Below are 55,249 nucleotides of genomic sequence, written 5' to 3'. Positions count from 1 at the left end.
GTCTCCGGCAGCCCGGACAGCTTCACCGCGGCCACCTTCACCCACCGCTCGCCGTCGGAGGACTCGTAGCCCGTGAGGGTGTCGCCCGCCCGGGTCAGCCGCAGCCACCGCGGCGACCGGGCCGAGACCGCGGCACCGTCGACGGCGCTCCCCGCGATGTCGTGCCCGTAGTCGTACTGCATCCGCACGCCGTGCTCGCCCGTGACCATCAAGGCCGCGTACGAGGACCCCTGGCGGACGCCGCCCTTGACGATGATCCCGGCCTTCGCCCACGGCACCAGGCCCGGGACGATCTGGTCGTGGTGGGGCGGCGGATAGGTGATGGTCCCCGTCATGGACGTCATCCGGACCGTGATGCTGCCCTCGCGCCCCAGATCCCGGTGCATGAAGGCGAACTGGTCGCTGACCGCGGTGCCGTCCGGGCCGGTGGGGTCGGCCGGGCAGGTGCCGTCACAGGACGCGTGGTTGCCGAAGGCGTGGAGCAGACCCAGCGCGAGCACCATCAGGGCCGCGGTGACCAGGGAGATCAGCCGGCCCGGACGCCGGAAGCGGGTCCACTCCTGCCGGAGGAGTTCGTTGTGTGTGAGCATGCTCCGGTTCTACGCAGCGGCTCCTAACGGGGGCCGAACCGTCGCTGTCACGACGCTGTTAGGTGCCGCCGGGCATGCTGGACCCCATCGGACGGGACGGGGAGTGGAAGCATGGTCGGACTGCGGGGCGGGACCGTCGGGCGGCGGTTCACGATGCTCTACGCCACGGTGTTCCTGTTGTCCGGGATCGGGCTGATCGCCCTGATCTACCTGTTCTCCCGCTCGGACTTGGCGTCGTCCGCACCTGGACAGCCACCGCCGGGCGGGCCGGCCACCGGCGTCGCGCAGCACGTCCTCGACCTCGAACGCCAGCTCGCGGACGTACACGCCCAGCAGTCCCGGCAGCTCCTGTTCGGCTCGCTGGTCGCGATCGCGGTGATGGCGGCCGTCTCGCTCCTGCTCGGCCGGATCCTCGCCGCGCACGTGCTGCGCCCGCTGCGCCTGATCACCGCGACCACGCGGCGGATCTCCGCCGACAACCTCGACCAGCGGCTCGCCGTGGCCGGGCCCGACGACGAGGTCAAGGAGCTCGCTGACACGGTGGACGGCCTCCTGAAACGCCTGGAGGCCTCGTTCGCCGCGCAACGCCGCTTCGTGGCCAACGCCTCGCACGAACTGCGCACCCCGTTGACGACGATCCGGGCTTCGCTCGACGTGGCCGTGGCCAAACCGCAGCCCGCGGCGCAGACCGTCGCGCTCGCCGACCGGGTGCGCACCGAACTGGACCGGGTGGACCGCCTGCTGGAGGGCTTCCTCGTACTCGCCCGCGCGCAGCATGGCGTCCTGCCCGACCGGGTCCCCGTGGCGCTCGCCGCGCTGGCGGGGGAGGCGCTGTCAGCCCGCTCTGCCGCCGTCGCGGAGAGGAACCTGACCGTCGAGGCCGCGCTGACGTCGGAGGCGTGGACGCGGGGCAGCCCGGCGCTGCTGTCCCGGCTGGTGCAGAACCTGATCGACAACGCGATCGTGCACAACCGGGAGGGCGGCTGGATCCGGATCGCCACCGAGGACGGCGCTGCGGTCCGCCTCGTCGTCGAGACCGGAGGGAGCGTCCTCGACCAGGCCCAGGTGGACCGCCTGACGCAGCCGTTCGAGCGGCTCGGCACCGACCGGACCGGATCGCAGGAGAGCTCCGGACTGGGCCTGTCGATCGTCGCCGCGATCGTCTCCGCGCACGGAGGCAGCCTCGACCTGCGCGTCCGGCCGGAAGGCGGACTGACGGTGACGGCCGCGATGCCGCCCTCGGACGCCTCGGACGCCTCGCACACCTCGGACGACCTGCAGGGGTCGCTCGGTCCGCTCAGGGCGACGCCGTGAGGATCCTGGTCGTCGAGGACGCGCGCTCGCTCGCGGAGGTCGTCGCCGAAGGGCTGCGCGACCAGGGCATGGCCGTGGACCTCGCGCACGACGGGCTGGCCGCCGCCGCCAAGCTGGACGTCAACGCGTACGACGTGGTGGTCCTCGACCGGGACCTGCCCGGCATCCACGGCGACACGCTCTGCCGGATGATCACGGAACGGGACGACCGCGCGATGGTGCTGATGCTGACCGCGGCCGGATCGCCCGGCGACCGGGTCAGCGGCCTCACCCTGGGCGCCGACGACTACCTCGCCAAACCCTTCCACTTCCCCGAACTGATCCTGCGCATCCGATCCCTGGCCCGCCGCAGGCCGGCGGCCGCGCCCCGTACGCTGCGCGCTGCCGGAATCGAACTCGACCCGGTGCACCGCACCGCCCTGCGGGACGGCGCCCGCCTGGAGCTCTCCGTCAAGGAGTTCGCCGTCCTGGAGGCCCTCCTCCGGGCGAGCCCGGGGTTCCTGAGCGCGGAGGCCCTGCTCGAACAGGTGTGGGACGAGAACGCCGACCCGTTCACCAACACGGTCGCGGTCACCATGGGCCGCCTGCGCCGCAAGCTGGGCGCCCCGCAGATCATCACGACGACCCCCGGCGTGGGCTACCGCATCGCGGACCCCGCCTCCGGCTGACCGGCGCCCTGTGCCGCCGGTGGGTCCGCGCGGGCCGGCACGGATAATGGCACGGCACGTACCGAGCGGAGAGTTGAAGAAGCGATGACGCTGCAAGAAGGCCGGCGGGTGAGGCTGGCGGAGGACACCCGGCTGACCGACTGGGTCGCCATGACGGAGGGTTCCTCGGCCTCGGCGGAGGCCGTCGCCGGTTCGCTGTCCCTGGCGGCGGGCACCGAGGGCACCGTGGTGCGGGTGGTCGAGCACGACCTGCAGACTCCGGAGTCCCGCGAGTACGAGAGGCTCAAGTCGCTCCTCGACGCCTTCGGCGCGGGCATGCCGACGGAGAGCAGGAAGCAGCTGGAAGAGAAGGTCGCCGGCCTGGAGCCCGCATGGGTCGCCTACCGGGCGGAGCCGCTCCGCGTGACCGTCCGGGTGCGCTTCGACAACGGATTCATCCTCGACGACGCGGACGAAGGCGTCTTCGCCCCCGCCTGACGGGTTTCACGGGGCCAGGGCCGCGTCCACCGCCGCCTCGGCGTGCAGGCGGGCGGTGGGGAAGAGCGGTACGGGGCTGTCCGCGGCGCCGATGAGGAGTTCGATTTCCGTGCACCCCAGGACGACTCCCTCGGCGCCCCCGGCGACGAGCTCCTCGACGACCCGGCGGTACGCGGCACGCGATTCCTCGCGGACGACGCCGAGGCAGAGCTCCTCGTAGATCACCCGGTGTACGAGCGCACGCGCCTCGGGATCCGGGACGCGGACGTCGAGCCCGCCCGCGGCCAGGCGGCCCCGGTAGAAGTCCTGTTCCATCGTGAAGGCGGTGCCCAGGAGCCCGACCCGGCGCAGTCCGGCGCCGCGGACGGCGGCGGCCGTGGTGTCCGCGAGGTGCAGGAGCGGGACGGAGACGGCCGCCTCGACCGAGCCGGCCACCTTGTGCATGGTGTTGGTACAGATCAGCAGAAGCTCCGCGCCGGCCGCTTCCAGCGACCGGGCGGCATCGGCCAGGACCTCGCCGGCTTCCTCCCAGCGGCCCTGGACCTGCAACCGCTCGATCTCCGCGAAGTCCACGGAGTAGAGCACGCAGCGGGCGGAGTGGAGCCCGCCGAGCCGCTCGCGGGTCCGCTCGTTGAGGATCCGGTAGTACTCCGCCGTGGACTCCCAGCTCATACCGCCGATCAACCCGATCGTCTTCATGCGCTCACCATAAGGCAGAACGCGCCAGGCATGTTCATCCATAAGTTAGCCTTTGGCCTCCTGTGGGCGGGACCTCCAACGCGTCCAGGACCCGGTGCAAGGGCCGGCGCAGGGCAACGGCGACGGGCCGGGAGTCCGCGTGGGCATAGGCGGCCAGCCCCGCACGGGCGGCGGCCACGGCAGCCCGGGGATCGTCTCCCGACAACGCCCGCTCGACGGCCCGCGCGGTGAGCGAGGCCAGTTCCGGAACCCGCAGCCGAGCCCGGGCGAGGTCGGGAGCGAGATCCCCCCGGCCGGTGAACGCGGCCACCTCCCCGGCCAGGGTCGCCACGTGCACGGCGAGCCCGTCGGCGGTGGCGATGCGCTCGGCCCGGAGGCGTACGGTGTCGCGCTGACGGCGGCGCAGGGGGTTGAAGCGCAGGGCGCGTTCGGCTTCACGGGCGCGTGCGGAGCCCGCGTGCACCGCTTCGACATGGGCGTGCACCCGCATGAGATTGTCGCGGGCGGCTGCCGGTCCGCCGCCCAGTACCGCCGCCGTGCCCGTGAGGGAACGGCTCAGGCGCGCCCCGCAGTCGTCGGAGACGACCGCCAGGATGCGCTGGGGGTCGGGCGGCCACAGCAGCGGAGCGAGGAGGATGGTGACCGTGGCGCCCGCCGCGGTCTCCCACGCGCGGTCCAGTGCGTAGGAGTCGGGGGAGGCATTGGCGAAGACCAGTAGCGACGACGCCGCGACCTGGATGTTCAGCCCGCCTCCGGCCCGCAGGACCATGCCGATGCCCAGGCCCAGGGACACCACCAGGGCCAGGGTGAGGGTGGAGGGCCGCCACAGGTTCAGGACGGCGAGCCCGATCAGCACGCCCGCCACGACCCCAAGGGTCCGCTGCAGGGAGGTGCCCAGGGCGGTCATCGGATCACCGCGCAGGGCCACCAGGGGGACGATCGCCGCGAACACGGGCGGCTGATCGGCGCCCAGCCACAGCGCGACCTGCCAGGCGAGGGCCACGGTGACCACGATGCGGGCGGCCGCCGGGCCCTCGGTCCGCAGGTGTTCCCGGGCCCGCCCGGCCCGTCGGGCCGGGGAGTCGGCGATATCGCTCATCCGTCCCCTTCGATGTGCCCCGGCACGGACGGCTCAGCGGCGGTGGATGCGGTCGACGCCGTACCACTTCGACACACAGGAGGAGACCCAGTCCCGCTCGTAGTTCCGTGTGAAGAAGGGCTCGGCGAGACTGCCGATGTACAGGGGCTCGTAGGCCACGTCCGTGGCGCCCCGCCCGGCCTCGGCCCGGATGCGCGCGTCCTGCGCGTCCCACGCCACGGAGCGGGCGACCGTGGAGGTCGTGAGCCGCTGGAGCTCCGGGACCAAGGCGGCCATCGAGACCAGCGCGAGGCAGCCCGCCGCCCCGGCGCAGGCCAGCAACACCGGACCCGCGTTCGGGTGCCCGCGGAGCCGCCGCCCGCCCCACGCCCCCAGCAGGGCGCCGTAGACGCAGAGCCCCAGCACCATCGGCACGAGGTAGCTCGTCCAGGTCCGGGCGTACGTCCACCCGGTCGGTCCGTAACCGCTGCGCAGGCCCACGACCACCGCGAACGAGCCCAGGAGCACCACCAGCGCCGGCAGCAGGAGGAGGGCGGTCAGCGTGCCGCGCGGTACGGTCCGAAGCGGCTCCCGCTCCCCGGGCACGGGACGGCCCCGGCGGGCCCGTCCCAGGACGGTCGCCAGCCCCAGCAGCACGCCGACGGCCGCGGCTCCGAGGTAGGCCGGGCGGCCGGCGACGGAGTCCGCCATGCGCAGCCAGTCGGCGAAGGTGGCCCGGAGCTCGCCCGCCGACAGCAGGGACTCCCTGGCCGGCTGCTGCGCCCGCCGCCACCGGGCGCCCGGTGAGGTGTAGAGCACGATCAGGCCGGAGACCAGGCCCGCGCACCAGACGAGGCACCACGTGAAGGGCCGCCAGTCCCGCGCCAGTCCGAGCCGGGGCACGCAGATCAGCCCGGCCAGCGTCGCGAGGAGACCGCTGACGAGCGCGAACGGCTCGCTCAGGGTGCCGATGGCGAAGGCGGTGAGGAACGCGGCGACCAGGCCGGTCACCCGGACGGCGGGTCGGGGATCCGAGGCGGTCCGCAGGGCCAGCAGGAGCGCCCAGACGCCGATGACGCTCGGCACGGTGTGCGAGATCGTGGCGGGGGCCCACAACAGGGCCTGATAGCTGCGGGGGCCCGCGAAGTAGACCAGTGCCTGGATCACGAGGGCGCACGCGAGCAGGACCAGCAGCCGGGGCCCGCCGCCGAGGAACCGGACGAACCTGCGGCCCAGCAGCACCAGTCCCACGGTGAACGCGACGGCCATGACCGTGGGCAGGACCTTGGCCCCGACCACTCCGTCGCCGTAGACGATCCCGCTCAGGAAGGCGTTGGTGATCCTGCCGTTCTGCGTCATGTAGAAGTCGGCGGTGATGCCGAGGACCCCCATGTCGCGCGACTTCCACGCGGCGCACCAGTCGTCGGACGTGGGACGCACGTAGAGACCGAGGAAGCATCCGACGGCGACCACCGCCCCGGCCGCAGCGACGAGGACGGCAGCGGTGGCCGCGAGGACTCCGCGCAGGGGCGGACGGCGCCCGCCACCGGTGTGCCCCACCTGCCCGCTCCCGGCCTCGCCCCGCACCTCGACTGTCCTCATGTACCCGTCCTTCGCAGCGGAGACCGGCCGGGGAAGCGGCCGGCGCGCCCGCCGCCCGCGGTGACCTCGGGGCCCGCGGAGATCCATGATGTGCACGGCCCGCGGCCCCCGGCATCCTGGGTGACCCAGGACGGGTACGGGGCCACGAGGCCCCTGTGCGCTGCCGGCTCACCCGCGCGGCGGACCTTCCGTGGCGGCCCGCGCGGGGCGCTCCCAGGATGGGGAACCAGGGTCCGCACGCACGCGGGCCCGGCGGAGGGAGCTGCGATGCCAGGTGTCCGGCCCGGCCGTTGGGCGGTCGTCACGGCGGCTTTGGCGAGCGTCGCCGTACCCGTCTGCACCTCGGGCCCCACCACCGCCCGTCACCCGGGGCACGCCCTGCGGTACGACGCCGGGCAGCCCACCCCGTCCGACGCCGGGCACCCCACCCCGTACCGCGCCGGGCACCCCGTGGCCCGCGCCCCCGGCCGGCAGGACGGCGACCCGGCGCCGTTCGCCGTGACCGTCGGCTACCGGGGCCGTTCCCACGCCGAGCCCGGACACGCACGCCCGGCGGCGCTCGAGGCCCCCACCGCCGGCCTCCTGTCCAACACGACCGCCGCCGAAGGCGTTCCGCCGGCCCTCGCCGCGGACGCGCGCTACGTCCCGGGGAGCCACGTCCTGCGCTTGGCCTCCGGCCGGTGGATGTACCTTCCCGACGCCAGGACGGCCTCCGCCGTGGTCGCCGCCGGCCATCCGCCCGCCCTGCGGCAGATCGAACGCAGCCGCGCCTGGCTGGCCTCCGGCCGGATCCCCGGCACCTCGCCCGAGCAGCGCGCGGCGGCCGAGCGAGCCCTCCTGTCGATGCGTGCCCTGCTCCGGCCCAACGGCGCCCTGGCGGCGGGCTGGACCCACGGCTGGAAGTACTCCTGGCCGCGCGACTCCAGCTTCGTCTCGGCGGCCTTCGCACACACCGGCCACGACGCCGAGGCCTACCGGATCCTGCGCCACAGCGCCGCGACCCAGCGCGCGGACGGCACCTGGGAAGCGCGCACGAAGCTCGACGGATCCGGACCGCCCGACGCAAGGAGCCCGCAGCTCGACGCCAACGGCTGGGTCCCCTGGGCCACCTGGCAGTGGTACCAGGCGGCCCCCCGGGACACCCGGCGGGCCCGCCTGGCCGCGCTCTACCCGACGATCCGCAAGGCGGCCGACCACGCGGCGGGATCCCTGCGGGCGGACGGGCTGCCCCCCGCGTCCCCCGACTACTGGGAGCTGGCGACGGCCACCCCGAACATCGGCACGGCCGCCCCGCTGCTCGCCGGACTGAACGCCGCCGCCGACCTCGCCCGCGAGGCGAACCGGCCCCGGGACGCGGCCCGCTGGGCCCGCGCCGCGCGGCGGCTGTCCGCCGGGATCTCCACGCGCTTCCTCCCCATCGGGTACCAGCGCACCGTGGACGGACGCCACGGGCACGACAGCGCGGTGGCCTTCATGGCGCCCCCCTTCAACCGGGCCCCCGCCGGTCTCGCCGGGGCGCTGGACACCACGTACCGGGAACTGCTGCTGCCCAACGGCGGGCTGACCCCCGGGAACGATCCCGGGGCGCGCTGGGGCGCGTACGCCTGGACACCCAGTACGGCGTTCTTCGCGCTGGCCTGGGCGGGTACGGGCCGGCCCGAGAAGGCCCGGCAGGTCCTGGACTGGGTCCTTTCCAAGCGGAACGCGCTGGGCGAACTGCCGGAGAAGGTGGACGGGGCGGGCAGGCCCTCCTCGGTCGCCCCTCTCGCGTGGACGGGCTCCCTCACCGTCCTGGCCCTCGTGGCGCTCGACGGCCCGGGGCTCCCGACCCCGCCCCTGCGCCCGTAGCGGGCGCGGCGGATCGCCGGGTCCGTCAGTGCGGCAACCCGGAGCCCGTGGGGCTGCCCGGTGCGCCCTCGGGCGGAGGGACGGCCGGGTACCAGGGGGCGGAGGGGGGCCGGCCGCCGCGCAGCTTGGGGGCGCCCGGGGGAGGGGTCGTCACGTGCAGACCGGCGTCCAGGCCGAGGACGGCGCCGAAGGCCGTGCCGTCCTGCGGGGCCAGGGCCGCCGGGGCGCCCGTGTACAGCATCTGGGACTCGTACCAGGACGGTCCGCGGTCCCTGTCCGAGACGCCGGCCGTGCCCACACCCGCGCGGCCCGTGAGCAGGTCCCCCGCGACGCCGACGGAGCCGTAGCCGCCCTGGCCGCCCAACTCGGTGAGCGGGGAGAACGTGGGTGCCCCCTTGCCGGTGGTGACCAGGCTCGTGGCGACGGTGCCCGAGCCGGGACGACGGAAGTACAGGGCGACGCCGTCGTCCTTCGCGCGCGCCGAGAGCGGCCCGGTGGTCGCCGGCAGCTTGGTCGGTACGGGGGCCCCGAACGGGGCGTCCGGTGCCGGCTGGATCCAGGCCAGCACGCTCTGGGCCGTGGCCGCGTACACGTGGCGCCGGCCGGACGAGTCCGTAGCGGTGACGGGGTCGCCGTGCAGCCCGGCGCCGCCCAGGGAGGACCACACGCCGAAGGCGCCGTCGGGGGCCGACTGCGCGCTGGCCCGCAGGGTGCGCCGGGAATCGCGTACGTAGACGGTCATCCGGCCGGTCCGGTCCAGGGCCACGGCCGGTGCGCTGATCGCCGAGGTGCCGGACACGTCGTCCGTCTCCGGGGTGCCCAGTGACAGCCACGGGCCGAAGGCGCCGTCGGGGGTCGCCTGGACGCAGTACACGAGCTCGCGCCTGTACTCCTGGGGCTTGGTACCCAGCCTGGTCCGGGTACCGAAGACCCCGACCCTGCCGTCGGGGAGACGGACCGCCGTCGCACCCGTGTCCATCCCGGTCCCGGCGAGGAACTGGGGCCCCGCCCAAGGGGCCTCGGGTGCGCTGCGCGACCAGTAGGCCATCCGGCCGTCCAGCACGGCGAAGGCCCACAGCCGGCCGGACGTGCCCTCGGTCATCCAGGAGCCGGCGTCGCCCCGGCTGTAGCGGATGGTCCGGTTCCAGCCGGCGCCGGTGGGCCGGGTGGCCGTCTTGCGGTCGCCGCAGCCGGCGGGGCTGCCGCACCAGTTGTCGTGGTCGGTCCAGGCGTAGGTCTTGAGGTAGCCGAGCTTCTCCGCGGCGGTCTGCGGGTCGAGAGCCGGGGGCAGGGTGGTGTTGGGATAGCTCACGTAGTTCTGGACCGAGAAGTGCGGCCGGTCCGTGGACTTCGCGTAGCGCTCGGCCGCTGCCTGCACGAACCGGGCGCCGTACATGTGGTCCTGGTGGTCGGTGAAATTGCCGCCGACGCGGGTCCGGCCGGGCGTCGGGTCCTGGGTCCGTATGGTGGTCGGCCGGTACATCGCGAAGATCCTCGCGAGGGCCTCCACGACCTGGTCCTTGTTGTACGAGAATCCGGGCCTGACCGGCGTCCCCGAGCTCAGCTGGGCACCCAGGGTGGGGACCCGGCCGTCCCACAGGCCGCGCAGACTGTTCGGGTTGTCCCCCGAGATGCTGCGGGCCTCCTTCAGCTGCATCCACACCAGGTTGACCTCGGGCCGCGCCACGAGGACGTCCACCTCGGCGCTCCCGCCGCCGACGGTGGGTATGGAGCGGCGCTGCCACGCGCTGCTGCGGTCGCCGGTGGTCATCTGCGCGTAGGCGCCCCGTATGCCGTTCTGCCGGGCTTCCGCGTAGGCGGCGTGGTTGGCGGGGACGACGGGGTCCTGCAGGTGCCGGCCGTGGGCCTCGTTGTGGCCGTCGGACTCGCCGGCGGTGAGGTAGACGGTGGTGACCTTGATGCCCGTCGATATGGAGCGGCTCAGGTCGGGGTTCATGAAGAAGAGGTCGTCATCGGGATGTGCGACGACCTGGACGACCGTGCCCTCGGTCACACTCGGGCGGGGAGCCTCCCCGGGGGCGGGCGGCTCCGACGTGGTCCCGTACCCGTAGGCCCAGGTCGTCACCCCGGCGGCGCCGACGGTGAGAGCGGTGACTACGGCCGCGAGGCGGGTGCGGCTGGCCAGGGACATCTGCAACGCCTCGGGGATCGGTCGGTCGGGTGCGAAGTTGGGCTGCGGGGCGGGTCGGTACCCCGTTGGCCCCACCGCTTTCCGGAGACGACCGGAGCCGATTATGCCTCGCGCGCGTGCGCCTGACACACCGTCAGATCCCTTATCGGTCGACATCGAGTGACTTTCCCCCTATCACCCAAGTTGGGTCCTTATGTCCGTATACGTCGGGCGCGGACTCCCACTCCGGTCCCCCGTGAACCGCGTCGCCCCCGCCCAGGCCGCAGGCCCGGCGCATCCGGCTGTTCGCGGAGCCCATCCCCTGGTGGGCGCGGCAGCGGCCGCAACCCCGGCACCTGACGCGGAGTCGGTGGCCGGGCGGCAAAACGTCCTCGGTGGTCGCGCGAGGAGGGTGCCTTGCATGTGATCGGATCCACACGGCGGGCGTCTTTGCCCGAGGCCCGTGGGCGGGCAGCCCGCAACGCCGACGCCGTCTCGAATCCGTCGCGCACCGCGCACCCCCCGCCATGATCAACATACAGGTCGGAGGGGGGCTTGCGACAAGACCGGGGGCGTGTCGAAGAATCGCCTGCCGGGGCCGGAATCCACGGCCCTCCGCCCTTTGACAGTCACCGGAATGGGAGTCGCCGCATGCGTGTGGTGTTGTCGACGTACGGGTCACGCGGGGCCGTGGAGCCGATGGCGGGGCTGGCGGTGCGGCTGCGGGAGTTCGGCGCGCACGTGCGGATGTGCGCGCCGCCCGACGAGGAGTTCGCGGTACGGCTGGCCGGGCTCGGTGTGGAGTTGGTGCCGGCCGGCAATCCGGTGCGCCCGCTGGTGACCTCGGTGACGCCGGGATCAGCGCAGGGCCTGGCGCAGCGGGCGGAGGATCTGATGGCCGCGCAGTTCGACGTCGTCGCCGCGGCGGCCGAGGGAGGGGACGCGCTGGTGGCGACCGGTCCCCTGCCGGTCACGGCGGGCGCGCGGTCGGTGGCCGAGAAACTGGGCCTGCGCTACGTGCACGCGAGCCATCAGCCCGTCAGCCTGCCGTCGCCCCACCGGCGGCCGCCCGCGAGGCGGGGTCGGCCGCTGCCGCCGGACGCGACCGACAACCAGGCGCTGTGGGACCTGGACGCCCGGATGGCGAACACCATGTTCGGCGAGACGCTCAACACCCTGCGTGCGGACGCAGGCCTGGCGCCGGTCGACTCCGTCCGTGACTACGCCTTCACCGCCCACCCGTGGCTGGCCACGGACCCGTTCCTCTCCCCGTGGCAGCCGACGGGTCTCGGTGTGGTGCAGACCGGAGCGTGGTGCGCGCCGGACGAACGCCCGCTCCCCGCCGAGCTGGTGGAGTTCCTGGACGACGGCCCCCCGCCCGTCTACGTGGGCTTCGGCAGTATGCCCCTGGGCGCCCTCGAAGAGGTCGCACGGGCGGCCGTCGAAGCGATCCGTGCGCAGGGTCGCCGCGCGGTCGTCTCCCGGGGCTGGGCCGAACTGACCCTGGCCGACGGACGGGACGACTGTCTCCTCGTCGACGAGGTCAACCACCAGGCGCTCTTCCGCCGGGTGGCCGCCGTCGTGCACCACGGCAGCGCCGGCACCACGACGACCGCCACCCTGGCCGGCGTGCCCCAGGTGGTGGCGGCCCAGGGGGCCGACCAGCCCTACTGGGCCGGCCGGGTCACCGACCTGGGCATCGGCGCCGCCCACGAGGACCGGGCCCAGGCCGCCGAGTCCCTGGCGGCCGCCCTGCGCACCGCCCTGGCGCCCGGGACCCGCGCCCGGGCGGAGGCCGTGGCCGCCGAGGTGCGCACCGACGGGACGACGGTGGCCGCGCGGCTGCTGCTCGAGGGGGCCGCCCGGACGGCTTGACCTCGGCGCCGGTCGAGGTCCGCCGTCGCCGCGCGGCGAGCGTAGGCACGGCGCCGACCGGCGTCCGGGTCCCGGCCGGGCCTCGGCCGGCCCGCCCTCATCCGGTCGGCCCAGCGGGACGGCGGGCCGAATCCGCAGGCCGGGGCCGTCCGTTCCACATCCCGTGGGGCCCGCCGTCTATCCGGCCCGCCCCGCGGATGGGAACCTGAGCCTGCCGCTCAACCGAGCGTCGGCGCCCAAACCCCCTGGTGGGCGCCGCTGCCGTCGACCCGTCGCCAAGGGAGTTCACCGCATGCAGACCCGTTTAGCCGATGATGCGCGCAAGCGAGTGGTGTGGGGGATAGCCCTCGTCCTGATCGCGGTCACGGCGCTCCTCGGAGCCGGACCGGGGGCCGCCAAGGCGACCGCCGCGCCCGCCCCGCCCGTGCCCGTACTCACCTGGGGCCCCTGCGCCGACGGCCAGGGCGACGGCTTCGAGTGCGCGACCGCCGAGGTGCCGCTGGACTACCGGCGGCCCGGCGGAAGCACGATCCCACTGGCCGTCACCCGCCGGCTCGCCGCCGACCCGGCCCGCCGCACCGGCGTGCTGGTGCTGCACCCCGGCGGACCCGGCAACTCCGGTGTGAACTTCGCCCGCAACAGCTACGCCGCGCTCCCCGCCGCCCTCCGCGACGGCTTCGACGTCGTCGGGTACGACATGCGGGGCGTGGCACGCAGCGGTCAGGTGGAGTGCTGGAACGACGCGGAGTACTCGGCCGCCGTCGACGCAGCGCGCGGCGTCCCCGGGCCGGGAGCCCTGCAGACCGCCCTCCGGCAGGGCCAGGACTTCGCCGCCGCCTGCCGGGAACGCGCCGGCGGCCTCGTGCCGTTCATCGGCACCGGGTCCAACGCCAAGGACCTCGACCTGCTGCGCCAGGCCCTCGGCGAGGAGACGCTCTCCTTCTACGGCCGCTCCTTCGGCAGCTACGTCGGCACCGTGTACGCCGCCCAGTTCCCCCGGCGCGTGCGCGCCATGGTCCTGGACGGGGCCTACGATCCGCGCCGCTACGCCGACGTGCCCTACGCCTACGACGCCGCGCAGTTCCTCGCACTGGACGCGGCGGTCGGCCGGTTCCTCGACTGGTGCGCGCAGAACGCCACCGCCTGCGGGTTCGGCGCGGGCGCACCCCGGGAGGCCTTCGAACAGCTGAAACGGGACCTCGACGCCGATCCGGTCATCACCCCGAGCGGTCGGCCGGCCACCGGCTACACCCTCGCCTACCGCCTGATGTTCAACATCAACTCGGGCAAGGAGATCTGGCCCTACCTCGGTGAGGCGCTGGCCGCGGCCCAGGCGCACAAGACCTCCTTCCTGCTGTCACCCCCCTCGCCCGGGTCCTTCGACTTCCTCAACGTCAACCTGGCCGTCGAGTGCGCCGACCGCGTCTACCCGACCAGCCGGCTCCTCCTGGGCGCCCTGGTCGGCGCACAGTCCGCCGCGGCGCCGCTGCTCGGACCGCCCATCGGCCTGGGGCCGCCCACCTACGACCACAACCACGCGCCCGCCTGCGCGCAGTGGCAGGCGGAGCGCCCGAGCCGCTACGAGGGCTCCTACCGGGCGGCCGGGTCCGCCCCGATCCTGGTCCTCGGCACGACCGGGGACCCCGACACCCCGTACCAGGACGCCGTGGCGCTGGCCGGGACGCTGGACGCCGGCCGGCTGGTGACCTTCGACGCCGAGGGACACACCGCCTACAACCGCAGCCGTTGTGTCAGCGCGCTCGTCAACGACTACCTGGCCACTCTGGCCCTGCCCGCACGGGGCACCGTCTGCGCGGACGAGACGGCCCCGGAGGTGCTCGGCCGGCGCACCGCCGGGCCCGTGGAAGCCGACGAGACGAACGACGTGATCCCCACCCTGCGCTGACGGGGGATCCGCCTCAGCCGTCCGTCGTGGGGGTGCCGGGGCGGGCCAGGCGGGCGAGGTAGCGGGCCAGGCCGGTCGCGTCCTCGCCCGCCCAGCCCACGTACCCGTCGGGCCGGATCAGGAAGAGCCCCTTGCCGTAGGGCTCGTAGGGTCCGATCCGGTGGACGTGCAGGAACTCCGCGTTCACAGAGGGAAGTTCGCCGTCCGTGCCGACGGCGAGCAGGGTGAACTGGGGTCCCCGGAACAGGTCGAAGAGCCGGCGGCCGTCCGGCAGCGGGCCGTCGGGGGCCCGGTCCCCGGCTTGCAGGGCGCCCGCGGCCCCTTCGGAGAGGGGGCCTTCCCGGTAGCCCAGGCCGAGCTGGCGCGTGCTGCCGCCGCGTTCCTCCTGGCCGCGGTGGATCCGCGTGGACAGGCCCAGTACGTGCGCGGCCACGGGCCGGCGCTCCTCCTCGTAGGTGTCCAGGAGCGCGGGGTCCGCGCCGTGGCGCAGTACCTGTCCGAGCTTCCAGCCGAGGTTGTAGGCGTCCTGCACGCTGGTGTTGAGGCCCTGGCCGCCGGCGGGGGAGTGCACGTGGGCCGCGTCGCCCGCGAGCAGCACCCGGCCGGCGCGGAACCGGTCGGCCACGGCGGCGCGCGGCCTGAAGTCGGAGGCCCACCGGACCTCGACGACGTCCTCCGCGCTCAGGTGGGTCAGGGCGGCGACCGCGGAGGGGACTCCGGAGCCGGTGGAGTCGGTGGAGTGGGCGGGTCGCGCGACGAACTGGTGCTCGTCGGTGCCGGGCAGCGGGCACAGCGCGGCGAACCCGCCGTCCGGACCCGGGAACAGGTGCCAGTGGTCGCGGTCCAGGGCCCCGGAGCGCAGCCGGACGTCGGCCACGACCATCGGGGCGGGATCCACGGTCTCGCCGGTCATGCCGATGTCCAGGGCCTTGCGGACCGTGGAGCGGCCGCCGTCGGCGGCGACCAGGTAGGCGGCGCGCACCGTGCTGCCGTCCGACAGGTACGCGCTCACCCCGTCGGCGTCCTGGTCGAAGCCGGTCAGTGCGGCGCCGAAGCGGACCCGGCCGCCGAGCCCGGCGAGGCGCTCGAACAGGATCTCCTGGGTGCGCCACTGGGGCAGGAGCCGGGCCCGCGGATGCGGCTCGGTGTCCGTGGGCCCGCCGACGCCGGCGTCTCCGAGCATGTCGTGCTCGCCGACGGGCCGTCCGTCCTGCCAGATCTGCCCGATCGGTGCGTGGGCACTCGCCTCGCGCACCGCGTCCCCCACGCCGAGGTCGTCGAGGACCTCCAGGGTCCTGGGCTGGATCCCCTTGCCCCGCGAGCCGGGGAAGAGGGCGTCGGCCCGCTCGACGACGAGTGCGCGGACGCCGCGGCGGGTGAGGTCCAGGGCCAGGGCCAGTCCCGTGGGGCCTGCGCCGACGACGAGCACGTCGGGAGCCCCGATTTCCTTAACGTTGTTAAGTTCGGTCATGGGTCCGAGAATGGGCTTAACGCTGTTAAGTTGTCAAGGTGGTGAGAGAAGAACGAGAAGCGAAGCCCGAACGGGCCCGGCTCGACCGGGCGACGGTGGCCGCGACCGCCCTGCGGCTGCTCGGTGACGTGGGCCTGGAGGGGCTGACGCTGCGGGCCATCGCCAAGGAGCTGGACGTCAAGGCACCCGCCCTGTACTGGCACTTCAAGGACAAGCGGGCCCTGCTCGACGAGATGGCCACCGAGATGTTCCGCCGCATGACGGCGGACCTGGACGCGGCCCGTCCGCCCCGCGACTGGGTGCAGGCGCTGGAAGCCGCGATGCGGGGTCTGCGGGGACACCTGCTGCGCTACCGCGACGGAGCCAAGGTCTACAGCGGTACGCACTTCACCGACATGAGCTACGCCGCTCCGATGGAAGCCCACCTGCGGACGCTCGTCGCGGGAGGCTTCACGGCTGCCGGGGCGGCCCGCGCCTGGTTCACCGCGTACAGCTACACCATCGGGTACGTGATCGAGGAGCAGTCGATGGGCCCGCTGCCCGGCTCGGACGGTGAGGGCTACGACCTGGAGGCCCGCGCCGAACGGCTCGCCGGGTTCCCGCTGACGGCCGAGGCGGGCCCCGAGATGTTCCGCGATCAGGACGCCGGCTTCGAAGCGGGCCTCGCGGCGGTGCTCGCGGGCATCGCCACGACCTTGCTCCCACCGCCCGCGCGACCGACCCCGCTGGGCCCGTAGGCCCGCAGGCCCGTAGAACCTGTAGGGCGTGTACGCCAGGCCGGCGTCGTCAGGGCGCCGGGGCGGCGACCGCCGCGCCCCGCACCTCGCGCCGGGGCGCCAGGGCCGGGGCGGTGACCGTCACGGCGGCCACGGCGGCGCCCACGAGCATGATGCCGGCCGCCCACCAGAGCGCGACCCCGAAGCCGTGCACCAAGCCCTGGGCCTCCATCAACCGCTGCGCCGGGGACGCGGGGACGCGTCGGGCCGACTCCGCCGGACCCGCGAGGTGCGCGGCGGCGTAGGCCGTCGCGGCCGTGCTCGCGATGGTGTTGAGGAGCGCCGTTCCGATCGCCCCGCCCACCTGCTGGGCGGTGTTGAGCGTGGCCGAGGTGACCCCCGAGTCGCTCCGTGCCACGCCCTGGGTGGCCGTCGACATCACGGGCATGAAGACCAGGCCCATGCCGAACCCCAGGACCAGCATGGCGGGGAGCACCTGGGACGCGTACGAGGAGTCCGCCGTCAGCCGCGTGAGCAGGACCAGGGCCACGGTGGCCAGGAGCAGCCCGGGGACGATCAGCGAGCGGGGGGCGAGCCGGTCGAGGAAGCGTGCGGAGACCTGGGTCGCACCGGTGATGATCGCCAGGGTCATGGGGAGGAAGGCCAGCCCCGTCCTGAGGGGGGAGTAGCCGAGCGCGAGCTGGAAGTAGTAGCTCATGAACAGGAGCACGGGGAGCAGGGTGATGGTGGCCAGCGTCATGGTGACGAGGCAGCCTGCCCGGGTCCGGTCCCTGATGATGTGCGGAGGGAGCATGGGGTCGCGCGCCCGCGCCTGCCACCAGGCGAACGCGGCGAGCAGGGCGGACCCGGCGACGAGGAAGCCGGCGACCAGGCCGTCGGACCAGCCGCGCGGTTCGGCCTCGCTCAGCCCGTAGACGATGGCGAGGAGTCCGCCGCACCCCAGGACCGCTCCCGGGACGTCGAGCTTCGCTCCCGTACGACCCGAGTCGCGCAGGACGGCGAAGGTGCCGAGGACCGCGATCGCGGCGATGGCCACGTTGACGTAGAGGCACCAGCGCCAGTTCAGGTACTCGGTGAGCACGCCTCCGGCGATCAGGCCGACGGCGCCCCCTCCGCTCGCGATCGCCGCGAACACGCCGAAGGCCTTGGCGCGTTCCTTGGGGGTGTCGAAGGTGGTGGCCAGCAGCGACAGGGCGCACGGCGCGAGGAGCGCGGCGAAGACGCCTTGCAGTGCCCGGGCCGCGAAGAGCATCCCCGGTCCGCTCGCCGCACCGCCCAGGGCGGAGGCGAGGGCGAAGCCGCTCAGGCCGATGACGAAGGCCCGCCTGCGGCCGATGAGGTCCGCGATGCGTCCGCCCAGCAGGAGCAGCCCGCCGAACGCCAGCGAGTAGGCGGTGATGACCCACTGCCGGTTGCCGTCCGACATCCCCAGATCGCGTTGGGCGGAGGGGAGCGCGATGTTCACGATCGTGGCGTCGAGGACGACCATCAGCTGGGCCAGCCCGATGACGGCGAGCGCCCACCAGCGCCGGGGATCGGGAGGGCCCGCCGGTGTGCCGCCGGGCGGCCGGGGCGCGGCTTCGGGCATCGGGGCGGATGAGGTGCTGCTGGCGGACGTCATGCAGTCAGCCAAACACGGATCGTGACGATCAGCCCGCCTGGAGATCCGGAGGTGGGACCCTGCGGCCCCAGACGGAACGGCCGGCCGGGTGAGCGGGCCGGTGGGGTCGGTCGGAGCGCCCCGGGCGGACGGGGCGACCGGAGCGGCCGACGTGACCGGGCCGGCCCGTCCGCACGCCCGTCCCGGCGCGCCGTGCCGCTGCGCACACGGGGTCCGGCACGGCGTCCGTCCGGCCTCGCGTCGCCCGCTGGCGCCGGACATGGAGGTGGCGCAGGGCCGCGTACAGGGCGACCGTGACCACGCTGGCGGCGCACCAGGCGCCGAGGATCACGAGGATCGTGCTGAGGACGGCCACGGGGACTCCTCGGGGTGTGAAGGGCACCGCCTGGGCGAGCCGGGCAAGGTGGTGCTCGCCGTGACCGTCCAGTACCCGGAGGAGGCGGACTTCACGCCCGCCGCCCCCGGAGCGGACGCCGCTACGGCGCGATCGGCAGCTGCCGCTTGTGCTCGGTCAGGCGGTAGCGGCGGACGATCGTCTCGAAGGCGCGCTCCCCGACCGGCTTGCCCTCCAGGAAATCGTCGATCTCGTCGTACGTGACACCCAGCGCGTCCTCGTCGGCCTTGCCCGGGTCGAGGGTCTCCAGGTCCGCCGTGGGCGTCTTCCAGACCAGCTCGGCCGGTGCGCCCAGGGCGTCGGCGCAGGCCCGTACCCGGCGCTTGGTCAGCCCGGTCAGCGGTACCACGTCGGCAGCGCCGTCGCCGAACTTGGTGAAGAAGCCGGAGACCGCCTCGGCGGCGTGGTCGGTGCCGACGACCAGCCCGTCGTGCGCGCCGGCCACCGCGTATTGGGCGATCATGCGCTGGCGGGCCTTGATGTTGCCCTGCACGAAGTCCTGGTGGTGGGCGTCCCGGAAGACGGTCCCGCCGGCCAGGGAGGCGGACAGCGCCGCGTCGCTCGCGGGCTTCACGTCCACGGTCAGCACCCGGTCGGCGTTGATGAAACCGAGGGCGAGCTGGGCGTCCCGCTCGTCGGCCTGGACCCCGTAAGGCAGTCGCATGGCGTAGAACGTCGCCTCGTGCCCGGCCGCGCGGACCCGCTCCACGGCGAGCTGGCAGAGACGGCCGGCCGTCGTGGAGTCCACCCCGCCGCTGATCCCGAGGACCAGGGAGCGCAGGCCGGTGGAGGTGAGTCGCTCGGCGAGGAACGCCACCCGGCGCTCGATCTCCCGCTGGGCGTCGAAGCTCTCGGCGACCAGCAGATCCCGGGCGATCTCCTGCTGCAGGGCGGTGGACGCCGGCTGGCTCACGGCTGCTCCTCATGATGGTTCGTCGGTTCGGAAACGATGCGCTGTCCCCGCCGACCCTAACCGAGCGCGCGGGTGAGCCGCGTCTCACCCTCGTGGCGGCGCTTGTCTATGCAACGAGTTGCATAGAAGGATCGGGGCATGGCACTTGAGCACGCGATCCTCGTCTCCCTGCTGGAGCAGCCGGGTTCCGGATATGAGCTGGCCCGCCGGTTCGACCGGTCCATCGGCTACTTCTGGACCGCGACGCACCAGCAGATCTACCGCGTGCTGAACCGGATGGAGGGCGACGGCCGGCTCGACGTCCGCGAAGTGCCGCAGCGGACCCGGCCGGACAAGAAGGAGTACTCGGTCACCACGGCCGGCCGGGCCGCCCTCTCGGCCTGGCTCCACGAGCCGATCCAGGCGGACACCGTCCGCCACGAGCTCGCCGTGAAGATCCGCGGCGCGGCCTTCGACGATCCGGCCGCCCTGATCCGCGAGGTCGAGCGGCACCACCGGACGCACGCCGACCGGCTCACGCACTACCTCGCGGGGGAGCTCCGCGACTTCACCGGACCCGAGGCTCCCGGCCCCTCCGACGCCGGGCGGGAACTCCAGCACGTCGTGCTCCGCGGCGGCATCGCCTACGAGCGCATGCAGCTCGCCTGGCTGGAGGACGTACTGGCCACCCTCCACCGCCTCACGGCCCGCTGACCCGCCGCCGCTTCCTCCTCGCCCCCTTCACCCCTCATCCGACATTCGACGCATCCTCCGACCGGAAGGCGAACGCCCATGAGCGACCCGCTGCTGTTCAACCCGCGCACCTACGACCCCGCGCACTTCGACCCCGAGACCCGCCGCCTGCTGCGCGCGACGGTCGACTGGTTCGAGGAGCGCGGCAAGCGCCGGCTGATCGAGGACTACCGCACCCGCGCCTGGCTGGGGGACTTCCTCGCGTTCTCCGCGAAGGAGGGGCTCTTCGCGACCTTCCTCACCCCGCGGCCGGCCGCAGGCCAGGACGGGCCCGACAAGCGCTGGGACACCGCGCGCATCGCCGCCCTCAACGAGATCCTCGGCTTCTACGGCCTCGACTACTGGTACGCGTGGCAGGTCACCATCCTCGGTCTCGGGCCCGTCTGGCAGAGCGACAACGCCGCCGCCCGCGACCGTGCCGCAGAACTCCTCGACACGGGCGAGGTGTTCGCGTTCGGCCTGTCGGAGAAGACCCGCGGCGCGGACATCTACAACACCGACATGCTGCTGGAGCCGGATGGCGACGGTGCCGGCGGGTTCCGGGCCAACGGCTCGAAGTACTACATCGGCAACGGCAACGCCGCCGGACTCGTCTCCGTCTTCGGCCGCCGCACCGACATCGAGGGCCCGGACGGGTACGTCTTCTTCGCCGCCGACAGCCGCCACCCCGCCTACGACGTGGTGAAGAACGTCGTCGACTCCTCCAAGTACGTCAGCGAGTTCCGCCTCACGGACTACCCGGTCGGCGCCGAAGACGTCCTGCACACCGGCCGCGCCGCCTTCGACGCGGCCCTCAACACCGTCAACGTCGGCAAGTTCAACCTCTGCACCGCCTCGATCGGCATCTGCGAGCACGCGATGTACGAGGCCGTCACCCACGCCCAGGGCCGCGTCCTCTACGGCCGCCCCGTCACCGCCTTCCCGCACGTGCGGCGCGAGCTGACCGACGCCTACGTGCGCCTCGTCGGAATGAAGCTGTTCAGCGACCGCGCCGTCGACTACTTCCGCTCCGCCGGCCCCGACGACCGCCGCTACCTCCTCTTCAACCCCATGACCAAGATGAAGGTGACCACGGAGGGCGAGAAGGTCATCGACCTGATGTGGGACGTCATCGCGGCCAAGGGCTTCGAGAAGGACACCTACTTCGCCCAGGCGGCCGTCGAGATCCGCGGCCTGCCCAAGCTGGAGGGCACGGTCCACGTCAACCTGGCGCTCATCCTCAAGTTCATGCGCAACCACCTGCTGGAACCGGCCGACTACGCCCCCGTCCCGACCCGCCTCGACGCGGCCGACGACGCGTTCCTCTTCCGTCAGGGCCCGGCCCGCGGTCTGGGATCCGTACGGTTCCACGACTGGCGCCCGGCCTACGACGCGTACGCCGCCGTGCCCAACGTCGCCCGGCTGCGCGAGCAGGCGGACGCCCTCTGCGCGTTCGTCGAGACCGCCGCCCCCGACGAGCGGCAGAGCCGCGACCTCGACCTCCTGCTGGCGGTCGGCCAGCTCTTCGCCCTGGTGGTGCACGGCCAGCTCGTCCTGGAACAGGCCCGCCTGACCGGCCTGGACGAGGACGTGCTCGACGAGCTGTTCGGCGTCCTCGTACGGGACTTCTCCGCGCACGCCGTCGAACTGCACGGCAAGGACTCCGCCACCGAGGACCAGCAGGCCTGGGCCCTGGGCGCGGTCCGCCGCCCGGCCGTGGACGCGGACCGCTCGGCGCGCGTGTGGGCCCGGGTGGAGGCCCTGGCGGGGTCCTACGAGATGGCCCCCTGACCCCGGGCACTGCGGGCACTCAGGGACCTTGTCCCCTGTCCCGCCTCCCGTACGCACCGTCCTTTCGGCCGGTGCGTACGGGGTCCTCCAGGGTGTGGGGGTCCTCGCGTTCGTGTGGCGCGAGGTGCGCGTCTCGTCCCCGGCGAAGTTCTCCGCGGGACTCGTCCTCGGAGAGGGCGGCGCCGAGGAACAAAATGAACCGGCTCCCCGCCTGATCAGACGGCCCAGCGGCCCGCCGTCAGACCCCGGGCGGGCCCTGGACGAGGAGGCGGGCCGCGGCGTGGTCGGCGCGGTCCGCCTCCTCCGAGGCGTCCAGGTACCCGTAGGCGTCGTCGCCGACGGGGATCCGCAGGGGAGTGGGGCCCTCGGCGTCGACGATGTCCAGGACCCGCGCGGCGAAGTACTCCGGGCGCCCGGTCTCGGGGCTGTCCGCGAGACCCCGGGCCCCCTCGAGCATCTCGCGGTTGGTGGCGTCGTAGGCGGGAACCCGGTGGGCGGCTTCGGCCATGGAGGTGCCGTAGCGCGTCGCGAACATGCCCGGTTCGATGACGGTGACGCGGATGTTGTGGGGAGCCGCCTCCATGGCGAGGGTCCGGCTCATGCCTTCGAGGGCGTGCTTCCCCGCGGTGTAGGCCGCCAGACCGGGGAAGGCCATCCGGCCCACCACGGACGAGACATTGACGATGTGGCCGTGCCCCTGGGCCCGCATCAGCGGCAGGACCAGGCGCGCGAGCCGCCAGGGGCCGACGACCAGGGTCTCCAACTGGTCGCGGAGTTCGGCGTCCGAGACCTCCTCGACCGCGCCGAACAGCCCGACGGCGGCGTTGTTGACGAGGATGTCGATGCCGCCCAGGCGCTCGGCCGCGGTGCGGACGGCCTCCTCGCAGGAAGCGTCGTCCCGCAGTTCGAGCGGGATCGGGACGATCCGTCCGGGCCAGGCGGCGGCCAGATCCTCCAGGTCCGCGGTCTTGCGGGCGGTGACGGCCAGTTCGTCCCCGGCCCCGGCCGCCGCGGTGGCCAGTGCGTGCCCGAGCCCCGAGGAGCATCCCGTGACCAGCCAGCGTCGTCCCATGGTTCCCCCGTGATGGCCGAATTGCTACGGATGATGGCGGCAGTTCATGTTCGTGGGGGCTCCGGTCCGCGGTCATCCCTGCTGCGGGGGCGCGCGGAGGCGCGCGGGCGCACGTCAGGGCGCGCGCATGCGCCGGACCGGTCGCCTACGCGAGCGGCCCCGCGGCTGCCGCGCCTGTGCCCGCGGGGCCTGTGCCCGCGGGGCCCGCGCCGGCCCGGGCGGCGCGGCGCAGCCGGAACCTGGCCGGATCCTGAGGGGCGTACGAGACCGTGCCCGCGTGTTCCCGCGGGTTCGGGCGGACGAAGAGGGTGACGGTGACCTTCTCGGTGAACCCGTTGCGCCGCATCATCGCGGCGGAGGCCGCGTTGCCGCTCTCCACGTCGGTGATGATCCGGGACGCTCCCGCGGCGAAGAGCGCGGCGCAGCAGTGCTCGACCAGGGAACTCGCGACCCCCCGGCCCCGGGCGCGGGCGGGCAGCTGCTCGCGCGCCCGCCGGGTCAGGTGGTGGCGGGAGTCCCCACCGGGGCGAGGGCCGCGACCGCCGCGTCGGTGTCGGCGACGGCGAGGAGGGCGTTGATGTGCGCGCCGGCCAGCGCCCCGGCCGCGGCGGAGGACCCGACCTGGGCGATCGGGTCGGTGACGTTGCCCGCCACCCACACCCCCGGCACGTCGGTGGCGCCGGCCGCGCCGGAGACGAAGCGGCGGCCGCCGCCGGGGAGCTCCTCCAACGGCAGGCCGAGGCCCGCGAGGCCCTCGGTACGGGCCACGGGCGTGGTCGCCACCGCGAGGACGCGACGCTCGACGAGCGGCCCGTCGGCCAGGCGCACGCCTCGGATGCCGCCGTCGCCGTCCCCCACGACCTCCTCGACCGGGGTGTCGATGACGCGGATGGCGCGTGCGGCGAAGCGCGCACGGGTCTCGTCGTCCAGTGCGGTGCCGTGGGTGAAGTAGGCGAGGTCGTCGCTGAGCTGACGGAACAGCAGAGCGTGGTGGATCGATGCGAGGCCGGTGGCGAGGACGCCGATCGGCTCGTCGCGTACCTCCCAGCCGTGGCAGTACGGGCAGTGCACCACGCCGCGGCCCCAGTGCTCCGCCAGTCCGGGCAGCTCGGGCAGGACGTCGCGCAGGCCGGTGGCCACCAGCAGGCGCCGCGCCGTCAGGACGCGGCCGTCGGTCAGGGTGACGGTGAAGCGCAGGTCGCCGTGGGGGGACGGATCGGCGTGCTCGGCGGCGGAGACCTCGCCGGAGACGACGAGGCCGCCGTAGCTGCGTACTTCCTCACGGCCCCGCCCGTACAGTTCCGCCGGCGGGGTGCCGTCCAGGCCGAGCAGGCCGTGCACGCCCTCGGCGGGAGCGTTGCGGGGGGTGCCGCTGTCGATCACGACGACCGAACGGCGGGAGCGGGCGAGCATCAGCGCGCCGTTCAGACCGGCGGCGCCGCCGCCGATCACCACGGCGTCGACGGTCCCGTCCGGAAGTGCGTCGGTCGCGTATGCGGTAGTCGTCGTGGGCATGTCGTCGGATTCCCCTCAGGAGATCTCTGCGTATCGGCCCGGTGGTGCTCCGGCGCCTCTGTACACGACGCTATCCGCGACTTGCAGCACGGGCATACAATCTTGCCTATGACGCAAGCAGATGGCGATCTGGACAGCCTGGTACGCAAACGCATCCGAGCGCTGCGGGTGGCGCAGGGCTGGTCCCTGGAGGAACTGGCCACGCGTGCCCGGCTCAGCCAGTCGACGCTCAGCCGCATCGAGAACGGCCAGCGCCGTCTGGCGCTGGACAGCCTGGTCACGCTCGCCCGCGCGCTGGACACCACCTTGGACCAGCTCGTGGAGACGGCCGCCGACGATGTCGTCACCAGCCCGATGATCGACGCCGCCCGCGGGCAGATGCGCTGGCCGATCAAGGGCGAACCGGGGATGACGGTCATCCGCCAGCGCATGACCGAGCCGCCGCCGGACAACCCCTCCCGCATGCGCGCGCACCCCGGGCGCGAATGGCTCGTGGTGCTCTCCGGCACCGCGATCCTCATGCTGGGGCACCGCCGCCTGCGCATCGAGACCAACCAGTGCGCGGAGTTCCCCACGATGATGCCGCACGCGATCGGGGCCGAGGGCGGTCCGTGCGAGATCCTGGGGATCTTCGACCGGGACGCCCGCCGCGGCCACCAGCGCGACAGCGGAGTCGGTGAGGCGGGGGTCGACGGGGGCGGCCAAGGTGCGGTTCAGGGGCCGGGCCCTTGAGGATGCGCGGTACCCCGCCGCTCCCGGACGGCGCCTCGGGCGCGGGCGTCTTGCGCGTTCCGGGGGCCGCGGGACCATCTTCTTGCCTCACCGGCAAGGATGCATGCGGCAAGCGCATGGTCGGCCTACCGTCGAGGCATGACCCACGCACAGCACGCACCCCAGCACAGCCACGTCGCCGCCCACGGCCGGCCCGGTCACGGCCACCACGGCCCTGACCACGGCCAGGCCCAGCCCGGCCACGTCCACCACGAGGCCGACGGCCAGGCGGAGATCCTCGACATGGACGCCGATGTGCTCGCCGAGCACATCGCCGACATCACCACGTGGCTGCCCCTGCACGAGCCCCCTCGCCACATCGTGGACCTGGGCTGCGGCACGGGAGCCGGCACCTTCGCCCTGCTCGACCGGTTCCCCGACGCGCACGTCACCGCCGTCGACTCCTCGGCGGCGCACCTGCAGCGCCTGAGGGAGAAGGCGTGCGCCCGGGGTGTCGAGGACCGCGTCCGCACCGTGCAGGCCGACCTCGACGAGGCCGAGTGGCCCGACCTCGGTACGCCGGACCTGGTGTGGGCCTCGGCCTCGATGCACCACATGGCCGACCCGGACCAGGCCCTGCGCACGGTCCGGGAACTGCTCGCCCCCGGCGGACTGTTCGCCGTCGTCGAGCTGGCGGGCTTCCCCCGCTTCCTGCCGGAGGACGCTCCCGAAGGCCGGCCCGGACTGGAGGAGCGCTGCCACACCGCGAGCGAGAGCCACCACGCCGAGCACGTGCCCCACCGCGGCGCCGACTGGGGACCCAAGCTCACCGCGGCCGGGTTCGCCCTCGACGGCGACCGCGTGATCAACGTGAACATCGAGGGCTCCCGCAGCGAGGCGGTCGGTGCGTACGCCCTCGGCAGCCTGCAGCGCCTGCGCCGCGGCATCGTCGACACCCTGGCGCCCGAAGACCTCGCCGCGCTCGACCGGCTGCTCGACACCGACGGCCCCGAGAGCATCCTGCGCCGCGACGACCTCGCCGTGCGTACCGAACGCTCCGTCTGGGCGGCACGCCGCACGAACTGATCCGTGCTGGCGCTCTGCGCCCCGAGGGGGATCATTCCTGCGGGCGGCGCAGCAGCGGGGGAGCCGGGTGGGGCAGGGGGCTCGCCGCGGCGGGGCTCAGGCCGTCCATGAGCAGGGTCACGTAGCGGCGCCAGCCCTCCTCGGCGGGGTCCATGGTCCACAGCACGCTGACGAGCATGCTCATGATCCTCTTCAGATCGTCGGGCACGAGGTCCCCCCGGATCACCCCGGCCTGCTGCCCCCGGGTCACCAGGGGGTCGAGCGCGTCGAAGAACCGGGCGCGGGTCTCCTCGGACAGGACACCGGCGTTCCGGGCGGCCGTCAGTACGTGGTGCTCGTCGGCCGCCGAGGTCAGGGCGGCTTCGAGTACGCCGGTCAGGCCGCGGCGGGGGTCCTCGTCGGCCAGCCCGCGGTGGATGGCCGGGAGGACGTCCTGGGTGAACTGCTGGTCGAGCACGGCCCGGAGCAGGGCGGCCTTGTCGGGGAAGCGGCGGAAGAGCGTGGCGATGCCCACCCCGGCCCGCCGCGCGATCTCGTCGAGCGGCGCCTCGGGTCCCAGCTCGGCGTACACGTCGCGTGCCGCTCCGACGATCTTCTCGATGTTGCGCACGGCGTCGGCGCGCAGGGGTCTGGGGCTCTCGGTCGGCACGCGGTCGACCATACAACTGATAGTCGACGATCGGATCTTGTTGACACGTCGCACACCGCGAACTGATAGTTGACTACTGATTGTGCTGTGCGCCGACCTCGTACCCCGTGCATCGCCGGGCAGACCCCTCCGTACGTCGTGCGCCCCGTGCCGGCCGGCCGGCCGGGCTTGCGGCTCACGCCCCTAGGACCCCTTCATGCAGCAGTCGCCCACGGCCTCCCCCCGGACCGGCAAGGTGATCGCGACGCTCGCACTCGCGGGCGTCGCCGCAGCCGTCATGCAGACACTGGTCACGCCCCTGCTGCCCGACCTGCCGGACATCCTCCGCACGTCCGCCTCCAACTCGGCCTGGGTCGTCACCGCCACCCTCCTGGTGGCAGGAGTGTCCGTACCGATCAGCGGGCGCCTGGGCGACATGCTCGGCAAGCGCCGGATGCTCCTGGCCTGTTGCCTCCCGCTGATCATCGGATCGGTGGTGTGCGCGCTGGCGGGCGGCGTCGTCCAGATGGTCGTCGGGCGCGGCCTGCAAGGCGTGGGCATGGGCATGATCCCGCTGGGCATCGCCCTGCTCCGCGACATCCTCCCCGCGCAGAAACTCAGTTCCTCCATCGCCCTCGTGAGCGCCTCCATGGGCATCGGCGGCGGCATCGGCCTCCCGGTCTCCGCGGCCGTCGCCCAGTACACGAGCTGGCGCTTCCTGTTCTGGGGATCCGCTGCGCTCGCCGGCTGCGTCGCCGTCCTGATCGTGGCCTTCGTCCCCGATGCTCCGGCCGCGGCCAAGGGCCAACGCTTCGACGTGGTGGGCGCGCTGGGCCTCGCGGCGGGCCTGGTGTCCCTGCTGCTGTTCGTGTCCAAGGGCTCCGACTGGGGCTGGGGCTCCGCCACCGTTCTCGGCCTGATCGCCACCACCGTCGTGGTCCTGGCCGCCTGGGGGTGGTTCGAATGGCGCACCACCGACCCGCTGGTCGACCTGCGCACCACGGTCCGCCCGCGCGTCCTGCTGACCAACCTCGCTTCGGTCGCCATCGGCTTCGGCATGTACGCCGGCATGCTGGTGGTCCCGCAACTTCTGCAGTTGCCCGCCGCCACCGGCTACGGCCTGGGCCGGTCCATGCTGGCGGCCGGCCTCTGGATGCTCCCCGGCGGGCTCGTGATGATGGCCGTGTCCCCCCTCGGGGGCCGCCTCAGCAACGCACGCGGCCCCAAGGTCACCCTCGTGTGCGGAGCGCTCGTCCTCGCCGCCGGGTACGGCGTCGCCCTGCTCTTCTCCGGCACGGCAGCCGGGCTGATGGCCGCGTTCATGGTCATCAACGGCGGTGTCGCCCTCGCCTACGGAGCCATGCCCGCGCTGATCATGAGCGCGGTACCCGTGACGGAATCCGGGGCCGCCAACGGGTTCAACGCCCTCATGCGCTCCCTGGGCACCGCCGTCGGCGCCGCCGTCGTCGGTGTGGTCCTGGCCCGGACGACCACCACGGCCGGCGGGTCCACCTTCACCTCGGAGGCGGGCTTTTGCACCGGCCTGCTGTTGGGCGGCGGTTTCGCCCTGCTGTCCGGAGCCATCGCCGCGCTGATCCCGGCCCTCGGGCCGCAGCGGCCCGAACTGCGGGACCAGTCCGGCCCCATGCCCGAAGCGGCTCCCACCTCGGTGAGCACGTAGCACCACCGCTCAGGTCGTCCGGGGGTCATCGGGCCGCTTCGACGTACGACGCCAGGTGGGCCAGCGAGGAGGCGATGCCCGCCTCGTGGTCCGCCTGGTCGATGCCCGGCGGCACGTCGGTGGCGGTGACGGTCACCTCGGTGACCTCAGTGGAGGCGCCGGAGGCGGCGAGGTGCCAGGTCAACGTCATGGTGCCGGCGTAGGACGGGTCGTCGGACTCGAACACGGCCTGCTGCACCACGCGTTCCGGCGGCACCAGGCCGGTGAACCGTACGTCGACCACGTCCGTCGCGTCGGAGGTCTTGCCGGGGCCGTCAGCGGGGTCGAGGTGGGTGAGGACCATCCGGAAGCCACCGCCGGGCGTCGGGTCCCACCGCTCGATCCGCCCGTTCGTACCGTCCGGCGGGAGCCAGGCCTCGAGGGACTCGCGGTCGAGGAGGGCGGCGTAGACGGCCGCCCGCGGCGCGGCGATCGTCCGGGTGGCGCGGTCGGTCCTGCCGGTGGCCCCGTTCCCGGACCGGTCGCGGTGCGCCGGCGCGTCGTCGGGAGCCCTCAGGGTGCGGAGGTGTGCGGTCACGGCCGCCGTGGTGCGCTGCTCGTCACGGCTCGCCAGGAGGTCCAGCAGCGCCCCGCGCAGGACCGAGAGCAGCAGGGTGCGCTCGGCGAGCCCCTCGGGCGTGTCGCGGTGGGCCGGCGGCTGGGCGGCCGCGAAGACCTCCAGCCAGTCGGCGATCGTCCGCTCCGCGAAGCCCGCCCAGGGGCCCGTGCCGCCGCTCAGCGAGCGTGCGTAGCCCTCGACCCAGAGGGTGAGGACCTTGCGGTGTCGCGGGTCGGCGAGCCAGCTCCACACCAACTCGCCCGTGCGGGCGAGGCCGTGCTCCGGCAGGGCCCGGTGCACGGCTTCGAGCATCCCCGTCTCGTCCTGCCGGGCCCGCGCGAGCAGTGCCTGCACCAGGGCGTCCTTGCTGCCGAACAGGAAGAGGAGGACGCGCGGACTGCTGCCGATGGCCTCGGCCAGGGGCCGCAGGGACATGTCCGCCAGCCCGTGATCGAGCACGTGCGCGTAGGCGAGCTCCAGGAGCTGCTGCTTGCGGGCGGAATCGGCGCGGGCGGAGTCGTCACGGGCGGAGGGGGTCATCCGGACATTATGCTTTACTGAAACAGTCGTTTCAGTGGCTCGGACGTGCCAGTCGCTCGGAGAGGAAGTCCCGATGAACGAGGTCCGTGCGGTGATCCGGCCGCTGGGGGAGCCGGGTGATCTCGGCTGGGTCGTGATGGCCCACGGAGAGCAGTACGCGAAGGAATTCGGCTGGGACACCAGCTTCGAGGCCCTGGTCGCGCGCATCGTCGCGGACTACGCGGCGGGCCACGATCCCTCCCGCGAGGCGGCCTGGATCGCGGAACTGGACGGCCGGCGCGTCGGGAGCGTGTTCTGCGTGGCGGACAAGGAGGCCGACGAGGCCAAGGGGGCCGACGAGGCCGACGAGGCCAAGGGGGGCACGGCCAAACTACGGATCCTCCTCGTGGACCCTGCCGCACGTGGCCACCGCCTGGGCTCGCGCCTGGTGGCACAGTGCGTGGGCTTCGCCCGCGAGGCGGGGTACGAGCGGATCCGGCTGTGGACCAACGACACCCTGGTGGCCGCGCGCGGGATCTATCTGGCCACCGGCTTCCGGCTCGTGGAGGAGGAGCCGCACCACAGCTTCGGCGCGGATCTGATCGGACAGGTCTACGAGCTCGACCTGTCGGCCTGAACGGCGCCCCCACCAGGACGTCATCACGAGTCGGCAGATAAGGACGGCGTTCGAGGGTAGGCGCGGGCCGAGGCACCGCTGCGGAGCCACCTGCTTCGCCGCTTTCCCGACGCGCGAGTGAGGACAACATGATTTTCGCCGGACTCATCCTCCTGCTCATCGGATTCCTGACCGGAATCTCCGTTCTGTGGACCATCGGCGTCATCCTGCTCGTGGTGGGGGCGGTGTTGTGGATCCTGGGCTCGGTCGGACACGCCGTGGGCGGCCGACGTCATTACTGGTAGCCGGCGGTGGCACCGCCCGATCCCGGTCCGTTGGTGGCCCGCCCCGTTCGGGGGCGGGCCACCAGCCCGTTTCGGGACCGACTCGGCCGCGTCATCGGACCGTTGCCGGGTATCCGCGCACCACCCGCCAGGCGGACATCGCGCGGCGAACGGCACCCGGCCGGCCCGCGGGCAGGCGGAGGACTCGACGGACAGGGAACCCGAATGATGACGACGATGACGAAGACGGCGAAGAAGGCGACCGGATCGCACGGGATCACGTCGGTCCCCGGCACACGGGAGCTCCGCCGGCAGGCCGGACGGGCCCGAAAGGAACTCGGCCGGACGGTCGAAGCGCTGAAGTCCAGGGCGGGCGCCTCGGAGCAGGTCCACAAGACCGCCGTGCGGCTGCGGGAGAAGGCGGCATCGCGCGTCGGCCGCCTGGTGCAGGACAAGAGGCTCGATTCCGCACGGGGCAAGGCCGTTCGGACAGCGACCGCGATGCGCCGCCACCCGACGGCGGTGGCCACGGCCGCCGGCGTGATGACTGCGGCCCTGCTCGCCCGCCGAAGCCGCCGTGCACGACGCGGGCGGTCTGTTTGAACCGAGCGTTCCGGGCCAGACGAAAGGGCGTTGTGTATCCGAATCAGGTCCGAACGAGGGCATCCGTTCCGGATCCGCTCCGAATCCGGGCCGTCTCCGATGGGAGGTTCCGAGGTGGGAAACGTGTCGCGTCTGCCGGGTCGTGCCGAGCACCATTGGTCGTGGCAGGAGGACGCCGCCTGCCGGGGACTGGGCTCGCGCCTCTTCTTCTACCCCACGGGCGAGCAACGTGCGGAGCGGGAGGAGCGGGACGCCGCGGCGAAGGAAGTGTGCGCGCTGTGCCCGGTGCAGCGCGACTGCCTGCGGCACGCGCTGGAGGTGGGAGAGCCGTTCGGCGTCTGGGGCGGGCTCACCGCGCAGGAGAGGCGTGGGCTGCGCACAGCGGGAGGAAAGATACGTGCGCTGTCCTCCACCGCGTGAGCGACGGCGCCCGCAAAGGAAACGGCCCCCGAACACCGGGGGCCGTTTCCTTTGCGGTTGTCCACCGCACGCCGTGCTCTCAGCAGGGGCGGACCGGCTGGAGGTTGTGGACGTAGCGGGCCGAGACCCAGCCCTTCGAGCCGTGCAGGCGGTACCAGACCGGGTTGCCGTCCACCCAGCCCCCGCGCTTCTGGCACACGAGGAGCACCCGCTCGTGCGGATGCAGCTTCTTCACCACGTCCGAGTACACGGTCGGCCTCTCTCGGACGTTGAGCGGCGCGCGGGTCTCGACCACGCCCACGGGGCCGGACCTGGCCCGTCCGTCCCCGGCGGCGAGCCCCTCCGCCGTCCAACCGGCCGTGCTCAGTGGCCCGATCAGTACTCCGACCGCCAAGGTGCAGGTCAGCAATGCCTTCTTCGCCATCGGATCCACTCTCCCTGTATCGCCTGGCCGCGAGGCCGGCAGCCCGTGCGGCCGGCCGCCCGACCGACTATCCACCGCCCGGGCGCCGGACGACGGGCAGCCCGGAGGGAACACGCCCCCGTTGCTCCGGATGGCGCAGAGTCCCTCGCCGCGGCCGCCTTCCGGGCCGGCCGCGGCGAAGGACCCGGATGTCGACACAGGGTCCGGGGGCTCAGGTGGCGAGCAGCCGGTCCACCAGTGAGCGATAGGCGCGCAGAGCCTGCCGCAGATCCTCGGTGGCCACGTCCTCACCGCGGTTCCACTGCTTCTCCAGCCCGTCCCGGCGTGCGGAGAGAGTGTCCGAGAAGGTGAGCATGACCTCCGACACCAGGACGTCCGCCGACCGGACCGCCTCCTGCGGGTCGTCCACGAACCGGCCCTGGATCTCGCTCCACGTGGTGTGGTAGCGCTCCGCCTCGGCGGCTCCCAGGAGCGGTCCATCCCCGCTCGCGGACCCCGCATGCGATTCCGGGCGGCCGCCGGGTCCGTCCGCGGGCCGATCCGCAGTCCGATCCGCGGTCCGATCCGCGGTCCGATCCGCGATCCCGTCCGCGGTCCCGTCCGCGGGTACCGCTGCGGTCGGAGGCGAGGTCGGAGGTGAGGTCGGAGGCGAGGTCGGAGGCGTGGGACGAGCGAGGTCCTCCGCCGTGAGCACGGGCTCGGACGCCGCTCCCCGTCCGGCGTTGTCCTCGTAGATCTTCTTCATGTCATCGGCTCCTCTGGTCGGAGAGCAGCTCCTCGAAGAGGGTGCGGTAGTGCACCATCGCCTCCCGCAGCTGCTCTGTCGTTGCCTCGCCCGCACCGCCGCGCACCTTGGCCGCGTGGGCGGCCCGGTACTGCTCCAGTGCGTGGCCGTGCTCCACGGAGAGGTCCCGCACCTGCTCCCGGTACCCCTCGGTGGGATAGCCGCGCGCACCCATCAGCCGGGTCACCAGTTCGTCGGCCTCGGCCACGGAGCGTTCGGGCCCGTCCACGAACCGCCGTTGGACACCGGTCCATTCGTCCGCGTACTCCTGCTTGCGCTCGGGCGGCAGCTCCTTGATGCCGAGACGGCCGTGCCGCTCCTCACGGGCGCGCAGGTCCCGCTCGGCGGCCCGCCTGTCCCCGCGTTCCTTCACGGTGCGCTCGTACTCCGGGCCGAACCGCTCGCGCAGGCGGCGTCGTCGGGACAGTGCCCACAGCAGTGCGATGAGCGCGATCACGACGACCGCCGCCACGACGATGACGGCTATCAGTGAATGGGTCGACATCTCCGTCCTCCGTTCGGGGGCTTTACGTCCCAGTCGGCGCGGCTGCCCTGCCGGACGGCGGACAAACCCGCCCTGCACCACCCCGTCCCCGGGGTTTGAACCCGTCGGCACGGAGCAGGCGACCATGCGAAACGAACCCCCGAAGCGGAGGAGGGACGTGGCATGGCCGCGGACACACACGAGAACCAGGACGTCGTCGCCTTGATCCTCAAGGACCACCGCACGATGGAGGAACTCTTCCGCCGGATGCGCAGCGTGGAGGCCGACCGGGCGGGCGCCCTCGCGAAACTCTCCGCGCTCCTCGTCGCGCACGGCGAGGCGGAGGAGTCCGAGGTGTACGGGGCCCTGAAACGGTTCAAGGACGTCGACAACGCGGAGGTGGAGCACGGGGCCAAGGAGCACGCCGAGGGCAACGAGGCCCTCCTGGCCCTGCTGGAGGTGTCCGAAGTGGGTTCCGACGCGTGGGACGGGCGCCTGGAGGACCTCGTCAAGGCGGTCTCCCACCACCTCGACGAGGAGGAGCGCACCATCCTCAACGGTGCCCGGGAGAACGTCCCGGACGACCGACGGGCCGAGCTCGGGGCGGCCTTCCTCCGGGAGCGGGAGCGGCAGCTCGCTGCCGACTGCGGCAGTGTCGAGAACGTGCGCGCCCTCGTACGGGGATGACCTGCCGGGGATGACCGGCGCTGCGACGCGCCGGCTCCTTGCGTACGCGGCTTCCCCCGTGCGCGGCCGGGGCGGCGGGCACGGCACTGGGCCCGGACTCTTCGAGTCCGGGCCCAGTCGCATCTCCGGGGCGGATTCAGATGATGCGGCCGCCGAAGCCGCCGATGGAGTAGTAGGTCCCGAGCTCCTCGCGGTAGCCGACGTCGTCGAGGTGCTTCTCGCGGTGGAACTCCGGAGCGTTCTTGATCTGCTCCTACCGGGTTCTCACTCCCCGGGGGCGTACCGGAGCCTTCGCAGGGCAGACGAGCCGCCATGACATGGAGACTCGCGCTGCGGCGCGTTGAGGGCCCCGACAGAGAAGCCGCAGCAGCCACCTGGCGACGACGCCGTCCGGTGCACCCGGTCATCCGGGCGCTGGCCATGCTGGCGGCCTTCGTCGGGACCGTCCTGTTCAGCGTGGTCCTGGCGCGGCTCACGCTGGAACCGTCCGCCGCCTCGGTGGCCCTGGTGCACAGCAACGTCCAGCCCGGCCATTCGATCAGCGCCTACCTGGACGGTGCGTCGACCTTCGAGGCGGTGCGCCAGCTGGGCGGAAACCTGCTGCTGGGCCTGCCGTTCGGGGTGCTCCTGCCCGTCCTCATGCCCCCGGCCCGAGGGCTGCTGCGCGTCGCCGCGGTGACGATCTGTCTGATGACGCTGGTGGAACTGATCCAGGGCGCCCTCGTCACGGGACGCGTCTTCGACATCGACGACGTCATCCTCAACACCACCGGAGCCCTCCTCGGCTACCTGCTGATCGGCCGCCGCCTGGGCCGGGCCGTGCACCCGCGCCGCAGGCACTGGTGGCACCGCCGACCCCGGCAGGGCGCGCCCGTGCCGGCGCCGAGGACGGAACCGAGCCCGGAACCGAAGGAAGCCGAGCCGGTCTCGAAGCCGCGTGGCGCGGGTTGGCGGAAGGCCTTCCACCGCGAGAGGTGAGCCCCCACGTGGGCCTGAGCGCCCCGGCCGCCCCCCGGAACGGGGAGCGGCCGGGGCGCTCCCCGTGTCAGGTCCCTGACGTGGGGCAGGTGCGCGGGAGTCCGTGCCGCTTCCACCACCCACTGGGGAGACATGAACACCGCTCTTCGCCTCCTGACGATCCTCGGGGGCTCGATCCTGCTCACCGCCCTGGCGGGCTGGGCCGTCGACCGACTGCTCCGCAGTGCCGACGCGCGACACCCCGAAACGCCGTTGTGGAACCTGCTGCGCCGCTGTCGCCACGCCCTGCAGATCGTCCTGCTCGCCGCACTGTTCAAAGGCGCCTACCGGCAGATCGCGTGGCCGCCTCTGCGGGACAACGCCGCTGTCGCGGGCCGGGTCCTCGCCCTGGCCCTGATCGGCGCCGGTGCCTGGCTGATCGTGGTCGTGGCCTCCGCCGTCGTCGAGTCGGGGTACGCCCGCTACGCCACCGGAACCCGCGACCCGGCCCGGGTGCGCCGGGTCCGTACGCAGGTGACGCTGATCACGAGGGTCGTGACGGTCGTCGTGGCCGTGATCGCGCTCGCCGCGATGCTGCTCACCTTCCCGAGCTTCCGCGCGCTCGGCACGTCCGTGCTCGCTTCCGCCGGGATCATCGGCATCGTGGCGGGCGTGGCGGCCCAGTCCACTCTCGGGAACCTCTTCGCGGGCTTCCAGATCGCCTTCGGTGACATGGTGCGCATCGGGGACACGGTCGTGGTCGCCGGCGAGTGGGGAGTGGTCGAGGACATCACCCTGACGTTCCTCGCCGTCCGCACCTGGGACGAGCGCCGCATCACCATGCCCGTCTCGTACTTCACGACCCGTCCCTTCGAGAACTGGTCGCGCGGCGGAGTCCAGATGACCGGGACCGTCTTCCTCCACTGTGACCACAGCGCGCCCGTCGACCTCATACGGGACAAGGCCCACGAGATCCTGCACGCCTGCCCGGAGTGGGACGGCCGAGGCTGGGACATCGCCGTCACGGAGACGACGCCCTCCACCATCGTGGTGCGGGCCATCGTCACCGCCAGGGACGCCGACGACCTGTGGACGGTGCGCTGCGCGGTACGCGAGCAACTCGTGGCCTGGCTGGCGGAGAAGCACCCCGGCGCCCTGCCCCGCGTCCTCCTGGACCGGGCTCCGACAGCGCCCGGCGCGACGGGCGGGCACCGCATCTGAGGAACTCCCGGCCGGAGCGGGTCGGTACGGGCGACGTCCGACGTCCGACGTGTGAGGTGCTCCGGTCGGCGGCGCCCGGTCCTACCGGTGCCGGACGAGGGTGTGCACGAGGACGATCAGCGCGAACGCGATGACGAGCAGGTGCACCCAGGAGGGCCCGTTCGCCGGGGCCAGGGACAGGGAGGTGAGCTGATGAGAGGTCATGACACGCTCCTGCCCCCGGCAGCTGGATCGACGCTCCCCCCGCGGGACGGCCGGCGGCCGGGCCCGGCGGGCCGGGCCCCCGGCGCGGTCAGCGGTCAGCGGGCCTGCCGGACTTCAGCCGGGACGCCTCGATCTCGGCCCAGACGGCCTTGCCGTTGTCATGGGTGTGCGTGCCCCAGCGGTCGGACAGGCGCTCCACGATGTGCAGGCCGTGTCCGCCCGGCATGCCGCGCCGCGGGGCCGGGTGGAGCAGGGGCAGGACCGTCGTGCCGTCGCAGACCTCGATGCGCAGGGTTTCCCCGGCCGTGAGGACGAGTTCCCGGCAGCCGTCCGCATGCAGGGAGGCGTTGGTCAGTAGTTCCGACACGAGGAGCAGGGCGTCCTCGGCGGTCTCCGTTCCGTCCCAGCCCCAGTCGCGCAGGGCCCGGCGCGTGAAGTCGCGGCCCTTGGCCACCGCGCCCCCGACGCCCGTCAAGGCGAGGCGGCGCCTCTGGCCGCCGTCGGGAAGGCCGACGCTCACTGGATCTCCCGTTTCCGGTCCGATGGTCTCCACCGTGCTCTCGCACCCCCGTGCCGACGATGCCGTGTTCGCTGTCTCGTGTTCCCGGGCCGCCCGGCGAGTTCGTCGTCGGTGTCCCGGACTGGCCGTATGCCCCCGAGTGGCCCGAGGACACCCGAGCCCGACCCTGAGTGTAGGTGACCTCCGGTGTCAGGGCGTTGCCATGTGGAGCCGCAGTGTGAAGCCGTCGTCCAGGGTCCGGGCCTCGACCAGATCGCAGAGCTGGTGGATCATCCACAGGCCGCGGCCGCCGTTGGCCGAGGCGAGGGAGGGCCGGCGGCGCCCCGCGAGGGGGTCGGCCAGGCGGCCGCCGTCGTGGATCTCGGCGACGACTCCCGCCCGGGAGCCGCCGGTGGTCCACAGGCGCAGGGTGCCCTTCCCGCCTCCGTGGACGGGGAGTTGGCCGCCGCTTCGCTGACGGCCAGGACCAGGTCGCCGCGGCGCGCCGCGGGCAGAGCGGTCCTGCGGGCCGAGGCCTCGGCGTACTCGCGCAGCTCGGCCAGTCCTCCGTGGGCGTACGCGAACCGGCCTGTCTCGCCTTCGGGTTCGGGCAGCGGCCGGTCGCAGTCCGCAGACGCGCTCGGTGCGTCGGTGTAGGCCGGGCTCGGCAGGTCCTGGCCTTCTTCGATCAGTGTGGGGTGGGTGCGGCGGGCGTCGGACAGGTCGAGATGGACGACGGGTCCGGGGATCGCGGTCACGACGCCGAGCGCTGCGGACAGGCACTGCCGGGAATCCAGGTCGCAGCTGCCGCTCAGCCGGGCTCCGGGCCGGTCCCGTAGCGGCTGGGCGGTCAGCGGCATCGCGGGCGCCGCCGGCGTCGCCGGGTCCATTTCCTACTCCGTGAGCATGCCGGCGCGCAGCCGGGCCAGCGTGCGGGACAGGATGCGGGAGACCTGCATCTGGGAGATGCCCAGTTCGGCGCCGATCTCGGCCTGGGTCTGCTCCTGGCCGAAGCGCATCTGCAGGATCAGCCGGTCGCGTTCGTCCAGCTGTCCCAGCAGGGGGGCCAGGGTGTGGAAGTCCTCGAAGAGCTCCATGCCGGGATCGAGGGCGCCGTGGCGTTCCGCCGCCGGCCGGGCGCTGCGGCCCGCCGGGGACGCCGCGTCGCCGTCGGCGGCGACGGCGTCGAGGGAACTGCTCGTGTAGCCGTTCGCGGCCACCAGCCCGTCGATGACCTCGTCCTCGGACAACTTCAGGTGGTGGGCGAGCTCCTTGACGGTCGGCGCCCTGCCCAGGACGTCGCTCAGGGCCTCCTGGGCCTTGGCGAGTTCCGTACGCAGCTCCTGCAGGCGGCGCGGTACGTGCACGGCCCACGTGGTGTCGCGGAAGTAGCGCTTGATCTCACCGATGATGTAGGGGAGCGCGAGGGTGGAGAACTCGACCTCCCGCTCGAGGTCGTAGCGGTCGATGGCCTTGATCAGGCCGATCGTTCCCACCTGGATGATGTCGTCCATGTCGAGGCCGCCGCCGACCACGCGGGCCCGGAAGCGCCGCGCCGCGAACTGCACGAGCGAGAGATTCATCTCGATCAGGGTGTTGCGCGTGTACTGGTACTCGCGGGTCCCCTCCTCCAGCGTGCGCAGTCTCGCGAAGAAGTGGCGCGACAGCTCACGGGCATCGGACGGGGCCATCTCCCGTGCGTTCTCGACCTGGAACAGGTCCGCGTCCTGCGTGGGCGCTCCCGTGGACGCGTGGTCACACGTGGGTACCGGTGCGTCTGCTGCACGAATGGGGCCTACAGCGGTGGCCGAGCGATGCATGGTGGCCGCTCCCTCCCGATTGACTGACGGCTGCCGGGGGCGCTTCTGCCCCGCTTGAGAGGGCTTACACGCCACGATGCCATCGGGTTTCCTCGTTCGCCGGGACGTGCGGCTCGCGGCGGGCCCGCGGCGCCGCGGGCCCGCCTACGGCGGTCCGCGGGGCGGCAGTTAGCTTTGGGGGCATGGCGATGACGGGGAAGCGACGGGTCCTGTACCGGCAGGGCACCGGGTTCTGGCGGATGACGGCGAAGTGGGTTCTGGTCTTCGGGGTCCTGTACCTGCTGGACGGCGGACTGCTCCGGACCTGGGGCGACGCCCTGGTCGTGCCGTTGATCGGGATCCTGCTGTGGGCGCCGTTCGGGGTCGGTGTCGTCTGGTACCCGAAGAAGGACCAGCGCGTCGAGCTGACGACGCGTGAACTGCGGGTGCGGCGCAAGCGGATGTCGATGGAGAAGGTGAACCTGCTGCACGTGGCCCGGCTGTGGCTGGAGGGGCGGTCGACCGCCGACGACCAGCCGGTGCCGGAATGGAGACGGGCCGACCGGGTGGTGTGGGTGCCGCTGCGGGACGGCCGGGCGTTCGGCGTGGAGTTCCGCGACCCGGCCGCGTTCGCCGAGGTCTTCGGCGCCTTCGCGGTCGAGGCGTGCGGCGGGCCGGACATCGTCCGCGCGAGGGCCGCGGCGGAGACCTACCCGGATCCGCTCCCGATGCGGCCCCGCCGCTCCGCCGACGAGGGAGGCTCCTGGCTGGACGTCCTGGACGTCTTCAACTGACATCCGGAAACGCACGGCAAGGGGCAGCGATCCAGGGAGCCTTGCCGGAGGGGAGCGCCCCGTCGGGGACGACGGCGGCGGCGCGTCGAGCAGGCATACTCCCTGTGCAAGACGTACGACTGACGACTGGGGAGGCGGACATGATCGGAACAGGGGACGGACACGGGCAGAGCGTGGTCGGGAACGGCTACCCGGCCGGGGCGGGCTGGGTGGTGGTGGCCCGGGGGGAGCTCGACCAGGACACGCTGGTCCCCCTGGAGGAGGCCCTCACCGCGGCCGCCGGCCTGCATCCGCTGGTGGTTCTGGACGCCGGCTCCATCACCTTCGGGGACTCGTCCTTCCTGAACCTGCTCCTGCGGCTGCACCACCTCACGGCTTTGCGGATCGCCGCCCCCGGCGAGCAGCTGCGGAGGCTGTTCGCGGTGACCGGGGCCGATACGGTGCTGTCCCTGCACGCGAGTGTCGAGGCAGCCGTCGGGGTGTGAACCAGCGCCGGGCGCGGGGAAGTCGCACCGGTCACCCGGTGCCCGGGCCCTCGGTGGGAGGGTGCTGCCGGTAGGACTCCCGCGCACGCGCATCCGGGCAACGTGCTACTCCGCATGCGGGTCCGGTCCGCCGCCGGGCCGGAAGCACGCGGTGATCGACTTTCCGCCGTGGCACGCGTGGACGTCCAGGGAATCGGCCAGCGCCGTGACGATCCCCAGCCCGCGCCCCGACGTGGCGCCCGCGTCCGCGGCGGGCTTCCGGCATCGCGGCAGCCGCGGATCGGCGTCCGCGACGCTCACGTGCAGACAGCGCCCGTCCCAGGTCAGCACCAGGTGCGCGGTACCGACCGCGTGCAGGTGCGCATTGGTGACGAGCTCGGAGACGCAGATCAGCACGGAGTACTCGGTGTCGTCCACCGAACCGCTCCACGGCAGCGACGCCAGGTGGCCCGCCGTCCACTCCCGCGCCGCCCGGACGCCCTCCGAGACGGGAAACGACCGGGCCCAGCCCACTGCCTTGACCGCCATTGCCTTCACCCCGTTTCCTCCGTTGTGTGTGAATGTCACCGGTTCGCCTACCCGGAACCCGCCGGGGTACCCGGAGCTTCCCAAGCCACCTCGCACCGGGCCCCGTTCGGGCCGCGTGCGCAGGCTTCCGGCCCATCTCCCTTTACCGCAGGCCGGATGCACTGTCCCCGGTGTGATCGACCGTGCCTTATGGTCCCTTCGGCGGCGCTAGCCTTCACCGGACCGGTGGTGCGGCGAAGGCGTGTCCCCGTGGAGTCGGGCGCCTCGGTGCGCCCCGAAACCGGGGTCCGCCTTGTCCCGTTCGTCGGAGTGTCGGTTTCGAGTGTGAGGTGGGAGCGGATGGCCGAGCGAGCTGGCACGGGTCCGGCGGACGGGGTGCCCCCGCTCCCCGGTGAGGGCGGGATCGGCGAGGCGGAGCTGCGCAGGCTGCTGGCCGGGCTGACCGCCGTACGCGACGGGGATTTCCGTACCAGGCTGCCCGACGCGGCGGACGGGCTGCTCGGGGAGATCGCCACCGTCTTCAACGGGATGGTCAACCAGCTGTCCCTGTTCACCTCCGAGGTGACGAGGGTGGCCCGCGAGGTGGGCACCGAGGGGACGCTCGGCGGCCAGGCCGATGTACCGGGAGTCGGCGGCGCCTGGCTGGACCTCACGGATTCGGTCAACTTCATGGCCGGGAACCTGACCGCGCAGGTGCGCTCCATCGCCCAGGTCGCCACCGCCGTGGCCAAGGGCGACCTCTCACAGAAGATCACCGTCACCGCGCGGGGCGAGATCCTGGAGTTGAAGGAGACCATCAACACGATGGTCGACCAGCTCTCCGGATTCGCCGGCGAGGTGACCCGGGTGGCCAGGGAGGTCGGCACCGAGGGCCGGCTCGGCGGCCAGGCGGACGTGCAGGGCGTCTCCGGTACGTGGAAGGACCTGACGGAGTCGGTCAACGTCATGGCCGACAACCTGACCGCGCAGGTGCGTTCGATCGCCGAGGTCACCACGGCGGTGGCGCAGGGTGATCTCTCGCAGAAGATCCGGGTCGATGCCCGCGGGGAGATCCTGGAGTTGAAGGAGACCATCAACACGATGGTCGACCAGCTGTCGGCGTTCGCGGACGAGGTCACGCGGGTGGCCCGTGAGGTGGGTACCGAGGGCAACCTGGGCGGTCAGGCCACGGTCCGGGGTGTTTCGGGTACGTGGAAGGACCTGACGGACAACGTCAACGTCATGGCGTACAACCTGACCGGTCAGGTGCGTTCCATCGCGCAGGTGGCCACGGCGGTGGCCCGTGGTGACCTCTCGCAGAAGATCATGGTGGAGGCGAAGGGCGAGGTCGCCGCGCTGGCCGGGGTCATCAACACGATGGTCGACACGCTGTCTGCGTTCGCGGACGAGGTCACGCGGGTGGCCCGTGAGGTGGGTACGGAGGGCCGGCTGGGCGGGCAGGCGCAGGTGCCCAATGTGGCGGGTACGTGGAAGGACCTCACCGACAACGTCAATTCCATGGCCAACAATCTCACCGGTCAGGTCCGCAACATCGCTCTCGTGACGACGGCGGTGGCCAACGGGGACTTGTCCAAGAAGATCGATGTGGACGCCCGGGGGGAGATCCTGGAGCTGAAGACGACGATCAACACGATGGTCGACCAGTTGTCGGCCTTCGCGGCGGAGGTGACCCGTGTGGCCCGGGAGGTGGGCAGCGAGGGTCGGCTGGGCGGTCAGGCCGAGGTCGAGGGGGTCTCGGGCACCTGGAAGCGTCTGACGGAGAACGTCAACGAGCTGGCCGGGAACCTGACCCGCCAGGTCCGGGCCATCGCCGAGGTCGCCAGCGCGGTCGCCGAGGGCGACCTGACCCGCTCGATCACCGTCGACGCCTCGGGCGAGGTCGCCGAACTCAAGGACAACATCAACTCCATGGTCGGCTCGCTCCGCGAGAGCACCCGCGCCAACGAGGAGCAGGACTGGCTCAAGTCGAACCTGGCCCGCATCTCGGGGCTCATGCAGGGCCACCGGGACCTGGCCGCCGTCGCCGAACTCGTCATGGACGAACTGACACCGCTGGTCGCCGCCCAGTACGGCGCCTTCTACCTCGCCGAGGACCGCCCCGGCGGCACCGTGCTCACCCTCGTCGGCTCCTACGGGCGTTCGGCCGCCGCCGAGGAGGGCGCCACCTTCGCCCTCGGAGAGTCCCTGGTCGGACAGGCGGCCCGCAGCCGCCGGATCATCGCCACCGATCAGGTCCCCGGCGGCTACGTGATCTCCTCCGGGCTCGGCCACACCACCCCGGGCAGCCTGATCATCCTGCCGATCGTGGTCGACGACCAGATCCTCGGCGTGATCGAGCTCGCTTCCTTCGCCGCCTTCAACCCCGTGCACCGCGACTTCCTGGCCCAGCTGATGGAGGCGATCGGCGCCAACGTCAACACCATCGTCGCCAACGCCCGCACCGACGAACTCCTCGGCGAGTCCCAGCGGTTGACCGGGGAGCTCCAGGCGCGCTCGGAAGAACTCCAGGTCCAGCAGGAGGAACTCCAGCGCTCCAACGCGGAACTGGAGGAGAAGGCCGCCCTCCTCGCCAGCCAGAACAGCGACATCGAGGCCAAGAACCTGGAGATCGAGCAGGCCCGGCAGGAGCTGGAGACCCGCGCCCAACAGCTGTCGCTGGCCTCCACCTACAAGTCCGAGTTCCTGGCCAACATGAGCCACGAGCTGCGCACCCCGCTCAACAGCCTCCTGATCCTCGCCCAGTTGCTCGCCCAGAACCCGGCGCGCAACCTCACCCCCAAGCAGGTCGAGTACGCGGGCATCATCCACTCGGCCGGATCCGACCTCCTCCAGCTCATCAACGACATCCTCGACCTGTCCAAGGTCGAGGCCGGGAAGATGGACGTCAACCCCGAGCGGGTGCACCTGCCCCAGCTCCTGGAGTACGTCGACGCCACCTTCCGGCCGATGACCACGCAGAAGAGCCTCGACTTCACCGTCACCACGGCCCCCGGCGCCCCCGACGACCTGCTCACCGACGACTCGCGGCTGCGCCAGATCCTGCGCAACCTCCTCTCGAACGCCGTGAAGTTCACCGAGCGCGGAGGCGTCGAGCTCCGCATCGAACCGGCCGCGGCTCCCGAGATCCCCGCCGGACTCTCCCGGCGCGGTCCGATGCTGGCCTTCCGGGTACGCGACACGGGCATCGGGATCCCCGAACAGCAGCTGGAGTCGGTCTTCGGGGCCTTCCAGCAGGCCGACGGCACCACCAGCCGCAAGTACGGCGGCACCGGACTCGGACTCTCCATCAGCCGCGAGATCGCCCAGCTCCTCGGAGGGGCCGTCACCGCAAAGAGCACCCCCGGCCAGGGCAGCACCTTCACCCTCTACCTGCCGGTCAGCCGCGCGGACTACGAGGACGCCTCCTCCGCGGGGGCCCAGCCGGCGCTCCCGCCCGGGGCCCCGTACCGTGCGGCGCCGGGGCGGGGCGAGCGTCCGGGCAAGGGCGTACTCCCGGAACAGCGGCGGCCCCGCCGCCTGCTGGTGATCGAGGAGCGGACCAACGGCCTGCTCTCCCTCGTCGCCGAGAGCGCCGACCGGGACTTCGCCCCCGGCCACCGGACGGCGGGGGAGCGGGGCGGCATTCACGTGGTCAACGCGACGAGCTCCCGGGAGGCCGCTGCCGCCCTGGCGGCCCACTCCTTCCACTGCGTGGTCCTGGAACTGGACCTGCCCGACGGCGAAGCCCTCCGCTTCCTCGACGACCTCGACGGAGACCCTGCCCTCGCCTCGCTCCCGATCCTGGCCCACAACAACCCGCGGGTGCGGACCGGCCAGGAGGAAGCCCTGCGCGGGCGGTCCGCGTCACACCGCGTGGAACTGCTCTCCAGCCTGGACGAACTGCGCGAACGCATCGCGCTCCACCTCTCCGCCGAACGGCCGGGGGACGTCCCGCCCCTGGTACAAGGTGATGCGGGGAGCCGGGACGCCGAGCACGTGCGCGAAGGCGACCTGGCCGGCCGCACCGTCCTCGTCGTCGACGACGACGCCCGGAACCTCTTCGCCCTCAGCGGGGTCCTCGAACTGCACGGCATGCGCGTGCTCCACGCCGAGGACGGCCGCAAGGGCATCGACACCCTCGTCCGCAACCCGGGCGTCGACATCGTCCTGATGGACGTGATGATGCCCGAACTGGACGGCTACGCCGCCACCGCCGAGATCCGGAGCATGCCGCAGTACGTGAGCCTGCCCATCATCGCCGTCACGGCCAAGGCGATGCCCGGCGACCGGGAGAAGAGCCTCGCCGCGGGCGCCAGTGACTACGTGACCAAGCCGGTGGACGCCGACGACCTCATCGCCCGCATCCGGCGCCGGCTCACCCGGTGAGCGCGGACACGCACCGGCACGACGATGCCCGCCGGCCGCGGACACCGGACGGCGACCGGCCCGCGCGCACCGTACCGCAGCAGGCGCCGACGCCCCTGGGGCGCCTCGTCGCCACCGTGGAACGGCTGCGGCGCGAGGTGCTGGAGGCACAAGCCGCCGCCGACGGGCGGGCCTTGGTCGAACTGGCCAAGGGCATCCTGATCGGGCAGCTGAACTGCACCCCCGCCGCGGCGGCCCGCCAGCTCGACGTGCTGTGCCGCGAGAGCGGGATGTCCCCCCTCGAACTCGCCGCCGACATCGTCAACCAGGCCGCCCGCGACCACGTCAGCGAGATCGCCGCCGAGTTCGTCGCACGCACGGGCACGGGCACAGGTGAGGGCGCGGGCAGGAGCACGGGCGCGGGTACGGTCACGGGTCCGGACCGCGGCGACCCGGCCGACCGGCACTCCACGGTGTCGGTACGCCTGCGCACCGCCGAGAGCGGGGTGCTCGCCGTCACCGCCGACACCCAGGCGGTCGCCGAGTCCCTCCTGACGAACGCCCTGAGCCCCCTGGGAGCGGTCGCGGTGGCCGTGTGGGCCGCGGTGCCCGACGGCTCGCTGGCTCTCGCGGGCCACGCCGGCTTCCCGCCCAGGGAGGCCGCCCGCTGGCGCCACGTACCCCCGGGCGTCTCCACCGTCGCCCGCCTCGCGCTGGAGGAACGCCGGCTGGTCACCCTCGCCGACCTCGACCGGGAGGGGCTCCCCTCCATCGGCCGCGCCGCGTGGCCCGGCGGCGGACGGATGGCGGTGCCCACGGGGACGGGCGGACGGATCCAGGGGGTCCTGGAGATCTGCTGGCCGCGCCCCCTGGAGCCGCAGGCACCCCAGATCGAGCGACAGGTCGAGGCCCTCGCCGAGTTGTGCGCCCGCACCATGGACGCCTCGCCCCCGTGCGACCCCGCGGCCGCCGACGCGGTCCTGCCCGACGTCGCCGAACTCATCGACCTCGCCGAGGGACTGCAGGACCCGGCCGTGGTCCTCACCCCGGTCCTCGACTCCGAGGGCCGGCTCGCCGACTTCCGGATCCGGCACACCGGCAGCCGCTTCGTCGACCCGGTGGGACGGCCGCGCGGGGACGTCAACGGCGCCCTGCTGCTGGAGGCCTACCCCCTGGCCGCCGGAGAGAGCGGGCTGTTCGACATCATCGAGCGGGTGCACGCCACGGGCGAGCCCTTCCGCGCCGAGCGCATGAGCCTGACCGCGCTCGTCGACCAGATCCCGCTCACCTCGGTGGCCAACATCAGCGTCAGCCGCCACGGCTCCGCCGTCCTGCTGATCTGGCGCATCCAGGACGAGACGGCCCGGCTGGCCAACCTCCTCCAGCACGCCCAGCGCCTGGGCCGGATCGGAGGCTTCGAGGAGAACCTCGTCACCGGGGAGACCACCTGGAGCGCCCAGCTCTACGATCTCCACGGACTCCCGCCCACCGCGCCCCCGGTCCGGCTCCGGGAACTCCCCGGCTACGCGCACCCCGACGACTCCGCGGCCCTCGGCCGGTTCCTGCGTGCGGTGCTGCGCCACCGCCGCCCCGCCTCCGTCAACCTGCGCCTGCGCAGACCCGACGGAATCACCCGCCACATCCGGCTCGTCGCCGAGCCCGTCCTCGACGCGGACCAGCGGCTGCACGCCGTGCGCGGCGCCTACCAGGACATCTCCGCCCAGCATTGGACCGAGGTGGCGCTGGCCGCGACCCGGGACCAACTCGCCCACACCGAGGCCGAGTCCGCGGAACGGAGCCGCCTGGCCCTCCAGCTCCAGCACGCCATCATGCCTCCCACCCCACCGGCCATCGAGGCGCCGGGCCTGCGGGTCGCCGTCCGCTACCGGCCGGCGGAGATCGAGGAGCTCGTCGGCGGAGACTGGTACGACACCGTGGTCCTGCCCTCCGGGCTGATCCTGCTGTCGGTGGGCGACGTCGCCGGACACGGCATCGAGGCGGCCACCGGCATGGTCGTCCTGCGCAACGCCCTGCGCGGCCTCGCCGTCACCGGGGCCGGCCCCGCCCAGCTGCTGTCCTGGCTCAACACGGTCACCCATCACCTGGCCAAGCACGTGACGGCCACCGCCGTCTGCGGCCTCTTCGACCCCCGCACGAGGGTGATGCGCTGGGCCCGCGCCGGCCACCTGCCACCCGTACTCGTGCGCCGCGGGGAGGCGGAGGCCTTCCCGCTCATCGAGGGCCTGCTCCTAGGAGCCCTGCCCGAGGTCACCTACGTCGAGCGGGAGGTGCAGCTCGAACCGGACGACACGCTGCTCATGTTCACGGACGGGCTGGTGGAACGCCGCGACTCCTCGGTGCAGGAGTCGCTCGGCCACCTGGTGCACGCGGCGGCGGGCGCGGCCGGGGACCTGGACGCCCAACTGGACCGCCTCCTCTCCGAGAGCCGCTCGGACACGGACGACGACACCTGCGTGATCGGCATCCGTGTGGGCTGAGGACCCGGCCGGCCTCTGACACCCCCTGCTACGGAGCCTCCCGCCACTCCCGCCACTCCCGCCACTCCCGTCGCCCCTGGTCCCCCTCCTCGCGATCCCGTCCAGCACGTGCGCGTTCAGGGAGGATACGACCCGTCAGACCGAGCGATCAGCCGAGCCGTCGATCGAGGAGCCACACGTGAACCCCCAGCTCGAGTCACCGCCGTTCGAGATCCTTCCCGGCGCCGGCACCTCGCCGGTGATCCTGCACGTGCCCCACTCCTCGCGCGTCATACCCGAGTCCGTCCGCCGCGGAATCCACCTGTCCGACCAGGCGCTCGAACGGGAGCTCGACCACATCACCGACTCCCACACCGCCGAGATCGCGGGGGTGGCCGCGGCCGGCTCCGCCGTCACGCCGTGGCGGTTCGTCAACGGGCTGTCCCGGCTGGTCGTCGACCCCGAGCGGTTCCCCGACGAGCGCGAGGAGATGCTCGCCGTGGGCATGGGGGCGGTGTACACGCACTCCACCCACCGGGAGCGGCTGCGCCCCGAAGGCTTCGACGTCCGGCCGTTGCTCGACCGCTACTTCCACCCGTACGCCGACGCGATGACGCGCGCCGTCGGGGAGCGGCTGGAGGCCACGGGCCGGGCCGTGATCATCGACGTGCACTCGTACCCGGCGCAGCCCCTCCCGTACGAACTGCACGGTGACGGCCGGCGGCCGCCGATCTGCCTGGGCACGGACCCCTTCCACACCCCGGCCGCCCTCCTGGCCGCCGCCGAGGAGGCGTTCGCGGGCTTCGGCGGCACCGGACTCGACAGCCCCTTCGCCGGCACGTACGTGCCACTGGAGTACTACGGCAAGGACGACCGGGTCGGCGCGCTGATGGTCGAGATCCGCCGGGACACGTACATGTCGGAGCCCGGCGGCCCTGCCGGCGCGGGCCTCGGCGCGCTGGCGGCGGCTCTGACGGAACTCGTGGACGACCTGCTCCCGTGATCCGCCGCCGGCACGCGGGTCCCCGTGCGCCGGCGGCGGGCCGGGCGGTGGATCGCCGGGCCCCGAGGCGTGTCGGTCCCGGTCCGGGCCCCCGCCGTCCGGCACGGTGGGCGCGGCCGGTGGCCGTCCGCCATGACGGCCCCAGAAGCGCGCGAAGGGGTGCGTATGACGGAGAACGGCAACGCCCGGACCAGCCGCCGCACACTCCTGCTGGCCGCCGGGTCGGCCGGAGTCGCCGCACTGGCGGCGGCCTGCTCGGCTCCGTCCGCCACCCGGGGGGCGGCAGGCCGGCCCCAGGCCCCCGTGTCCCCGCCGGGGACGGCGGCGGGGACCGCGACGGGAGCGTCCACCCCGGCGTGCGTGCTGACCACGGAGTCGGGCGAGGGCCCGTACTACCTCGACCTGGACCGGGTCCGGTCCGACATCACGGAGGGCCGGGACGGCGTGCCGTTCCGCCTGGACCTGACCCTGCTCCGGGCGTCGGCCGGCTGCCAACCGGTCGCCGGCGCCGCGATCGACGTCTGGCACGCGGATCCCTCGGGCACCTACTCCAGCGGGAAGGACACCTTCCTCCGCGGTACCCAGCTCACGGACGCCGCGGGGCGCTGCACCTTCCGCACCATCGTGCCGGGCTGGTACCGGGGCCTTGCGCCCCACATCCACTTCAAGGTCCGCCCCGACCGGCACACCGAGACGTCCTCCCAGTTGTTCTTCCCGGAGAAACTCCTGGCGCGCGTGTACGAGCTCCAGCCCTACGCCCGCCGCCCGGCCCCGGCCCACCCCAACACCCGCGACAGCCGCTACCGGGACTCGGGCGCCGCGATGACCCTGACCCCGTCACCGGACGCGGCCGGCTACCGGGCGGCGTTCACGGTGGGCATCGACTGATCCTCCCGCGCCGCCGGTTCGGCTTCACCCTGCGGCATCCGGCTCGTACCAGAGGCTCGCCATCGGGGCATGCGTGGTCCAGCCCAGCGAGGAGTAGAGCGCCCGGCCCTCGGGCGTGCCGACCAGTACGCCGGTCCTCGCGCCCCCCTCGTGCGCGGAGCTCTGCAGGGTGCGCATCACCAGGCCGCCGAGGCCCTTGCGCCGGTGGTCGGCGGCGGTCTCGACCTGGTCGACCACGGCGTGCGCGCCGGCATGGGCGATCTGCCCGCGGGCTGCGAAGTGCCCGTCGCGCGTACGGACCAGCACCCGGCTGACGCCGCCGCGGGTCCACCGGGTGAGCGTGTAACCGGCCGGCGCCTCAGGGTGATCCGGTGCGAGGGGACAGGTCATCAGGAAGCCGGGGCCGGCGAGTCGCCAGCCCGGCCCGACCCAGGGCAGGACCGCCTCGTCCTCGGCGAACAGCTTCAGCCAGGTCCCGGGCGCGCTGGTCGCGGCGACGATCTTGCGGACATCGGCCTCGGAGGGCTCCGGGAGCACGTGCCGGGCGACGTGCTTGGCCTGCCCGACGTCGATCGTCCACCCCCACGGCTCGTCGATCGGGTCCGAGCCACCCCGGGAGACGGTCCAGCCGTTGATCCACATCCGCACGAGTCCGCTGATCCTGGTGTCCGGCATCGCCGCCCGCCCCCTTAGTGGTAATAGCTGATAGCGCTAAAAGGACCTTACGCGTCCGGGGTGGAATTGACCATGGGCCAGCTCGCTCGGCCACGGCTCCGAAGTAACTGAAACGAAGGGGGAAATGCTCGCCGGCGCGCCGTCGTCACGTGGGTCGTCGTCGGCCAGGGCGACCGCCTCCGGGTGGTCCCGTCACCGAACTCTTGCCCGAAACCCACGTCTGGGCCGACCGCCAGTTCGACGCCGGGCGGACCACCCAGCCGACGGGTCACGGTGAGTGATGACCAAGGTGTGCGGGGACTCCTGGCGGGCAGACATCCGGCATGCTCTCGGACATGATCGAACGGCTGTGGCACCTGCCCCGGCCGCGCCGGACTCCCGTCTTCACCGCCGACTTCGCCTCGCCCACCCAATGGATCGCCGGCCGCTCGTGGGCCTATCCCGACGGCGGCCCGGTCAACCCGGGCGACAACAAGCTGGACCACCTCACCGACGACCCCGCCTACAGCCGCGCCGGGGTCTTCCGGGCGACACCGCGCCCCGACGGCAACTGGGACAGCGGCCTCCTCACCACCGAGGGCAGTGACGAGGGCTTCGAGGTGCGCACCGGAGATGTGCTGGAGGCCCGGGTGAAACTCCCGGTGCAGCTCGGCGCCTGGCCGGCCATCTGGACCTGGCGCGACGGCGGCCAGGAGATCGACGTCTTCGAGTACCACCCCGACAACCCGGCCCTCCTCGAACTCTCCAACCACGTCCGGGAAGCACAGCGTTACCACCGCGACCCGGCGGTCCAGCCCGGAGCGTGGATCGACCTGAAGGTCGAGTTCGGGAAGGGGTCGGTCGTCTGGTGGGTCAACGGCGACCGGGTCTTCGGCGACGGCAGGGGAGTGGGCCGCCGCTGGTCCGCCTACCTCATCGTCAACCTCTCGGTCTGCGCGGGCCGGTACCACCCGCCGCCGGAGCCCGGGGTCACAGAGCTGTCGTACGAGGTCGCGCAGCTGCGGGTGTACCGGACACGATGAGGACTGCTCCGGAGCGGCGACACAGCGGCAGCGGCTTGATACGAGCGGGAGCCGGCGGCCGGGACGCGCCCTGGACGCCGAATCCGGGGTGCGTTACCTTCCGGCGCCATGAGACTTCTGGGAGTTGGCATGTGCGCGGCGGCTCTGCTGCTGGGGGTGGTGGCCGCCCCGGCACAGGCCGCAGACGAGTCACGAGACCTCCGGGGTGCGCGCTGGGCGCTGAAGGAGACCGGCAAGGACGCCCGCTTCCGGGGACTGGCGGCGGTGAACCGGTCCACGGCCTGGGTGGCCGGCTCGAAGGGGACCGTACTGCGCACCTCCGACGGCGGTCGCAGCTGGCGCGACGTCTCACCGCCGGGGGCCGTCGCGGAGGGGCTGGAACTGCGGGACATCGAGGCCTTCGACGGGCGGCGCGCCGTGGCCCTGTCCATCGGAGAGGGCGAGGCCTCCAGGGTGCTGCGCACCGAGGACGGCGGCGCCACATGGACGGAGACCTTCCGCAACCCCGACCCGCGGGCCTTCTACGACTGCCTCACCTTCTTCGACTCCCGCCACGGGCTCGCGATGAGCGACCCGGTGGACGGCAAGTTCCGCATCCTCTCCACGGACGACGGCGGCCGGAGCTGGCAGGTGCTGCCGGATGCCGGGATGCCGGACGCGCTGCCGGGTGAGGCGGGCTTCGCGGCGAGCGGCCAGTGCCTGGTCGCCGCCGGACGGCGCGACGTCTGGCTGGCCACCGGCGGTGGCCCCGTCGCACGGGTGCTCCACTCCGCGGACCGCGGCCTGACCTGGCAGGTCGCCGACTCCACCCTCCCCGCGGGCGACCCGGCGCGCGGGGTCTTCGCCCTCGCCTTCAAGGACCGTACGAAGGGCCTGGCGGTCGGCGGTGACTACCGCACCGGTCAGGCCTCCCCGCAGGCCGCGGCGGTGACCACGGACGCGGGCCGCACCTGGAACCCGGCGCCGACCCCGCCGCCGGCCTACAGGTCCGGCGCGGCCTGGTTCCCGTACGGCGTCGGCACGGCCCTGGCGGTGGGCCCGACGGGCACGGATGTGACCCGTGACGGCGGGCGCACCTGGCGGGCGCTGGACCCGGGGTCGTTCGACACGGTCACCTGTACACCGGACGGCGGCTGCTGGGCGGCGGGGGAGAAGGGGCGGGTCGGGCGCCTGGAAGGCGTGCGCGGGAGCTGACCGGCGCGGGAGCCGCCGGCGTCGCGTGCCGCCGAAAGGCCGCCCGCGGGCGTGCCGGGCACAGGCCCGGGTCGGGGCCGTGTGCCCGGTCCCGGGCTCCCCCGCCGGACGGGGCTCAGGTCCCCGCCGGAACCGTTGCGCAGTGATCGATAACGAGATGCGTGCGGCCTCCGGGGCTGGCAAGCTGCGCCGGTGAACCGTGAACGGATCTCCAGGATCGCCCATGCCGACCACCCGATAAAGTCCCCGCTCGACGACGACGCGGTACGCCGGCTCCTGGAACGGGGCCTCCCGCGCGGCGACGAGCGGGTGCTCGATCTCGGTTGCGGGAGCGGGGAGTGGCTCCTGCGCGCTCTGGCCGCCCGCCCCGACCTGCACGCCGAGGGCGTCGACGTCTCCGAGGACGCCCTGGGCCAGGCCCGCGAAGCGGCGGGCCGCCTCGGTGTCGAGGAGCGCCTGGTCCTCCACCACCGGGAGGCCGCGGACTTCGTCTCCCCGCAGCCGTTCGACCTGGTGCTCAGCGTCGGGGCCGCGCACGCCTTCGGCGGTCTGCTGCCCACCCTCGCGGCCGCACGCAAGCATCTGGCTCCGAGCGGTCGGGTCCTGATCGGCGAGGGGTTCTGGGACCGTTCCCCGTCCCCGGAGGCCATCGAGATGTTCGGGGACCTGGCCGACCTGGCGACCACCGTGGACCAGGTCGTCGCCGACGGCTGGACTCCCGTCCACGGGCACGTCAGCACGCGCCGCGAACTGGACGACTACGAATGGGCCTGCTGGGGGTCACTGGCCTCGTGGGCCGTGGACCACCCCGCCGATCCGGACAGCGCGCACGTGCTGGCGACGGCCACGTCCCGCCGCACCGAATGGCTGCGCACCTACCGGGACACCTGGGGCTTCGTCTCCCTGGTCCTGTGTCAGACGCCGGGCTGAAGGAACCGGTTCGGCAGCCTCACGCATAGCCGACCGTGACCTCCTGGAAGCCCAGGGAGCGCAGCAGGCCCTCCAGCATCGCCGTCGTGTTCTTCTCGGTGCGCTCCACGAGGCCGCTGTCGCGCGCCGCTTCCGTGATGTGCTGAACGGCCAGGCGCTGTACGGCCTGTTCACCGGCCGGATTGTCGGTGAACAGGTCGCCCAGCCGGTCCAGCAGTCCCCGCTGCTTGGACACCGCGTACGAGCGGTCCAGGTCCAGCGCCGCCGTCCCGAGAACGGCGTGGGGCAGGCGGAGCGAGACCTTGGTGCGCTCCTCGTTCACGGTGACGGCCTGCTCGCCGAGCCCGCCCAGGTCCACGTACCCGCTCACGGAACCCGCTCCGACGTAGAGGGTCCTGGTTCCCCGGACGGAGTCCGGCAGGAAGGCCGCGTCCTTCTCCAGGTCCACCACGACCTGGAAGTTGCCGGCGGCACCCTCGTAACGATGCATGTCCTGGATGGACTTGAGCAGGACCGGCCCCGAGCGGTCCACGGTCGTGTCCCGGAACAGATCACCGAAGCCGGGCAGCAGACTGAACCGGGCGGCCAGCAGCAGGACCACCGTCAGCACGGCCAGTCCACCCGCGGCCCGCCCCCACCACGGCAGCCGCCGCGGCTCTCTTCGCGGGGCGGGCTCCCGCTCCGCGCCCTGCGATGCGTCGTGCGATGCGTCGTTGTCCATTCCCTGCGGATGCCCGCCCGGCGCGGCCCCACTCCTCGAAGCCGCCGGGCGCGCCCCGGCCGTAGGCCCCGTCGGCCGCGGAAACCACCCGCGCCCCCGGACTACCAGGTGCCGCCCGGTGCGGCCCCGGCGCGGGCGGAGCGGCCCGGGGCGAAGGACATGCGGTTCCAGGTGTGGCGGCGGCCGCGGACGGCCACCGAATAGGCGTACATGACCTCCGGGTCGCACATGCCGGGAAGGTAGGAGTCGCCGAAGTGGTGGGCGTCGAAGCCGGCTTCCTTGGCGTTGAGGGCGAGTTGCGGCACCACGTTCGCGTGGGAGCCCTCCTGGCTGGTGCCGATGGCGCCCATGACGATCGCACCCGCGTCCTGGACCGCGGCGACGGCCGTCGCCGCCAGCTCGCGGGTCATGCCGGGCAGGGTGCCGGGCAGCGGGGCGACCACGCCGTCCGCGCCTGCGTCGACGAGAGCGGTCAGCCGCGCGGGGGTGACGCGTTCGGGGCAGCCCGCGTGGTGCATCTTGCCCGACCACAGGGCCGCGTCGTCACCGAGCCCCTTGCGCAGTTCCTCGGTGACCCGCGCCATGCCGTCGTAGGTGCCGCCGGTCCCGGGGTTGGCGGTGATGCACAGCAGCGCGGCGCCCATGTCGACGAGGCGCCGGGCGTGCTCGGAGGTGGCGCGGCGGATCTCCGGGACGTCACCGGGCTCCAGGTTCACGCCCACGGGACGACCGATCAGCCGGGCGAGGTCGGTGAAGGACGTGAAGGTCCCGAGGCCGGGCAGGACGAGCCGCTCCCCGTCCCAGGCCCGCTCGATGAGGTTGAGGATGACGATGTCGGCGCCGAAGGCGGCCACCAGCTCGGCGTTGTGCACGCCGCGACCGTCGGGATGCGGGGAGAGTGCGGCACGCTCGGCGAAGACCTCGGCCACCATGGTGCGGCCCTCGGCGGCGGCCACCGCCCGGGTCAGATCGCGGCCGCGCAGGGCGCAGAGCGCGTCGCGGTCGAGGTCGAGGATGCGCTGAGTGGTCATGGCTACGACCCTAGCCATCCTGGACCCCGGCCCCGGGCCGCCGTTGGTCCCGCCGAGGGGGGCCGTTGGCCCCCTGCCCCGGTTCCCCACGGACCTACCGTCCTGCGCGCTCCCGGCCCCGCCGAGCACGTCGGCGGCCCACGACGGACGCCGCCGTCGAAGGGGTACGGGGCCGCACGGGGCCTATCGCTTCCGCTCCCATGTCGTGAGCGCCGCGTCCGCCGCGTCGCGTACCTCCGGGACCGGATGGACCAGCAGGTCGCGCAACACCCTCAGAGCCGAGCCGAGTTCACCGCCGATCGATGCCGCCCGGCTCGCGTGGTCCTCCGCCAGCCCCACCGCGTACAGGCCCGCGAAAAGCCCGTCCGTGGGCGGGAGCGCGCCGTGGCGGAGCGTGCTGATCCGGCTCCGCGTGAACCACCGTGCCCCCGGCGCCCCGACCGACAGCGCCGCGTCGCGCGCCTGCGCCAGCGCGGCCGGGTCGACCCGAGGCGAGCGGCGGGCCAGCGCCACCGCCGTACGGGCAGCGAGCAGCGGCC

53 protein-coding genes and 1 pseudogene (1 of these 54 cut by a window edge) are annotated in these 55,249 nt (G+C 73.2%); 28 read left to right on the top strand and 26 right to left on the bottom strand.

Annotated elements, in window-relative coordinates; all coding sequences use genetic code 11:
- Positions 1-590 carry the start of a hypothetical protein gene (locus ABZY57_RS07855; protein ID WP_356509231.1) on the bottom strand. The gene continues 988 nt to the left of window position 1, outside the view, so the window shows 590 of its 1,578 coding nt (coding positions 1-590); its start codon is at positions 588-590; the stop codon falls past the left edge of the window.
- A gap of 111 nt (positions 591-701) precedes the next feature.
- Between ABZY57_RS07855 and ABZY57_RS07850 the strand changes: the two genes are divergently transcribed.
- The 3 genes from ABZY57_RS07850 to ABZY57_RS07840 all read left to right on the top strand — a co-directional run bounded on the left by ABZY57_RS07850 (position 702) and on the right by ABZY57_RS07840 (position 3,049).
- Positions 702-1,904 (top strand): ATP-binding protein, encoded by a 1,203-nt coding sequence (locus ABZY57_RS07850; RefSeq protein ID WP_356509229.1) that lies wholly within the window; start codon positions 702-704, stop codon positions 1,902-1,904.
- On the top strand, positions 1,901-2,572 hold the full coding sequence (locus ABZY57_RS07845) for a response regulator transcription factor (RefSeq protein ID WP_356509227.1): 672 nt from the start codon (positions 1,901-1,903) through the stop codon (positions 2,570-2,572). The genes ABZY57_RS07850 and ABZY57_RS07845 overlap by 4 nt, the downstream gene beginning before the upstream one ends.
- A gap of 84 nt (positions 2,573-2,656) precedes the next feature.
- Positions 2,657-3,049, top strand: a complete 393-nt coding sequence (locus ABZY57_RS07840) for a hypothetical protein (protein WP_356509225.1) — start codon at positions 2,657-2,659, stop codon at positions 3,047-3,049.
- 6 nt (positions 3,050-3,055) lie between these two features.
- On the opposite strand, the gene ABZY57_RS07835 is transcribed toward ABZY57_RS07840, so the two are convergent.
- The 3 genes from ABZY57_RS07835 to ABZY57_RS07825 are packed head-to-tail and all read right to left on the bottom strand — an operon-like array spanning position 3,056 to position 6,428.
- A complete protein-coding gene (locus ABZY57_RS07835) occupies positions 3,056-3,748 on the bottom strand; it encodes an aspartate/glutamate racemase family protein (RefSeq protein ID WP_356509223.1) in 693 nt (230 codons plus the stop codon).
- A 34-nt stretch (positions 3,749-3,782) separates the two neighbouring features.
- Positions 3,783-4,847 carry an FUSC family protein gene (locus ABZY57_RS07830; RefSeq protein WP_356509221.1) on the bottom strand — a complete coding sequence of 355 codons (1,065 nt, stop codon included), beginning with the start codon at positions 4,845-4,847 and terminating at the stop codon, positions 3,783-3,785.
- 33 nt (positions 4,848-4,880) lie between these two features.
- Positions 4,881-6,428 (bottom strand): DUF6056 family protein, encoded by a 1,548-nt coding sequence (locus ABZY57_RS07825; protein ID WP_356509219.1) that lies wholly within the window; start codon positions 6,426-6,428, stop codon positions 4,881-4,883.
- Positions 6,429-6,695: 267 nt separating this feature from the next.
- Between ABZY57_RS07825 and ABZY57_RS07820 the strand changes: the two genes are divergently transcribed.
- A complete protein-coding gene (locus ABZY57_RS07820) occupies positions 6,696-8,276 on the top strand; it encodes a hypothetical protein (RefSeq protein WP_356509217.1) in 1,581 nt (526 codons plus the stop codon).
- 25 nt (positions 8,277-8,301) lie between these two features.
- Here ABZY57_RS07820 and ABZY57_RS07815 read toward each other — a convergent pair whose 3' ends face one another.
- On the bottom strand, positions 8,302-10,428 hold the full coding sequence (locus ABZY57_RS07815; protein WP_356509215.1) for a PIG-L family deacetylase: 2,127 nt from the start codon (positions 10,426-10,428) through the stop codon (positions 8,302-8,304).
- Positions 10,429-11,058: 630 nt separating this feature from the next.
- Between ABZY57_RS07815 and ABZY57_RS07810 the strand changes: the two genes are divergently transcribed.
- Positions 11,059-12,282, top strand: coding sequence for a glycosyltransferase (locus ABZY57_RS07810; protein ID WP_356509213.1), 1,224 nt, complete (start codon positions 11,059-11,061; stop codon positions 12,280-12,282).
- Between the two features lie 292 nt (positions 12,283-12,574).
- Positions 12,575-14,188 (top strand): alpha/beta hydrolase, encoded by a 1,614-nt coding sequence (locus tag ABZY57_RS07805; protein ID WP_356509211.1) that lies wholly within the window; start codon positions 12,575-12,577, stop codon positions 14,186-14,188.
- A gap of 13 nt (positions 14,189-14,201) precedes the next feature.
- Here the strand turns inward: ABZY57_RS07805 and ABZY57_RS07800 are convergent, their stop codons facing one another.
- Entirely contained in the window at positions 14,202-15,659 is a 1,458-nt protein-coding gene (locus ABZY57_RS07800; protein WP_356509209.1) for an FAD-dependent monooxygenase, read from the bottom strand.
- 41 nt (positions 15,660-15,700) lie between these two features.
- Between ABZY57_RS07800 and ABZY57_RS07795 the strand changes: the two genes are divergently transcribed.
- On the top strand, positions 15,701-16,396 hold the full coding sequence (locus ABZY57_RS07795; RefSeq protein ID WP_356509207.1) for a TetR/AcrR family transcriptional regulator C-terminal domain-containing protein: 696 nt from the start codon (positions 15,701-15,703) through the stop codon (positions 16,394-16,396).
- A 49-nt stretch (positions 16,397-16,445) separates the two neighbouring features.
- Here the strand turns inward: ABZY57_RS07795 and ABZY57_RS07790 are convergent, their stop codons facing one another.
- Together ABZY57_RS07790 and nadE are read right to left on the bottom strand one after the other, a co-directional pair.
- Positions 16,446-17,984 carry an MFS transporter gene (locus ABZY57_RS07790; RefSeq protein ID WP_356509267.1) on the bottom strand — a complete coding sequence of 513 codons (1,539 nt, stop codon included), beginning with the start codon at positions 17,982-17,984 and terminating at the stop codon, positions 16,446-16,448.
- A 509-nt stretch (positions 17,985-18,493) separates the two neighbouring features.
- Entirely contained in the window at positions 18,494-19,324 is an 831-nt protein-coding gene (gene nadE / locus ABZY57_RS07785; protein ID WP_356509205.1) for an ammonia-dependent NAD(+) synthetase, read from the bottom strand.
- 138 nt (positions 19,325-19,462) lie between these two features.
- On the opposite strand from nadE, the gene ABZY57_RS07780 reads away from it, so the two are divergent.
- A complete protein-coding gene (locus tag ABZY57_RS07780; RefSeq protein ID WP_356509202.1) occupies positions 19,463-20,017 on the top strand; it encodes a PadR family transcriptional regulator in 555 nt (184 codons plus the stop codon).
- 78 nt (positions 20,018-20,095) lie between these two features.
- A complete protein-coding gene (locus tag ABZY57_RS07775; RefSeq protein WP_356509200.1) occupies positions 20,096-21,826 on the top strand; it encodes an acyl-CoA dehydrogenase family protein in 1,731 nt (576 codons plus the stop codon).
- A gap of 238 nt (positions 21,827-22,064) precedes the next feature.
- On the opposite strand, the gene ABZY57_RS07770 is transcribed toward ABZY57_RS07775, so the two are convergent.
- The 3 genes from ABZY57_RS07770 to ABZY57_RS07760 form a co-directional block, all read right to left on the bottom strand.
- The gene (locus tag ABZY57_RS07770) at positions 22,065-22,898 is read right to left on the bottom strand and encodes an SDR family oxidoreductase (protein WP_356509198.1); all 834 of its coding nucleotides are present in this window, start codon (positions 22,896-22,898) and stop codon (positions 22,065-22,067) included.
- Positions 22,899-23,043: 145 nt separating this feature from the next.
- Complete coding sequence (locus tag ABZY57_RS07765; protein ID WP_356509265.1) at positions 23,044-23,376, bottom strand: GNAT family N-acetyltransferase; 333 nt, start codon at positions 23,374-23,376, stop codon at positions 23,044-23,046.
- 20 nt (positions 23,377-23,396) lie between these two features.
- On the bottom strand, positions 23,397-24,413 hold the full coding sequence (locus ABZY57_RS07760; RefSeq protein ID WP_356509196.1) for an NAD(P)/FAD-dependent oxidoreductase: 1,017 nt from the start codon (positions 24,411-24,413) through the stop codon (positions 23,397-23,399).
- 108 nt (positions 24,414-24,521) lie between these two features.
- On the opposite strand from ABZY57_RS07760, the gene ABZY57_RS07755 reads away from it, so the two are divergent.
- Both ABZY57_RS07755 and ABZY57_RS07750 read left to right on the top strand, forming a co-directional pair.
- A complete protein-coding gene (locus tag ABZY57_RS07755; protein ID WP_356509194.1) occupies positions 24,522-25,145 on the top strand; it encodes an XRE family transcriptional regulator in 624 nt (207 codons plus the stop codon).
- 138 nt (positions 25,146-25,283) lie between these two features.
- Positions 25,284-26,210 (top strand): class I SAM-dependent methyltransferase, encoded by a 927-nt coding sequence (locus tag ABZY57_RS07750; protein WP_356509192.1) that lies wholly within the window; start codon positions 25,284-25,286, stop codon positions 26,208-26,210.
- A gap of 31 nt (positions 26,211-26,241) precedes the next feature.
- Here the strand turns inward: ABZY57_RS07750 and ABZY57_RS07745 are convergent, their stop codons facing one another.
- Positions 26,242-26,859 carry a helix-turn-helix domain-containing protein gene (locus tag ABZY57_RS07745; protein ID WP_356509188.1) on the bottom strand — a complete coding sequence of 206 codons (618 nt, stop codon included), beginning with the start codon at positions 26,857-26,859 and terminating at the stop codon, positions 26,242-26,244.
- A gap of 196 nt (positions 26,860-27,055) precedes the next feature.
- Between ABZY57_RS07745 and ABZY57_RS07740 the strand changes: the two genes are divergently transcribed.
- Positions 27,056-28,519 carry an MFS transporter gene (locus tag ABZY57_RS07740; protein ID WP_356509186.1) on the top strand — a complete coding sequence of 488 codons (1,464 nt, stop codon included), beginning with the start codon at positions 27,056-27,058 and terminating at the stop codon, positions 28,517-28,519.
- Positions 28,520-28,544: 25 nt separating this feature from the next.
- On the opposite strand, the gene ABZY57_RS07735 is transcribed toward ABZY57_RS07740, so the two are convergent.
- The gene (locus tag ABZY57_RS07735; RefSeq protein WP_356509184.1) at positions 28,545-29,657 is read right to left on the bottom strand and encodes an SRPBCC domain-containing protein; all 1,113 of its coding nucleotides are present in this window, start codon (positions 29,655-29,657) and stop codon (positions 28,545-28,547) included.
- A gap of 73 nt (positions 29,658-29,730) precedes the next feature.
- On the opposite strand from ABZY57_RS07735, the gene ABZY57_RS07730 reads away from it, so the two are divergent.
- From ABZY57_RS07730 to ABZY57_RS07715, 4 genes are all read left to right on the top strand, one after another.
- A complete protein-coding gene (locus ABZY57_RS07730) occupies positions 29,731-30,273 on the top strand; it encodes a GNAT family N-acetyltransferase (protein ID WP_356509182.1) in 543 nt (180 codons plus the stop codon).
- A gap of 128 nt (positions 30,274-30,401) precedes the next feature.
- Positions 30,402-30,557: a DUF6131 family protein gene (locus tag ABZY57_RS07725; RefSeq protein ID WP_356509180.1), complete on the top strand. Its 156-nt coding sequence runs from the start codon at positions 30,402-30,404 to the stop codon at positions 30,555-30,557.
- A gap of 216 nt (positions 30,558-30,773) precedes the next feature.
- The gene (locus tag ABZY57_RS07720) at positions 30,774-31,139 is read left to right on the top strand and encodes a hypothetical protein (RefSeq protein ID WP_356509178.1); all 366 of its coding nucleotides are present in this window, start codon (positions 30,774-30,776) and stop codon (positions 31,137-31,139) included.
- Positions 31,140-31,262: 123 nt separating this feature from the next.
- Positions 31,263-31,559 carry a WhiB family transcriptional regulator gene (locus ABZY57_RS07715; protein ID WP_356509176.1) on the top strand — a complete coding sequence of 99 codons (297 nt, stop codon included), beginning with the start codon at positions 31,263-31,265 and terminating at the stop codon, positions 31,557-31,559.
- Between the two features lie 79 nt (positions 31,560-31,638).
- Here ABZY57_RS07715 and ABZY57_RS07710 read toward each other — a convergent pair whose 3' ends face one another.
- The 3 genes from ABZY57_RS07710 to ABZY57_RS07700 all read right to left on the bottom strand — a co-directional run bounded on the left by ABZY57_RS07710 (position 31,639) and on the right by ABZY57_RS07700 (position 33,272).
- Positions 31,639-31,983, bottom strand: coding sequence for an SH3 domain-containing protein (locus ABZY57_RS07710; RefSeq protein ID WP_356509174.1), 345 nt, complete (start codon positions 31,981-31,983; stop codon positions 31,639-31,641).
- A 211-nt stretch (positions 31,984-32,194) separates the two neighbouring features.
- Positions 32,195-32,728 carry a hypothetical protein gene (locus tag ABZY57_RS07705; protein ID WP_356509172.1) on the bottom strand — a complete coding sequence of 178 codons (534 nt, stop codon included), beginning with the start codon at positions 32,726-32,728 and terminating at the stop codon, positions 32,195-32,197.
- A 1-nt stretch (position 32,729) separates the two neighbouring features.
- Positions 32,730-33,272 carry a hypothetical protein gene (locus ABZY57_RS07700; protein WP_356509170.1) on the bottom strand — a complete coding sequence of 181 codons (543 nt, stop codon included), beginning with the start codon at positions 33,270-33,272 and terminating at the stop codon, positions 32,730-32,732.
- A 162-nt stretch (positions 33,273-33,434) separates the two neighbouring features.
- Between ABZY57_RS07700 and ABZY57_RS07695 the strand changes: the two genes are divergently transcribed.
- Entirely contained in the window at positions 33,435-33,938 is a 504-nt protein-coding gene (locus ABZY57_RS07695) for a hemerythrin domain-containing protein (RefSeq protein ID WP_356509168.1), read from the top strand.
- Positions 33,939-34,074: 136 nt separating this feature from the next.
- On the opposite strand, the pseudogene ABZY57_RS07690 reads toward ABZY57_RS07695, so the two are convergent.
- Positions 34,075-34,203 (bottom strand): annotated as a pseudogene (locus ABZY57_RS07690) (PRC-barrel domain containing protein); the annotation flags it as partial.
- A 47-nt stretch (positions 34,204-34,250) separates the two neighbouring features.
- Between ABZY57_RS07690 and ABZY57_RS07685 the strand changes: the two are divergent.
- Both ABZY57_RS07685 and ABZY57_RS07680 read left to right on the top strand, forming a co-directional pair.
- A complete protein-coding gene (locus ABZY57_RS07685) occupies positions 34,251-34,916 on the top strand; it encodes a VanZ family protein (RefSeq protein ID WP_356509166.1) in 666 nt (221 codons plus the stop codon).
- Positions 34,917-35,048: 132 nt separating this feature from the next.
- Positions 35,049-36,116 carry a mechanosensitive ion channel domain-containing protein gene (locus tag ABZY57_RS07680; RefSeq protein WP_356509164.1) on the top strand — a complete coding sequence of 356 codons (1,068 nt, stop codon included), beginning with the start codon at positions 35,049-35,051 and terminating at the stop codon, positions 36,114-36,116.
- A gap of 81 nt (positions 36,117-36,197) precedes the next feature.
- On the opposite strand, the gene ABZY57_RS07675 is transcribed toward ABZY57_RS07680, so the two are convergent.
- The 4 genes from ABZY57_RS07675 to ABZY57_RS07660 form a co-directional block, all read right to left on the bottom strand.
- Positions 36,198-36,320: a hypothetical protein gene (locus ABZY57_RS07675; RefSeq protein WP_356509162.1), complete on the bottom strand. Its 123-nt coding sequence runs from the start codon at positions 36,318-36,320 to the stop codon at positions 36,198-36,200.
- A gap of 88 nt (positions 36,321-36,408) precedes the next feature.
- Positions 36,409-36,840 carry an ATP-binding protein gene (locus ABZY57_RS07670; RefSeq protein WP_356509160.1) on the bottom strand — a complete coding sequence of 144 codons (432 nt, stop codon included), beginning with the start codon at positions 36,838-36,840 and terminating at the stop codon, positions 36,409-36,411.
- Between the two features lie 269 nt (positions 36,841-37,109).
- Entirely contained in the window at positions 37,110-37,709 is a 600-nt protein-coding gene (locus ABZY57_RS07665; RefSeq protein WP_356509158.1) for a hypothetical protein, read from the bottom strand.
- Between the two features lie 3 nt (positions 37,710-37,712).
- A complete protein-coding gene (locus ABZY57_RS07660; protein WP_356509156.1) occupies positions 37,713-38,639 on the bottom strand; it encodes a SigB/SigF/SigG family RNA polymerase sigma factor in 927 nt (308 codons plus the stop codon).
- 182 nt (positions 38,640-38,821) lie between these two features.
- Between ABZY57_RS07660 and ABZY57_RS07655 the strand changes: the two genes are divergently transcribed.
- Together ABZY57_RS07655 and ABZY57_RS07650 are read left to right on the top strand one after the other, a co-directional pair.
- A complete protein-coding gene (locus tag ABZY57_RS07655) occupies positions 38,822-39,412 on the top strand; it encodes a hypothetical protein (protein ID WP_356509154.1) in 591 nt (196 codons plus the stop codon).
- A 140-nt stretch (positions 39,413-39,552) separates the two neighbouring features.
- Positions 39,553-39,897 (top strand): STAS domain-containing protein, encoded by a 345-nt coding sequence (locus ABZY57_RS07650; RefSeq protein ID WP_356509153.1) that lies wholly within the window; start codon positions 39,553-39,555, stop codon positions 39,895-39,897.
- A 105-nt stretch (positions 39,898-40,002) separates the two neighbouring features.
- Here the strand turns inward: ABZY57_RS07650 and ABZY57_RS07645 are convergent, their stop codons facing one another.
- Positions 40,003-40,425 (bottom strand): ATP-binding protein, encoded by a 423-nt coding sequence (locus tag ABZY57_RS07645; protein ID WP_356509151.1) that lies wholly within the window; start codon positions 40,423-40,425, stop codon positions 40,003-40,005.
- Positions 40,426-40,764: 339 nt separating this feature from the next.
- Here ABZY57_RS07645 and ABZY57_RS07640 point away from each other — a divergent pair, with 339 nt between their 5' ends.
- The 4 genes from ABZY57_RS07640 (at position 40,765) to ABZY57_RS07625 (ending at position 49,137) form a co-directional block, all read left to right on the top strand.
- Complete coding sequence (locus ABZY57_RS07640) at positions 40,765-44,790, top strand: HAMP domain-containing protein (protein WP_356509149.1); 4,026 nt, start codon at positions 40,765-40,767, stop codon at positions 44,788-44,790.
- Entirely contained in the window at positions 44,787-47,267 is a 2,481-nt protein-coding gene (locus ABZY57_RS07635; RefSeq protein ID WP_356509147.1) for a SpoIIE family protein phosphatase, read from the top strand. The genes ABZY57_RS07640 and ABZY57_RS07635 overlap by 4 nt, the downstream gene beginning before the upstream one ends.
- A 178-nt stretch (positions 47,268-47,445) precedes the next feature.
- Positions 47,446-48,249, top strand: coding sequence for an N-formylglutamate amidohydrolase (locus ABZY57_RS07630; RefSeq protein WP_356509145.1), 804 nt, complete (start codon positions 47,446-47,448; stop codon positions 48,247-48,249).
- Between the two features lie 165 nt (positions 48,250-48,414).
- The gene (locus tag ABZY57_RS07625) at positions 48,415-49,137 is read left to right on the top strand and encodes an intradiol ring-cleavage dioxygenase (protein WP_356509143.1); all 723 of its coding nucleotides are present in this window, start codon (positions 48,415-48,417) and stop codon (positions 49,135-49,137) included.
- 24 nt (positions 49,138-49,161) lie between these two features.
- Here ABZY57_RS07625 and ABZY57_RS07620 read toward each other — a convergent pair whose 3' ends face one another.
- Positions 49,162-49,812, bottom strand: coding sequence for a GNAT family N-acetyltransferase (locus tag ABZY57_RS07620; RefSeq protein ID WP_356509141.1), 651 nt, complete (start codon positions 49,810-49,812; stop codon positions 49,162-49,164).
- A 335-nt stretch (positions 49,813-50,147) separates the two neighbouring features.
- Here ABZY57_RS07620 and ABZY57_RS07615 point away from each other — a divergent pair, with 335 nt between their 5' ends.
- From ABZY57_RS07615 to ABZY57_RS07605, 3 genes are all read left to right on the top strand, one after another.
- Entirely contained in the window at positions 50,148-50,834 is a 687-nt protein-coding gene (locus ABZY57_RS07615) for a beta-glucanase (protein WP_356509139.1), read from the top strand.
- 129 nt (positions 50,835-50,963) lie between these two features.
- Entirely contained in the window at positions 50,964-52,028 is a 1,065-nt protein-coding gene (locus tag ABZY57_RS07610) for an oxidoreductase (RefSeq protein WP_356509137.1), read from the top strand.
- Between the two features lie 192 nt (positions 52,029-52,220).
- Entirely contained in the window at positions 52,221-52,958 is a 738-nt protein-coding gene (locus ABZY57_RS07605; protein WP_356509135.1) for a class I SAM-dependent methyltransferase, read from the top strand.
- 19 nt (positions 52,959-52,977) lie between these two features.
- Here the strand turns inward: ABZY57_RS07605 and ABZY57_RS07600 are convergent, their stop codons facing one another.
- From ABZY57_RS07600 to ABZY57_RS07590, 3 genes are all read right to left on the bottom strand, one after another.
- A complete protein-coding gene (locus ABZY57_RS07600) occupies positions 52,978-53,679 on the bottom strand; it encodes a DUF4230 domain-containing protein (protein ID WP_356509134.1) in 702 nt (233 codons plus the stop codon).
- Positions 53,680-53,780: 101 nt separating this feature from the next.
- Positions 53,781-54,710 carry a hypothetical protein gene (locus tag ABZY57_RS07595; protein WP_356509132.1) on the bottom strand — a complete coding sequence of 310 codons (930 nt, stop codon included), beginning with the start codon at positions 54,708-54,710 and terminating at the stop codon, positions 53,781-53,783.
- Positions 54,711-54,893: 183 nt separating this feature from the next.
- Positions 54,894-55,249, bottom strand: a 356-nt coding sequence (locus ABZY57_RS07590) for a hypothetical protein (protein ID WP_356509130.1), incomplete at its 5' end; no start/stop codon positions are given.

Origin of the sequence: Streptomyces sp. NPDC006450, assembly GCF_040612195.1 — a bacterium.
Lineage (GTDB): Bacteria > Actinomycetota > Actinomycetes > Streptomycetales > Streptomycetaceae > Streptomyces.
This window is presented reverse-complemented; position numbering and strand designations above follow the sequence as displayed.

What these genes read in the sequence shown, in the direction of transcription:
- ABZY57_RS07850 (WP_356509229.1), top strand. Translation starts at nt 702, where the DNA reads ATGGTCGGACTGCGGGGCGGGACCGTCGGGCGGCGGTTCACGATGCTC.
- ABZY57_RS07840 (WP_356509225.1), top strand. Translation starts at nt 2,657, where the DNA reads ATGACGCTGCAAGAAGGCCGGCGGGTGAGGCTGGCGGAGGACACCCGG.
- ABZY57_RS07835 (WP_356509223.1), bottom strand. Translation starts at nt 3,748, where the DNA reads ATGAAGACGATCGGGTTGATCGGCGGTATGAGCTGGGAGTCCACGGCG.
- ABZY57_RS07830 (WP_356509221.1), bottom strand. Translation starts at nt 4,847, where the DNA reads ATGAGCGATATCGCCGACTCCCCGGCCCGACGGGCCGGGCGGGCCCGG.
- ABZY57_RS07825 (WP_356509219.1), bottom strand. Translation starts at nt 6,428, where the DNA reads ATGAGGACAGTCGAGGTGCGGGGCGAGGCCGGGAGCGGGCAGGTGGGG.
- ABZY57_RS07820 (WP_356509217.1), top strand. Translation starts at nt 6,696, where the DNA reads ATGCCAGGTGTCCGGCCCGGCCGTTGGGCGGTCGTCACGGCGGCTTTG.
- ABZY57_RS07815 (WP_356509215.1), bottom strand. Translation starts at nt 10,428, where the DNA reads ATGTCCCTGGCCAGCCGCACCCGCCTCGCGGCCGTAGTCACCGCTCTC.
- ABZY57_RS07810 (WP_356509213.1), top strand. Translation starts at nt 11,059, where the DNA reads ATGCGTGTGGTGTTGTCGACGTACGGGTCACGCGGGGCCGTGGAGCCG.
- ABZY57_RS07805 (WP_356509211.1), top strand. Translation starts at nt 12,575, where the DNA reads ATGCAGACCCGTTTAGCCGATGATGCGCGCAAGCGAGTGGTGTGGGGG.
- ABZY57_RS07800 (WP_356509209.1), bottom strand. Translation starts at nt 15,659, where the DNA reads ATGACCGAACTTAACAACGTTAAGGAAATCGGGGCTCCCGACGTGCTC.
- ABZY57_RS07790 (WP_356509267.1), bottom strand. Translation starts at nt 17,984, where the DNA reads ATGCCCGAAGCCGCGCCCCGGCCGCCCGGCGGCACACCGGCGGGCCCT.
- ABZY57_RS07780 (WP_356509202.1), top strand. Translation starts at nt 19,463, where the DNA reads ATGGCACTTGAGCACGCGATCCTCGTCTCCCTGCTGGAGCAGCCGGGT.
- ABZY57_RS07775 (WP_356509200.1), top strand. Translation starts at nt 20,096, where the DNA reads ATGAGCGACCCGCTGCTGTTCAACCCGCGCACCTACGACCCCGCGCAC.
- ABZY57_RS07770 (WP_356509198.1), bottom strand. Translation starts at nt 22,898, where the DNA reads ATGGGACGACGCTGGCTGGTCACGGGATGCTCCTCGGGGCTCGGGCAC.
- ABZY57_RS07760 (WP_356509196.1), bottom strand. Translation starts at nt 24,413, where the DNA reads ATGCCCACGACGACTACCGCATACGCGACCGACGCACTTCCGGACGGG.
- ABZY57_RS07755 (WP_356509194.1), top strand. Translation starts at nt 24,522, where the DNA reads ATGACGCAAGCAGATGGCGATCTGGACAGCCTGGTACGCAAACGCATC.
- ABZY57_RS07750 (WP_356509192.1), top strand. Translation starts at nt 25,284, where the DNA reads ATGACCCACGCACAGCACGCACCCCAGCACAGCCACGTCGCCGCCCAC.
- ABZY57_RS07740 (WP_356509186.1), top strand. Translation starts at nt 27,056, where the DNA reads ATGCAGCAGTCGCCCACGGCCTCCCCCCGGACCGGCAAGGTGATCGCG.
- ABZY57_RS07735 (WP_356509184.1), bottom strand. Translation starts at nt 29,657, where the DNA reads ATGACCCCCTCCGCCCGTGACGACTCCGCCCGCGCCGATTCCGCCCGC.
- ABZY57_RS07730 (WP_356509182.1), top strand. Translation starts at nt 29,731, where the DNA reads ATGAACGAGGTCCGTGCGGTGATCCGGCCGCTGGGGGAGCCGGGTGAT.
- ABZY57_RS07725 (WP_356509180.1), top strand. Translation starts at nt 30,402, where the DNA reads ATGATTTTCGCCGGACTCATCCTCCTGCTCATCGGATTCCTGACCGGA.
- ABZY57_RS07720 (WP_356509178.1), top strand. Translation starts at nt 30,774, where the DNA reads ATGACGAAGACGGCGAAGAAGGCGACCGGATCGCACGGGATCACGTCG.
- ABZY57_RS07710 (WP_356509174.1), bottom strand. Translation starts at nt 31,983, where the DNA reads ATGGCGAAGAAGGCATTGCTGACCTGCACCTTGGCGGTCGGAGTACTG.
- ABZY57_RS07705 (WP_356509172.1), bottom strand. Translation starts at nt 32,728, where the DNA reads ATGAAGAAGATCTACGAGGACAACGCCGGACGGGGAGCGGCGTCCGAG.
- ABZY57_RS07700 (WP_356509170.1), bottom strand. Translation starts at nt 33,272, where the DNA reads ATGTCGACCCATTCACTGATAGCCGTCATCGTCGTGGCGGCGGTCGTC.
- ABZY57_RS07695 (WP_356509168.1), top strand. Translation starts at nt 33,435, where the DNA reads ATGGCCGCGGACACACACGAGAACCAGGACGTCGTCGCCTTGATCCTC.
- ABZY57_RS07685 (WP_356509166.1), top strand. Translation starts at nt 34,251, where the DNA reads ATGACATGGAGACTCGCGCTGCGGCGCGTTGAGGGCCCCGACAGAGAA.
- ABZY57_RS07680 (WP_356509164.1), top strand. Translation starts at nt 35,049, where the DNA reads ATGAACACCGCTCTTCGCCTCCTGACGATCCTCGGGGGCTCGATCCTG.
- ABZY57_RS07675 (WP_356509162.1), bottom strand. Translation starts at nt 36,320, where the DNA reads ATGACCTCTCATCAGCTCACCTCCCTGTCCCTGGCCCCGGCGAACGGG.
- ABZY57_RS07665 (WP_356509158.1), bottom strand. Translation starts at nt 37,709, where the DNA reads ATGGACCCGGCGACGCCGGCGGCGCCCGCGATGCCGCTGACCGCCCAG.
- ABZY57_RS07660 (WP_356509156.1), bottom strand. Translation starts at nt 38,639, where the DNA reads ATGCATCGCTCGGCCACCGCTGTAGGCCCCATTCGTGCAGCAGACGCA.
- ABZY57_RS07655 (WP_356509154.1), top strand. Translation starts at nt 38,822, where the DNA reads ATGGCGATGACGGGGAAGCGACGGGTCCTGTACCGGCAGGGCACCGGG.
- ABZY57_RS07650 (WP_356509153.1), top strand. Translation starts at nt 39,553, where the DNA reads ATGATCGGAACAGGGGACGGACACGGGCAGAGCGTGGTCGGGAACGGC.
- ABZY57_RS07645 (WP_356509151.1), bottom strand. Translation starts at nt 40,425, where the DNA reads ATGGCGGTCAAGGCAGTGGGCTGGGCCCGGTCGTTTCCCGTCTCGGAG.
- ABZY57_RS07640 (WP_356509149.1), top strand. Translation starts at nt 40,765, where the DNA reads ATGGCCGAGCGAGCTGGCACGGGTCCGGCGGACGGGGTGCCCCCGCTC.
- ABZY57_RS07625 (WP_356509143.1), top strand. Translation starts at nt 48,415, where the DNA reads ATGACGGAGAACGGCAACGCCCGGACCAGCCGCCGCACACTCCTGCTG.
- ABZY57_RS07620 (WP_356509141.1), bottom strand. Translation starts at nt 49,812, where the DNA reads ATGCCGGACACCAGGATCAGCGGACTCGTGCGGATGTGGATCAACGGC.
- ABZY57_RS07615 (WP_356509139.1), top strand. Translation starts at nt 50,148, where the DNA reads ATGATCGAACGGCTGTGGCACCTGCCCCGGCCGCGCCGGACTCCCGTC.
- ABZY57_RS07610 (WP_356509137.1), top strand. Translation starts at nt 50,964, where the DNA reads ATGTGCGCGGCGGCTCTGCTGCTGGGGGTGGTGGCCGCCCCGGCACAG.
- ABZY57_RS07600 (WP_356509134.1), bottom strand. Translation starts at nt 53,679, where the DNA reads ATGGACAACGACGCATCGCACGACGCATCGCAGGGCGCGGAGCGGGAG.
- ABZY57_RS07595 (WP_356509132.1), bottom strand. Translation starts at nt 54,710, where the DNA reads ATGACCACTCAGCGCATCCTCGACCTCGACCGCGACGCGCTCTGCGCC.